Below are 56,034 nucleotides of genomic sequence, written 5' to 3' on the forward strand. Positions count from 1 at the left end.
TGTCCTTGCTGCTGGGGGAGTTGTAGAAAGCGTGTCGATCAGCCGGCGTAAAGCGGGCTGACCACATGCAGGTGCTTGAGGAAGTGCTGGTAGTGCTGCTGATACTGGGCCACGCGCTGCGGATCCGGGCGCGCCGACAGGCTGTCGTCCACCTGCAGATGCTCCAGCACCACATCCGACAACGCGTGCGTAGCGCCGTCATCGCGATCGCAGGCCCACAAGGCCTGCAGCGCGGCACCGAAGGCAGCGCCTTCGGGCTGGGTCGGCACCACGACCTGCAGGTTGAAAATATCGGCCACCATCTGCCGCCATTGCGCGCTCTTGCTGCCGCCGCCGGTGAGCAGGATGGTGTCGAACTGCAGACCCGCCGCAACGAAGGCATCGAAGCCGTTGCGCAGGCTGTAGGTCGCCCCTTCCATCGCGGCGCGATAGAAATGCGCCGGGGTGGTGTTGTGCAGGTCCATGCCGAACAGGCAGCCGCGGGCGGCCGGCAAGTCCGGGGTGCGCTCGCCGTTGAAGAACGGCAGCAGCACCAGCCCATCGGCGCCCGGCGTGGTACTCGCGATCAAGGCGTCGGTCTGCTCGCGGGTGATCGAGAACATGCGCATCACCGCCTCGGTGGCGACGGTGCAGTTCATGGTGCAGATCAGCGGCAGCCAGCCGCCGCTGGACGAACAGAACGCGGCCCAGCGTGCCTCGTCGTCCACCACCGGGTGATCGGCGTAGGCGAACAAGGTGCCCGAGGTACCCAGGCTCATGGTCAGGCGTCCCGGCACCACGTTGCCGGTGCCGATGGCGGCCATCATGTTGTCGCCGCCGCCGGTGGTGACACGCACGCCGGCCGGCAGATTCAAGGCATCGGCGGCGGCGTCGGACAAGGCATAGACCGCGCCGGTCTCCACCAACGGCGGCAGTGCCTCGCGCAGGTCGCGCTGCGCGTCCACCGCGCCGAGCATGCGCTCGGACCACTGCCGCGTGCGCACGTCCAGCCAGCCGGTGCCGGAGGCATCGCCGACTTCGGCAAAGCGCTCGCCGGTGAGCCAGAAGTTCACGTAGTCGTGCGGCAGCATCACCGTGGTCATCGCCGCATACGCCTCGGGGCGATGCTTGCGCGTCCACGGCAGCTTGGAGGCGGTGTAGCCGGCCATGATCGGGTTGCCGGCGGTGGCCACACTGCCTGCGGCGCCGCCTACCGCATCCATGATTTCCTCGCATTCCAGTGCGGTGCTGGTATCGCACCACAGCTTCACCGGTGCGGTGACGCTGCCATCGGCGGCCACCGGCACGAAACCGTGCTGCTGGCCGGAGACCGAGATGCCACGCACCTGCGCACGCTGCTCGCCATCGAGCTGCGCGAAGCAATGCACGATGCCGTCGATCCACCACTGCGCCTGTTGCTCGCGGGTGCCGTCGTCGCGGCTGATCAGTTCCATCGGCGCGGCGATCGTGGCGACCACGGCGCGCTCCTGTGGGTCGTAGGCCACCAGCTTGACGCTCTGCGTGCCCACATCCAGTCCTACGTACAAGCTCATTGCGTCACCAATCGGTTGTTGTTGAGGCCCACCTGCCGGGTGCGGCCGGCACCCAGTTCCAGGTCCAGGGTCTGCCCTGCGTAAGACAGTTGATAGCGCCCGCCCCGCTCGCTGTGCACGCGTGCCTGCTGCAGGCGGCCGCCCTCCCAGTGCAGGTCCACGCTGGCACCGCCGCGCACGCGCAAGCCACGCACACTGCCGCGCGGCCATGCCTTGGGCAAGGCAGGCAGCAGGAACACGCTGCCGCCCCAGCTTTGCAGCAGCATTTCGGTGATGCCGGCGGTGCCGCCGAAGTTGCCGTCGATCTGGAACGGCGGATGCGCGTCGAACAGATTCGGGTAGGTGCGCTCGGGCGAGATCAGCAGTTGCAGGATGCGGTAGGCATGCTCGCCATCGGCCAGCCGTGCCCACAGATTCAGCCGCCAGCCGATGCCCCAGCCGGTGGCGTTGTCGCCGCGCGTTTCCAGCGTGCGCTTGGCTGCGGCGGCAAGCTCGGGCGTATCGCGCAGATTGATCTGGCTCGAAGGATGCAAGGCGTACAGATGCGAGACGTGACGGTGATGGATCTCCGGCGCCTGCATGTCCCAGTCCTGTTGCCACTCCTGCAATTGCCCCGCCTTGCCGATGCGGTTGGGCGGCAATTGCTCGCGCAGCGTGCTCAGTTGTTGCGCGAAGGCGTCGTCGACCCTGAGCAGCTTGCTCATCGCGATGCATTGGGCGAACAGATCGCGCAGCAGCTGCGCATCCATGGTGGGGCCGGCACACAGCGCAGCGTTGAACGGATGCTGGTTTTCCGGCGACATCGACGGGTTGGTCACCATCGCGCCGGTCTGCGGATCACGCACCAGCGTGGCGACGAAGAACTCCGCCGCGCCCTTGAACAAGGGGTAGATCCTGTCCAGATAGGCACGGTCGCGGCCGTAATCCCAGCGGTCCCATAGCTGTTGCAACAGCCAGACGCCACCCATCGGCCACAGGCTCCACTTGGCGCCATCGATCGGCCCGGCCTGGCGCCACAGATCGGTGTTGTTGTGCACCACCCAACCCGGTGCGTCGTACATCGCACGTGCGGTGTGCGCGCCGGTCTTGGCCAGATCGAACAACATGGATTCCAACGGTTCGACGCACTCGTGCAGCGCGTTGGCCTCGCTGGGCCAGTAGTTCATCTCGGTGTTGATGTTGATGGTGTACTTGCTTTCCCACGGCGGCTGCATCAGGTCGTTCCAGATGCCCTGCAGATTGGCCGGCTGGGTGCCGGGCCGCGAGCTGCAGATCAGCAGATAACGGCCGAACTGGTGATACAACGCGGCCAGCGCCGGGTCGTTGCCCTGCGCAAAACGCTGCACGCGCTCGTCGGTGGGCAGTGCCGCCGCCTCGCTAGTGCCCAGATCGATCGCCACGCGCCGGAACAGCCGCTGGTGATCGGCCAGATGCGCACGCAGCAGTGCGGCATAGTCCAGCTTGCCGGCCTTCTGCATGCTTGCTGCGGTCAATGCCAACGGATCGCCATCGACTGCATCAAAGCGTTGGTAGCTGGTGGCGGCGGTGAGCAGCAGCACCACTTCATCGGCGGCCTCGATGCGCAGGCGGTCACGCAGCCCGCTGAGCGTGCCGCCCTTGACCTGCGGCAGCACGCGCAAGGCAAAACGCAGCTTGCCGTCGATGCCGGCGAAGCTGCCGTTGCGGCCGCTGAACAGCAGCCCGTCCTGCTCCACCGTGACCGCGCCGGTCTGCGGGCTGTCGATGCCCACGCGCAAGGAAATCGCGCGTGTCCGATCGCAGGACAGGCGCACCACGATGCATTGCGACTGTGCCGACACGAACACTTCGCGCTTGTGCACAGCACCGCCGGAGCGGAACGTGGTGGTGGCGACGCCGGTATCCAGATCGAGCTGGCGGCGATACTCGCTGATGCCGTCGGCACGATCGAAATCCAGCAACAGATCGCCCAGCGGTTGATACGGCATCTGCTTGAGCGGACGCGAGAGCATCTTGGCGTCGGCCAGGGTTTCGGCTTCGGCATAGCGCCCGGCAAACACGAGCGCGCGCACCTGTGGCAAGGCCGCCAGCGCGTCGGGGCTGGTGGCATCGTACGGGCCACCTGCGTACAGCGTGTCCTCGTTGAGTTGCAGGCGCTCGTGGGCAATGCCGCCCCACACCATCGCGCCCAGCCGGCCGTTGCCGACCGGCAGCGCCTGCACCCATTCGTTGGCCGGTTCGCGGTACCACAGCTGCAAGGCATCGCCCGCAGCAACGGCAGGCAGCGATTGCTCGCCGGCAGCCTTGGCCGGCGCAGCAATGACGGACGCAGCCGGCGCAGCGCCCAGCGCCGCGAGTGCGGCACCGGTTGCCTTGCAGACTTCCCTGCGGGTCAGCACGTGCACCACCGTGCTGCATGACCGGACCTGCACGCCCGAGCCTTGCGGCGATCCGGCATCTGCGCACTCACTGACTGACAACGAGTTGCGATCATCGACGACGCGCTTTGCCGGACGCAATCTTGCGCTGCAACACGCTGACCGGATTGCCGTCGTACTGGATGCTGGCATCGGTCCTGGGCTCCAGCGCACCGGCGTCCTCGCGCGGGCCGTCGACAAAGCGCACATTGACGGTGCGCTTGGCCTGCATGCCGGTCCAGCTGCCTTCGCGCTTGCCGATGCTCAGCTCGCCCTTGGCCTGGTTCCAGCGCAGCGGAATGCGGCTGAACTCGCCCTTCTCGTAGCCGTAGCCCTTGCCGTCGTCCTCATACAGCGAGAACTGGCCGTCGGCGCCGGTGTAGACCACCACGGTGAGCGGCGCATCCGGCTTCTGATCCACGTATTCCTGCACCGGGCCGGTCGGCACGATGGAACCGGCGCGCACGAACAACGGCATGCGCTCGATCGGCGCGGCCGCCTCGATACTCTGGCCGCCTTCATAGCGCTTGCCGGTGGCGAAATCCAGCCAGCTGCTGCCGGCCGGCAGATAGACCTGACGCGAGGTGGCGCCGAAGCGGGTCACCGGTGCGACCAGGAAGGCCGGGCCGAACAGGTACTGGTCGTTGATGTCGCGGACCTTGGGGTCGTTCGGGAAGTCCATCATCATGCCGCGCATGATCACGCCATCGCGCTGATAGGTGTCGCCGGCCAGGCTGTAGATGTACGGCAGCAACGCGTAACGCAGGCGGTTGTAGTACGCCATGCTGTCGTAGAACGGCGTGCCTTCCGGGGCGATGTTCCAGATCTCGCGGTACGGGAACTGGCCGTGCGAGCGGAAGATCGGCACGAATGCGCCGAACTGGAACCAGCGCGTGTTGAGTTCGCGCCATTCCGGCAGGTGTGCCGGGTCCTGGTTCTCGTAGCGCTTCTCCACCGCAAAGCCGCCGATGTCGAAGGTCCAGTTGGGCAGGCCCGACAGCGCCATGTTGACGCCACCGGAGATCTGGTCGCGCATGTCGTCCCAGCGCGAGACGATGTCGCCGCTCCACACTGCCACCGCATTGCGCTGGGTGCCGGCGTAGCCCTTGCGCGAGAGGATGAACACGCGCTTGTCGTCGGCCGCACGGTCGCCCACGTACACGCCATGGGTGTGCGGCAACGGGTAGGAGTTGAAGTATTCGGTGGACGAGCCCAGCGCGTTGGGCGTGGTGCGCGCCTTGCGCTCGCCGATGTCCAGGTTGGAATGCACGTCCGGTTCGTCGGCGTCCATCCACCACGCATCGAAGCCCTTGCTGTTGAGCTTTTCGTTGACCTGGCGCCAGTAGATCGCCTGCGCCTTTTCCGAATACGGATCGTAGAACGAGTTCTTGTAGCCCTTGCCGATCCAGTCCAGCTCACCCACTTCCACGTTGCGCTTGAACATGAAACCGGCCGCGTCCAGTTCCTTGTAGTTGGCGGTGGTGGGATAGAACTTGGGCCAGATCGAAATCATGATCTGCGCATGCATGTCGTGCACCGCCTTGACCATGCCGTCCGGATCGGGGAAGTGCTGCGGGTCGAAATCGTGCGAGCCCCAGGCATTCTCGGGCCAGTACGACCAGTCGAGCACGATGTTGTCCAGCGACAACTTGCGCTTACGGTATTCGGCCACCGCGCCGACCAACTCGTCCTGGCTCTTGTAACGCTCGCGGCTCTGCCAGAAGCCGTAGGCCCACTTGGGCAGCATCACCGACTTGCCGGTGAGCTCGCGGTAGCCGGCCACGGCCTGATCGTAGGAATCGGCCGAGACGAAGTAGTAGTCGATCATCTGGCCGGCTTCTGACCACAGCGACAGGTCCTTCGCTTCGGCGGCTGGCAGCGGGTCGCGGTGCAGCAGCGCGATGTAGCTGGGGTCGATCAGGTCCCATTCGACCTTGACGGTGTGGCGCGTGCCCGGCTCCAGATCCAGCGTGAACTCGTGATTCCACGGGTTCCAGTTCTGGCGCCAGCGATCGACGACCAGCTTGCCGTCCACGTACAGCTTGGCGTACTCGCTCGAATACAGCGAGAAGGTGTGCTCGCCACCGGTGAGCGCTTCGATCTCGCCCTCCCAGGTGACCTGCATGCGGCTGTCCTTGTCCTTGGTGATCGCCTTCTTCGGATACTTGGTCAGGTCGCTGAGGTACTGGTAGTTCACCTCGCTCTCGCGGCGTTCCACGATCTGCTTGCCGTTGATCGCATAACGCGCGGTCAGCGCACCGGCCTTGCCCTTGGCGTCGTACAACTTCAACGTCTTGGGCAGCGGCTGCAGGCCGCGCGGGTCGCCCAGGCGGCTGATCGAGTTGTTGTCCCACAGCAGGCCGTAGTTGCGGCTGGACACCAGGTACGGCACCGCCATGTCGATATTGTTCTGCTGCAACTCGATGTTGCGGCCCTTTTGGTTCATCCAGCCCTGCTGGTGCTGGCCGAAGCCGTAAAGCGCTTCGTCGTCGGGCGACTGGAAGCGCTGACGCACGCTCAGGTACTGCTTGCCCTCCACTTTCAGCGGCGCAAAGCTGCGCCCGCCGGCAACCTCCGACAACACCGGCTTGCCATTGGCATCGGCGAAGCTGACATGGCCATCGACGGTGGACACGGTGGCGGTGACCTTGCCGGTCTTCAGCTGCACGCTGTCGCCCTGCTCGGCCAGCTGGAAGTTGCCATCGCCCTGCACCGGCACGCGCATCAGGCTGGGGCTGCGCGCGAAGTCGCCGTCCGGGTCGGCACTGACGCGGATGATGCCGGCATCGACCACCTGCAGACGCACCGGTGCGGCGCCCTTGGCGCTCGGCACCACGGTGACGCCATCGGCGGCCTTGCGCACTTCCTGCGCGTGCGCGGCATTGGCCAGCAAGGCCAGCGACAACGCCAGGCACTGCGCAAGCGGTGTACGTCGGGTGGCAGGCGCATGGCCGGCGGAACGGTTGATGGTTTGCATGTTCACTCCCTTGGAATTACGAAACGCTGCCGCGGGGGCGGCAACGCATGGGTTCATTGCGTTCGACCTGGAAGCGGGCCTGCTGCGCAGCGATCTGGCTGCGCAGCAAGTGGCCGTGCAGGTTTACTTGTAGGTGGCCAGCTTGATCTTCAGCAGCTGCGGCGCGCTGGAAAAATTGACGCCGTAATCGGTCTGGTCGCCGTTCCAGTTGCGCTCGAACTTCCAGTCGCTGCCGTCGTACACGCCTTCCTCGACGCGGTCGTAGAGCATGTTGGCGGTCGCCTCGCTGGCCGGATGCAGGGTCACGCGCACGTGGTAGCCGGTGACCAGGAATTCGTCCGGGCCAAGCTCGGCGATCAAGGCCGCGCCGATCGGCTCGGGGTTGCCCGGCGGCTCGCCCTTGAACCAGAACTGCGGCACGCCGTAGGTGATGGTGGCGCCCCAACGCTCGTTGAGCTGCAGCTCCTGCACCGCCTGGCCGGGTTCTTCGGCCGTGCCGTGCAGCTTGCCTTCGGACGCGGCCTTGGCGAACGGACGCATGCCGCGCTTGACCAGCTCGAACCCCAGCGCAAACGGGGCCAGGGTTTCTGCGTTGACGTGCTTGGCGCCCAGCGGATAGTTGGAATAACGCGTGTAGTCCATGCCGAACGCCGACCAGCCGATGCCATCGTGGCCCAGCGTGGGGAACAGATAGCGCGCGTATTCCGGGCGGTTGCCGGTTTCGGCGACGAACAGCGCATTGTCCGGGCGGGCGTAGCGCTCCAGTACCGTGGTGTAGGTACGGTACTCGGGCATGTAGATGTCCGGCGCCAGCAGGTCGATATGCGGGCCGGCGGCCTTCCACACATCCAGCACGTTGTCGGTGGGGCCACCGCTGGCGTACTGGCCAGGCTGGCCGGGATTGAACGGGCCGCGCAGTGCGGCGTTGACGTACATCGGCAGCGGGTATTCGGCCTTGCCGGCTTCGGCCACCTGGTCGATGTAGCGGCCGATCGACCAGGCATGGAAGATCTCGTCCGCATCGGCACCGAACACCTGTGCCCAGCTGCCCGGCTGCTTGTTCAAGCGCTTGAGCAGCTCTTCCGGCACCGGGCCGTCGAACAGCTTCTGCGCCATCGGCGAGAAGTCGCGCACGCTGCCGTAGGTGCCCGGCTCGTTCTCGGGCTGGATCATGATTACAGTGTGCTGCGGATCGACCTGCTTGAGGTGCTGCATGAAGGCGACAAAGGCCTTGCGGTCGGCATCCAGGGTGGCCTGCGCATGCGGCGACAGCGACCCGATCGCCTTGCCCTCGCGCGTCACCACGCGTGGGAAGCGCTGGTTGTCGGTCTTGACCCAATGCGGCGCATACGCCGGGCCGTTGTTCTTCCAGGTCGCAAACCACAGCAGCACCAGCCGCACCTTGTGCTCGCGTGCCTGCGTGAGCAGCGTATCGACGAAGGAGAAATCGAACTTGCCTTCTTCCGGCTCGACCTGCTCCCAGGCGATCGGCACCTGCACGGTATTGGGGCCCAGCACCTGCATCGCCGGCCACACCTTGTCCATCACGCCGGGATAGTTGCTGGAGTTGTTGACCTGCGCGCCCAGGATCAGGAATGGCGCGCCATCGACCATCAATGCGTGCTTGCCGTCCTTGCTGACGAACTGCGGCATCGGCGTCTGCGCAGCCGGCGCCGCTGCCGTGGCGGGCGCGGTCGCTGCGCTACCGGCAGTCGGTGCGACTGCGGCCGGTTTGGCTTGGTCGTTCTGCTCGCCGGATTGGCACGCCGCCAGGGCCAGCGTCAGCGCGGACAGCAGCAGCGGACGCAGGTATCGGCGTGCAGGGGAAGGAGCGATCACACGTGCAACGGGGGAATGCATGGACATAAGACTCCGTGTCACCAGGTATCGGTGCGGAAGGGGGAAACGGGAAGCTGTTCGCGATTGACCAGGTTGGCGTCGTCCGGGTTTTCGCTCCAGCCGTAGCGCACCGCGACCGGTGCAGCCACCGCGTCGCTGCGCACGATCACGCGATCGCCCTCGATGCGTGCGGTGGCCGGATGGAAGTGTTTGTCGGCACCGGCGACGCGGAAGCCCTGCACTTCGCCACCGTTACGCACCTGCAAGGCACTGCCCTGCAGATCGAAACTCAGCATTGCCTGACCATCGACAAAGCGCGCCTGCTTGAACACGGGCGCGCTGTACACCAGCGTTTGGCCGTACGCCACATGACGTGCAGCAAGCGCAAGGCGATGGCCGACATCGCGCTTGTTGGTGGGATGGATATCGGCGGGGTTGCCGATATCGATGATCACCGCCTGCCCGGTCGCCGGCAGCGCCAGCGTCTTGGACTGCGACTCGCGCAACAGTGCCCACGGACTCAGCTCACCCTTGTCGCCGCCGGCCTTGAAGTTGGCCAGCTGCACCCACAGGAACGGCAGCGTCTTTTCCCCGCGTTCGGCGCGCCATTGCTGGATCATCGCGGCGAACTGTTCACGGTACTTCACCGCGCCGGTGTCACTGGCATTGGTTTCGCCCTGGTACCAGATCACGCCCTTGACCGGGAACGGCTGCAGCGGATGGATCATCTGGTTGTACAGCAGCGTGGGCAGCTGATTCTTGTTGTCGACCAGCGATACACGCACGGCGGCCGGGCGGAATTTCCAGCCGCCCAACGCGCGTTTGGCACCGGCGCTGGTCTGCACGAAGCGCTGCTCGTCCGGACCATGCATGCCGCCACCGCCACTGAGATCTTCCACCCGCACCGCGATGTGGTTGACCCCTGCATGCAAGGCCGAAGCCGGCACGCTGTAGACGCGCGGCAGGTTCCACTGCTTTTCGGTCGTGCCGACCTGCTGGCCATTGACGTAGGTGATGTCCGAGTCGTCGATCTGTCCCACGCCCAACGTGATGCCGGCCTTGGCTTCGGCAGCGCTCAGGGTGACCGTGGTGCGATACCAGGCGATCCCGTCCATGCCGTCATAGCCGCTGGATTCCCACTGCTGGGTGGTCGGGATGCTGTCCCAGTCGCTGTCGTCGAATGTCGCTTCGCGCCACTGCGGCATCTCGCCATCCACCTTGGGCCAGCGCGCGATGCGCTTGCCGGTGGCCGCCTGCGCAGCGGCATCGCGCTGCTTGATCGCTTCGATCGCGCCCTGGTTCTGCCCGGCATCCAGGCCCAGCGAGGCCGCATCCATCCACGCCTCGATCGCGCTGCCGCCCCAGGTGCTGTTGACGATGCCGATCGGCACGCCGGTGCTGGCGCGCAGCTCCTTGGCGAAGAAATAACCGACTGCGGTGAACTCGCCGGCGTTGTCCGGCGTGGCGGACTTCCAGTCGCCGCCGGTCAGGCGCGCTTCCGGCTGCAGCGACCACGACTTGGGCACCTTGAAGTGCCGCAACTGCGGGTCGTTGGCCGCCGCCACCGCCTGCGGGCCATCGCTGGCCTGCGCCAGCGGCCACTCCATGTTCGATTGACCGCTGGCCAGCCACACATCGCCGACCAGCACATCGCGCACCTGCAACTCGCCGCCGTCGCCCTGCACGCTCAGCACATAGGGGCCGCCGGCCTTGTGTGCGGGCAGGCTGACCTTCCACTGGCCTTTGGCATCGGCCTTGGCGGTGGCCCGCTTGCCGTCGAAGCTGACCGTGATGGCGGCATGGGGCGTGGCCCAGCCCCACACCGGCATCGCCTGGTCGCGCTGCAGCACCGCGCCATCGGCGAACAACAACGGCAGGCTCGGTTGCGCCAATGCAGCAGGGCTGGCGAGCACCAGGCCCAACAGGCAGCCACGACGGATGAGGGAAACAGTCATGCAGTGATCTCCAGGGTCGGCGCGGCCACTCGGCGCGCAGCGATGCGACGGCGCATGCCGCCGTACACGGTAAGACAGCGCGATGACGCGCACAGGGACGCAGCGCTCATCGTGGATCGCCGTAGAAGATGCCACGCCCACCGGTGGCGAAGTACACGCGCCCGGGGAGGCGCGGGTCGCCGGTGACGCTGTAGGGCTTGCCGAACCGGTGCGCGTCGTCGTTGATGCGCAACCAGTGCGCGCCTTCATCGTCGGAGCGGAACACGCCGTCCACTCCATCCACGCGGCCGGCCAGATACAGCGCCGGCGGTGCGCCATCGCGCAGTGCCTTGCCGATGCCCAGCGAACGCGCCTCATCCGGCCTGGACAAGGTCTGCAAACGCCCATCCTGCCAGCGCATCACGCCCAGCGCGGGGCTGGCCAGATATACCACCCCCGCCCGCCACGGATCCGGGCGCAGCTGCGGGCGCGCCCGTTCGTCGCGCGCCGGGTTGCCGGCCTGTGCACCGGTGTCGCGAAAGCTCGCTGCACCATCGCGGCTCTCGTACAAGCGCCCGCTGGCGGTATCCACTGCATACCAGCGCCGCGCATCGACGCGATCGGCCACCGCCAACGCTGTCTCGGGCAGGCCCTGCACACGTTGCCAGTGCTTGCCGAAATCGGCGGTGCGCCAGTTGCCGCCTTTCTCGGGCGCCCACACCACATGGGATGCATCGGCGGCAATGGCGATGTTGCCGGCGCCCTGCCCGGCTGGCGGCTCGCTGGCGAACGCCGTCCACTGCGCGCCGCCATCGCGCGAGTACAGCGCACGGATCTCGTTGTTGCGGCGATCGCGCACGGTACCGCTGCGCACCACCCACTGCGCGGCCTGCCCGGCGGCATCGATGCTCTCGCCATTGGTCAGGCGCGGACCGGCGTATTGCAGCTGCGCACGCTCCAGATCGTCGTGCCGGAAGCCGTCGATATCGCCCAGCGCACTGAGCAGGTGCGCGCCCTGCATCGGGCTCAGCAGATCCAGCGGCACGGTCTCTTCCAGCCCACGATCCTGGAACCACCACTGCAACGGCTGCTGCTGCCTGGCGAAATCCTGCAGGTTGCGCGAGGCCCAGATGCCGTAGCCGGTGACAAACAGCGCGTGGTTGCTGTCGAACGGATCGATCGCCAGCGCGCCCATCCAGTGTGGCGTGGCCTGCGCGGTCCACGGCGCTGCGCTGTGATCGAACTGCGCGCCCGCCAGCAACGGCGTCCAGCTGCGCCCGCCGTCGACGCTGCGGAATAGCTCATCGCGCGGGCTACGACGGCGGAAGGTGCTGGCCAGCAGCACCTGCGGCTGTTGCGGATCCACCGCCACCGCGCCCCAGCCGAAACCATCGCCGCTGGCCGGCTGCGCGATCGGGCTGATCTCGGTCCAGCGCCCCTGCGCCGGGGTGTATTTCCACAGCGCGCCGCCGGCCATCAGGTCCGGCCCGGGCTGGTCGCCGTAGCTCAGGTACCACTGCCCATCGCTGCCGCCGGCCATATGACTGGGACGCAGGCCCTTGGGCTGCCCGGCCACTGCCGACCAGCTGCGGCCGGCGTCGTCGGAAACATACAGACTGGTCTGCGCGGTGGACACGCCGACATAGATGCGCGGGGTCGGACGGCCGGGGCGGCCGCTGGCGGCATCGAAGACGACAAAGGCGATGCCCACCGCCTGCTCGCGTCCGACATGATTGCGCGCCGTCGCGCCCGCCATTGCCTCGGCGGGAAATGCATCCACCCGCGCCCAGTGCGCGCCGCGATCGTCGCTGCGCCACAGCCCTGCATCGCGTGAGCCCAGCAACAGCACACGGCCATCGTGCGGGTCCACCGCCAGCCGTTCGCCATTGGCACGGCCCAATTGATTGCCGCCGAGTTTGAACGGCAACTCGGCACGCTCGAAACTGCGGCCGCGATCGAACGAGCGCAGCACCGCGGCATTGCCGGCGCGCTCGTGCATGTAAGTACCTGCAGCCAGATACAGCGCCTGCGGGTCGGCAGGATCGACCGCGAATGCGTCGATCCCCATCAGGTTCCAGTCGTCGGCACCCAGCCAGTCGGTCAGTGCCACCCACTGCTGCGCGCGCGCATCCCAGCGGTACGCACCACCGACATCGGTACGTGCATACGCAAGGTCGCGCTCGGCGGGATGAAACAGCACACCGGTGACGAATCCGCCACCGCCGATGGCGACGCTGCGCCATTGGTAAGGCCCCTGGGACGCCGGATCGGCGGCCTGCAGCGGCAGGATCGAAAGCGACAACAGCACCAGCAGTGCCAGCCATACACGGACCGGCCACATCGCTGCGGTAACGCGGCGCACAGTAGGCGGATCGATCACAGCGATCATTCCTCCGGCTCCTCTTGCGATCGACGGCCTGCCGTCGATAGGAAAAACACCGGCCCGACGGGCTGCCTGCACAGCTCGCCGGACCGGAGACGCACTTCCTACGGCGCGTTCTACAGGCTGGCCCGCAATGTCAGGCCATACCGACGATCGTTGATCACGAAGTCACGGTAGCGCGACTCGGTGCCCAGATAGCTTTCGCGACGGGTATCGAGCAGATTCACGCCATCGAGCGAAATCGACCACACATCATTGATGTTGAAACGCAGCGAGGCATCCAGCTGGCCGAAGCCCTTGTTATAGACCGGAAGGTTACCGGTGCCGTTGCCCGCGGTGGTCACCAGCCAGTCGCTGCGCCAGTTGTAGGCCACACGGCCCTGGAAGCGCGAGGTTTCGTAGCTGAGGATCGCGTTGTAGCTGTTCTTGGACAGACCTTCCAGCGGCACGGTCAGCGCCTGGCCGTTGGTGTCGGTGGCGGTGGGGCTCGGCGCCTCGCTGTCGACATAGGTGTAGTTGGTCTGCAGGCCGAAGCCGCTCAACCAGCCCGGCAGGAAGTCGAAGAACTGCGTATAACCCAGTTCCGCACCGCGGATCTTGCCGGCATCGCCGTTGACCGGACGGGTGATCTGCCAGACCTGGCCGTCGTAGACCTCGTTGAAGACGGCATTGGCGATGAAGCCTTCGACCTTCTTGTAGAACAAGGTGCCGTACATCATCGAGCCCTGGCCGAAGTACCACTCCAGCGCGGTGTCGAACTGGTCGGCCTTGACCGCTTCCAGACTCGGGTTACCCGCGGTACCGGTGAAGGTCGAGGCACCATTGGAGGTGCCGGTGCTCAGGCTCAGGTTTGGGTTGAGCCGGTCGAAGGTGGGACGGGAGATGCCGCGCGAGGCCGCAAAACGCCACTGCAGCTGATCGCTCAGCATCCAGCGCAGGTTCAAGCTGGGCAGCACGTCGGTATAGGTCTGCTGCGCATCCACCGGGATCAGTCCGCCGCCTTCGCTGTCGGTTCCGGTGCGCACGCCCTGCGAGCCCACCTCGGTCCGCACCACGCGCACGCCGATGTTGCCGTCGAACGGAATCGAGTCGCTGTCCACGCCGAAGCGCAGCACGCCATAGGCCGCGTAGGTCTTCTCGTTCTGCGTATTGATGTTGTTGGGCGCAAATTCCAGCGGGCTGGCGCCGAAGGTAGCCAGGGTCTGCTCGTAGTTGGCCACTGCCGAGTCGGCAGCCGTCAGCGTGCGGCCGAAGGTGCTGCTCTCACCGCGGAAAAAGTCGGTGATCGGGTTGGTCACCAGACCGATGGTCGGGTACTGCGAGAACGGCGTGCCCGAGCAATCGTTGATGCACATGAAACGGTAGATATTGCCCTTGGTCTCGGCATCGCGGTCGGTGTAACGCACACCGGCCTTGAAGCTGCGCACGAAGTCGCTGTCGAAGGCCAGGTCCATGTCGGCGCGCCAGGCGAACTCGGTGCCCTTGTTGTCGTCCTTGTTGTCCAGGTGCCAGCGCCAGCCGTCGTAGTTGTTGGCATCGGCCAGATAGCCTTCCGCGCCGCTGGCATCGGTCACCGACAGGCGCGGCAGATCGCCACGGAAGTCGACGTTGAACTGCGGGCTGGTGTCTTGCCCGGTGGCGACGATGTAGCGCGTGCCCTTGGTGGTGGCATCGACGTACTGGAAGTCGGTGCTCAGGGTCAGCTTCTCGTTGACCGTCCACTTGGCGCCCAGCGAGTAATCGGTGGTCACCGAATGCCGCTCGGTCAGACTGGTGTTGGATTCGGTCGGCACGTTCTGAAACGAGCCATTGACGAACTCGTTGCGGTCGTTGACCTGGATGCCCGGCAAGCCCTGCATCGGGTTGGCGCCGGTCAGGGCGAAGAACGAATAGTCGTGCCAGCTGAAGTCGTAATCCGAACGCAGCACCTGCGTGTAGACCTCGACCGAATCGTTCGGACGCCACTGCATCGCGAACGCACCGGTCTTGCGCTCGCGCTCACCGATGGTGGTGTTGATGCCGGCGCCGTGCGGCACCGACACGCCCTGGCCTTCATAGCCCGGCAGATCGGTTTGCGTGTACCACGGCTCGATCGAGATGGTGTCCTGGCGGAACGGGCTCTTCTGCTGCGAGTAGTTCACCAGCAGGCCGATCTCGCCGATGCCGGTCTGCCAGCGATCGCTGAACAGGCCCGAGAACGCCGGCTTGCCGTCGTCGGCCAGGTCGTAATAGTTGTATTGGACGCTGCCGGCGATCTTGCGGCCGTCATAGTCGAAAGGCAGGCGCGTGCGCAGGTCGACGGTGCCGCCCAGGCCACCTTCGATCATGTCGGCCGAGGGATTCTTGTACACGTTGACGCCGCCGAGCAGTTCGGCCGACACGTCCTCGAAGCTCAGGCCACGGCCATCGTTGGCGGTGAAGATGTCACGGCCATTGAGTTCGGTGCGCACCTGGGTCAGGCCGCGGATGGCGATCGAGCTGCCTTCGCCGTAGTTGCGCGAGATCTGGATACCGGAGATGCGCTGCAGCGCCTCGGCGACGTTGTTGTCGGGCAGCTTGCCGATGTCTTCGGCAACGATGGAATCGACGATCTGCTCGGCGTTCTGCTTGACCAGCTGCGCCTTGGTGACGCTGCTGCGCGTGCCGGTGACCTGCACCGTGTCGAGCTGCTGGGTGGTGGAGTCCTGAGCCGGGGTGGCTGTGGTGGTCGCGTCCTGCGCGTAGGCCTGCGTGCTCAACAGCGTGGCCACACTGAGGGCCATCACGGAGCGGCGGAAATCACGGATCGAACGCTGACCCACAGTCCGGCTTGCCGGAATGTGGCGATGTTGCACTGACATGGTGCTCCCTCCCAGGACGCATGTACTTCTAATTTTTAGCGGGCCGGTGCGCGAACGCCCTGCCCGTCGTTGGTGCTGGCCCGCATCCGCCCACGACCGGAAGGCCGGGCGGTGCGATGCGTGGTAATCCTGACAAGGCTTACCTAGCGGCTGCGGCCGGAGCATAGGGCGGCGCTGTCGTGCCACACCAATGAAATATTCCTGGAAAGCTATTCGTAAAAACTATAGCAACGCCGACAAACCCGCTGGGTCTGGCATTGCGGATCCGGACGGCCGGAGCGGCCAAAGCGGGCTCAAGTCTGCGAGCCCGCACACGGCAGTTCCGTGATGGCCTTCGCTTACCAGTTCATGCGCAGCACCAGCGAATAGCGCCGGTCGTTGACGAACGAAGAGCGCGTATACAGACGCGGATCCACCTCGCCGCCTTCGTACGAGGTCGGCCCCATCAGCACCTTGGTCACCGTGTTGGTCAGGTTGTTGGCCTGCACGCCCAGTTGCAGGTGCTCGTTGAAGCGGTAGAAGAACGAGCCGTCGAGCTGGCCATAGTCGTCGGCCCAGGTCGGCAGACGGGTGGACGCATCGCTGGTGGTCAGCAGGTAGCGCGAGCGCCAGTTGTAGGCCAGACGCAACGACAACGGGCCCTTCTCGTAGATACCGGCCAGGTTGTAGCTGCGCCGCGACAGGCCTTCCAGTGGCAGCTCGACACCGGTGACGGTGGTATTGGTGTACGGGTCGGTGGCGGTGTTGGCGCCGCCCTGGCTGTCGACGAAGGTGAAGTTGGCATTGACGCCGAACCCGCTCAGCCAGCCCGGCAGCTGATCGAAGAACTGGGTATAGCCCAGCTCCGCACCGCGGATGGTGCCCTCGTCCATGTTGTACGGGCGCGTCACCAGCCAGGGGCGGTTGTCGTAGATCTCGCTGCGGGTCTGGGTGGAGAAGTAATCCTTGACCTTCTTGTAGAACAGCGTGGCGTACAGCATGTCGCTGGTGTCGAAATACCACTCCAGCGCAGTGTCGAACTGGTTGGCCACCATCGGCTTGAGGTTCGGGTTGCCGGCGGTGCCGACAAAATCGGTCGCCTGGCCGGCGTCGTTGGTTTCCACGTTGAGCAACACATACGGCTGCAGTTGGGTGTAGTCCGGGCGCGCCATCGCCTTGGAGGCGGCAAAGCGCCACTGCAGGCTGTCGGTGAAGCGCAGCCGCAGGTTCAGGCTGGGCAGCACGTTGGTATAGCTGCCCTGGGAGTTGTTCTCGAAGTACTGCCCGGTATAGCGCGCCTGCAGTTCCGGCGAGACATTGAGCCCGGCCAGGTTCTGGAACTGGCCAAAGCCTTCGGCCTGGGTCTTGGTCTGCACCACGCGGATGCCGATGTTGCCGTCCACCGGCACGCCCCAGGCCTCGTCGTTGCCGAAGTACAGCGCCGCGTAGGCGGCCTGGGTGCGTTCGTGCTGGCGGTTGGTGTCCTGCGGCTGATAGGTGTCCGGCGCCCAGCCGTAGCCGCGCAGCGCCACGATCTGCTGGATCATCTGCGAGGCGGAGCGGTAGTTGTTGACCAGGCTGCTGTTGGGCACCACCAGCGTGGTCGGCACGTTCACCCCGCCGCGAAAGAAGTCGGAGAAGGTGAACAACGACGACTGGTCGGTCATGAACTCGGACATATTCGCCAGGCCGTTGCTGGTGCCCGGAATGGCGGCCCAGTTGTCGGAGATCACGCCCCAGTTGTAGCCGGAATTCTTGTTGATCTGGTTGCGGTCGGTGGCGCGCATGCCGAAGCGCGCAAAGCGCAACCAGCTGCTGTCATCGAAGGTGTATTCCAGATCCACACGCGTGGACAGCTGCCGCCCGCGGTTCTTGCCCAGGTGATCCATCGCCGCCGCCCAGAAGTAGTTGGACGGGTCCTGGGTAAAGCCCGGATTGGCGATCTGCACGCTGGGATATTTGCCCGACACGTCGTACGACAGGCCCGGCAGATAGGTCGCACTGAACACGGTGAAATCCAGCTGTTCGTTCTCCGACTCCACCAGCTGCATATCGCCCTTGATCTGCAGGTTGTCGTTGAAGAAATGGCTGAAGCCCACCGACATGTCGGTGGTGGTGGTGCGCTGTTCGGAATAGCGGTTGTCGGTATTGAAGCGCACACCATCGCCGGTGAGCACCCCGCGCCACGAGCTGGATACCGGCGAGCCGCGCAGGAAGGCGCCGCGATCGTCGTAGTCGAAGGTGGTGCCCGGTGCCGGCGTGATGCTGTTGTTACTGTCGTTGAAGAACGCGGCGCGCTCCTGCCAGTTCATCTCGTAGCGCGAGCGCAGGAACTGCGCATAGATCTCGGTGGCATCGCTGGGCTTCCACTGGAACGCCGCCGCGATCCCGTCGCGCTTGCGCTCGAAATCCAGCTGACGCCAGTTCACCCCGCCCGGCACGAACACTTCGCTGCGCCCGCTTCCGGCCAGCACGGCCTCATCGGTCCGCCGCACGTACGGCTCCACCTGGATGCCGTCCGAGCGCGTGGCCAGCTCCGAATGCGCGACATCGATCATGAAGCCCATTTCGCCGATGCCGGTGTTCCAGCGGTCGCTGAACAGGAACGAGGCCGACGGCTTGTACTTCTTGCTCATGTCGCCGTAGTTGTAATCGACATTGCCGCCGACGATCCGGCCCGGATTGTCGAACGGCATGCGCGTACGCAGATTGACCGTGCCGCCCAGCCCGCCCTCGATGATTTCCGCCGAGGGGTTCTTGTAGACGTCCACACCGGCCATCAACTCGGCCGGCACGTCTTCGAAGCTCAGCCCGCGGCCGCTGGCGGCGCTGAAGATGTCGCGCCCATTGAGTTCGCCGCGCACCTGGGTCAGGCCGCGGATCATCACGCCGCTGCCTTCGGCGGAGAAATGGTCCGGATCGCTGCGTGCGGCGAAGTGATCGATGGTCACGCCGCTGACGCGCTGCAGGGTTTCGGTGACGCTGCGGTCGGGCAAGGCGCCGATGTCTTCGGCACTGACCGAATCCACGATCTGGCTGGCATCGCGCTTGATCACCTGCGACTTGATCAGGCTGGCGCGCACGCCGCGCACTTCCACCGTGTCCAGATCCACCGCGCTGGTGCCGCCATTGGCGCTGGAGGCGGCCTGCGACGACTGCGCCTGTTGCGCATAGACGGGGGCGGCGAGCAGTAACCCGATGCTGACGGCCATGGCCGAATGACGCAAACGCGGGGTACGACGTGCGTGCACGCCCGTCCCTGCCGAGGCATGGCTTGAAAACTTGTACATCTGAATCCCTCCCAGGACGCAAGACGACTGAAGACTGGTTGTCGCGGCGCCGCGACGCGGCCCGCGTGATCACGGCGGAGCCGGCACGGACGCCTGCCCCTCCCTCTATCTGACGGTTTGCCCGCCGATCACCTGCCCGACTTCACGTGCGCTTCAGCGTGCGATCTGGCTCACAGATATAGGCGCGTGGTCTAGCGCCAGCCAATGAAAAATTCACAGCCTGGTATGCCGTGCCGGAATACAAATGGAAGAGCCCGCTTAACCAGTGGATTCCGGCCCGCGCAGACCGGGGTACAAACGCCGCGCGGTGGTGCGCAGCGCCTGCAGAATGCGCTCGGCGCCGGGCGGCAGGATGTAATCGCGCCGCCGGATGATGCCGAACGACTCCATGCGGACGCCCAGCTCGATCGGCAGCACGGTCAGCAGCTTGGCCTGGATCAGCGGCGCCACCGACTCCACCGGCAAGGCGGTCAGCATGTCGGTGCCACGCAACAGCGTGGAGGTCACCGGCAGCGACGAGGTCTCGATCGCGTTGGTCGGTGTCTGCACGCCGTGCTCCATGAACATCGAATCCAGCCGCGCGCGCAGCACGCTGTCGGCCGGCGGCAGGATCCAGCCATGCCGCACCAGATCCGCATGCTGCAGGCCGGTCCGACTGGCCAGCGGGTGGCCGGCACGCGCGATCACCGAATGCGGCTCGTCGGCCAGCGGCTCGAACTCCAGCTCGCCCACGCCTTCGGGCCCCAGGATGCGGCCGATCACGATGTCCAACTGGCCGTCCAGCAACTTGGCCACCAGCGGGCGGCTGTAATCCATTTCCACCCGCACTAGGATGTCGGGGAACTCGCGCTTGACCTCGGCGATCGCCTGCGGCACCAGGTTGGTGCCCGGATTGACCACGGTGCCGATCGAGGCCTGGCCCATCCTCCCGGCGCGCAGCGCGGCGATTTCCTCCTGCGCCCGGCCGATCTCCGACATCGCCGCACGCGCACGCCGGATCAGCACATGGCCGTACCAGGTGGGCTCCACCCCGCGGGCATGCCGCTCGAACAGTTTCACCCCCAGCATGTCTTCCATTTCCGCCAGCAGCTTGGAAGCGGCCGGTTGGGTCATGCTGGCAGCCTCGGCCGCGCGCAGCACCGAGCGTTGTTCGTGCAGATGCAGCAGCAGCAGGAGCTGGCGCGTCTTGAGGCGGGCAGCGTTGAACCAGGGAGTGCCGGAATTTGCCATGGGGTATCGCCACGCAGCTGTATTCGTAGGAGGAATAGAATATGCCGAAAATTTCATTTGCAGCACATATCTCCCCGCGCGAGGCTATCGAACGCCGCAGCAGGAGCCCCTACCTCCCGGGCGCGGCCAGAACAGACGTGACCCATCTTCCACAGGATGGCAACACGCACGCCATGATTGCGGAGGTGGACGACGATGACGGCAACTTGCCGGCCAATTGCAGGCCGTTGGAGTGCGCACGCAAGTGCCGCAGCCACCTCGTCGCGGCTGCCTGCCGCCCTCCGCGCGCTGCTATGCAGCGCTGCAACTTCCCCCGACGCTGGCGCCCATCCGGACGCCGACGGCCGCTTTCCGCTCTATCGCGAGTAACACGATGACCTCAGACACCACCGCCAGCCTGTTCGCCCTGCCGCTGATCGCCATCCTGCGTGGCATCACGCCGGAAGAAACGCTCGACCATGTCGGTGCACTGATCGACGCCGGCTTCGACGCGATCGAGATCCCGCTCAATTCGCCGCGCTGGGCCGAGAGCATCGCCCTGGCCCAGCAGACCTACGGCGAGCGCGCCTGGATCGGCGCCGGCACCGTGCTGCGCAACGACGATGTCGACACCCTGGCCGAGATCGGTGCGCGCTTCATCGTCACCCCGAATACGCGCCCCTCGCTGATCCGCCATGCGGTGTCGCGCGGGCTCACCGTGGTCGCCGGTTTCGCCACCGCCAGCGAGGCGTTCGACGCCATCGATGCCGGCGCCACGATCCTGAAGCTGTTCCCGGCAGCCACCTATGGCGCCGCGCATGTGCGCGCGCTGCGCTCGGTGCTGCCCAAGCACATTCCGGTCTACGTGGTCGGCGGCGTCAGCCCGCAGACCCTGGCCGGCTTCGTTGCCCAGGGCGCCGCCGGCGCCGGCATCGGTGGCGAACTGTACAAACCCGCGCAATCGCTCGAAACGACCCAGACGCATGCACGCGCCTTCGTGCAGGCCTACCAGGAACTGCAAGGATGAAGATCACCCGCCTCACCACCTACCATGCCGCACCGCGCTGGCTGTTCCTCAAGGTCGAAACCGACGAGGGCATCACCGGCTGGGGAGAGCCGGTCATCGAAGGCCGCGCGCGCTCGGTGGAAGCCGCCGTGCACGAACTGGCCGGCTACGTCGTCGGCAAGGATCCGGCGCGCATCAACGACCTGTGGCAGACCATGTACCGCGCCGGTTTCTACCGTGGCGGCGCCATCCTGATGAGCGCCATCGCCGGTATCGACCAGGCCTTGTGGGACATCAAGGGCAAGGCCCTGGGCGTGCCGGTGTACGAGCTGCTGGGCGGGCTGGTGCGCGATCGCATGAAGACCTACCGCTGGGTCGGCGGCGACCGCCCGGGCGCGATCATCCAGCAGATCACCGACTACCGTGCGCTGGGCTTTGACACCTTCAAGTTCAACGGCACCGAGGAAATGAAGCTGATCGACAGCGCGCGCGCCGTCGATGCCGCCGTGGTCAAGGTCGCCGAAATCCGCGAAGCCTTCGGCAACAGCATCGACTTCGGCATCGACTTCCACGGCCGCGTCGGCGCGCCGATGGCCAAGGCGCTGCTGCGCGAGCTGGAGCCATTCAAGCCGCTGTTCGTCGAGGAACCGGTGCTGGCCGAGCAGGCCGAGTACTACCCGCGCCTGGCCGCGAGCACCTCGATTCCGCTGGCGGCCGGCGAGCGCATGTTCTCGCGCTTCGAATTCAAGAACGTGCTGTGCGCCGGCGGTATCGGCATGGTGCAGCCGGACCTGTCGCATGCCGGCGGCATCACCGAGTGCGTCAAGATCGCCGCGATGGCCGAAGCCTACGATGTCGGCTTCGCCCCGCACTGCCCGCTCGGGCCGATCGCGCTGGCCGCCTGCCTGCACGTGGACTTCGTTTCGCACAACGCGGTGCTGCAGGAACAGAGCATCGGCATCCACTACAACGAAGGCGCCGACCTGCTCGATTACGTCATCAATAAAGACGATTTTCAGTGTGTCGATGGCAGTATCGCCGCGCTGCCCAAACCCGGGCTCGGTGTGGAGATCGACGAAGACATGCTCAAGCGCGCAAACGAAAATCCGCCGGACTGGCGCAACCCGGTCTGGCGTCACAGCGATGGCAGCATCGCCGAATGGTGAGCACGCCCGAACACACCGCCGTGCTGGCGGTCGACAGCCGCTGCACGCATGGCGAAGGCGTGCTGTGGTGCGAGCAACGTGAAGCGCTGTACTGGGTGGACATCAGCGAGAAGCGGCTGTGGCGGCATCATCCGCACAGCGCACACACGCAGTACTGGACGCTGCCGGACCGCCCCGGTTGCCTCGGCCTGATGGACGACGGCCGCGTGATGATCGCGCTGGCCAAGTCGGTCTGCATCGCCGACCCCGACAACGCCGACGCCGACACGCTGCCGCTCGAGCACCTGGCCGATATCGAAGCCGACAACCCCCACACGCGCAGCAACGACGGCCGCGCCGACCGCAACGGCAACCTCGTGTTCGGCACCATGGACGAGCACGACCACAAGGCCGCACGCGGCGCGATGTACCAGTTTTCGCTGCGCCACGGCCTGCGTGCGTTGCCGCTGCCGGGCGTGTCGATCCCCAACTCGATCTGCTTCAGCCCCGACGGCCGCACGCTGTATTACTGCGACTCGCTGCGCCCGCAGATCCTGTGCTGCGATTACGACGCCGACACTGCGCAGACCAGCAACGTGCGCGTGTTCACCACGCTGGATCGCGACGATGCCGAGCCGGACGGCTCCATCATCGACAGCGAAGGCTATCTGTGGAATGCGCAATGGCGCGCCTGGCGCGTGGTGCGTTACCGCCCCGACGGCAGCATCGAGCGCATCGTGCAGTTGCCGGTCAAACACCCCACCTGCAGCGCCCTCGGCGGCGCCGCGCTGGACCGCCTGCACGTGATCAGCTCGCGCCTGGACCATAGCGCCGAAGAACTGGCGCGCACGCCGGAAGCCGGCGGCCTGTACGTCTGCGACGTGCCGATCAAGGGCCTGCCCGAGAGCCGGGTGACCAGCGCATGATCGCCATCGACTGGGGCACCAGCAGCCTGCGTGGCTACCTGCTCGCTGCCGACGGCACGGTGCTGGAGCAACGCCGCGGCAGCGACGGCATCCTGGCCTGCCAGGGCCGCTTCGCCGACGTGCTGAGCACGCTGATCGACGGCTGGGATGGCCCGCTACTGCTGTCGGGCATGATCGGCAGCCGCAATGGCTGGGTCGAGCAGGCCTATCTGCCCTGCCCGGCCGATACCGCCGCCCTGGCGCAGGCGATGCGCAGCTACACCGACCTGCTGCCCGGGCGCACGCTGTGGTTCGTCCCCGGCGTAAGCACCGGCGAGCAGCACGGCGTGCCCGATGTCATGCGTGGCGAGGAAACCCAGCTGGTCGGCCTGATCGCCGCACTCGGCGATGGCGAACACGTCGCCTGCCTGCCCGGCACCCACAGCAAATGGGCGCAGATCGCGTACGGCCAGCTGACCGGTTTCGCCACCGTCATGACCGGCGAGCTGTATGCGGTGCTGCGCCAGCACAGCATCCTGGGCAAGTTGATGCAGGACGACCCTGCGGACCTGGACACCGATGCCTTCGCGCAAGGCGTCGACCGCAGCGCCGCGCCCGGTGGCCTCAGCCATCACCTGTTCGGCGCCCGCACGCTGGGCCTGTTCGACCGCCTCGCCGCCACCGCACTGCCGTCCTACCTCTCGGGCCTGCTGATCGGCCACGAACTGCGCGAGCAGCGCGGCAGTCACGCCACCGTGCACCTGGTCGGCAGCCCCGGCCTGGCGCAGCGCTACGCGCTGGCGCTGGCGCAGCTGGGCGTGCGGACGCAGCTGCATCGGGAAGATCTGGCTGCGACGGGATTGTTCGCGCTAGCCAGGCAGCGCGGCTTGGCCTGACCGGAGACGGTCAGGACCGCGCCGAGCGGCCAGGGCTGGAGGCCGACAAATCCCGGCCAACCCCACACCGGCCACCGGACTGCTTTAGAATTGACAGGCTAAACGCCGGATTCCGCCATGCCTTTTGTTGTCACCGAAAACTGCATCAAGTGCAAATACACCGACTGTGTCGAGGTCTGTCCGGTGGATTGCTTCCATGTCGGCCCGAATTTCCTGGTCATCGACCCGGATGAGTGCATCGACTGCACGCTGTGCGAGCCGGAATGCCCGGCCAATGCGATCTACCCGGAAGACGACGTCCCGGCAGGCCAGGAAGGCTTCGTCGCGCTCAACGCCGAGCTGGCCAAGGCCTGGCCGGTGCTGACCGTGCGCCAGGAACCGCTGCCCGATGCCGCCGAGTGGGACGGCAAGCCGAACAAGCTGCCACTGCTGCAACGCTGAAACGGCGCCTGGCAGCATCCAGCTGGCGACAACGCAGCGACAGAGCGATACCACGCACCAGAACGCAAAACGGGCGCCCGAAGCGCCCGTTCTGCTGTCTGCAGTTGCTGCAGCGGCCTCAGCCGCCCAGCTTGCCCTTCAACGCTGTGATGACCGCCACCGGCGCTGCCGCAGTGGCCGGCATGCCGCGCGGATCCACCGCCGACACATAGCTGCCGGCTTCGACCTTCACCACGCGCACCAGGAAGCTGGAGCCTTCGTAGCTGACGTCGTAGGAACCGAGCATCTGCGCCTTGCTGGCGATGGTCAGGCCGGGAATGTCGGCCAGCGCCGCGCCAACCTTGGCGAACACCTCGTCGCGCTCGCCCGGCACGGTGAAACCGCTGTTGGCGCTGGCGGACGGTGGCGCCGAAGTGTTCTGCTGCGCGCTCGATGCCAGCGTCGGCACCTTCATCGCACCGGAGGTGTCGGGCAGGTTCAGATCCGGCGGCACTTCCAGCGGACGGGCTTCCGGGGCCAGCGCGTAGTCACCGCGTGCGCCCTTGTGGAACCAGCTGCAACCGCTCGTGGCGGCGACGGTGGCGGTCGCCAGCAACGCGAGCGAGAGCACGCGGACGGGGGAAACGGAATGACGCATCGATAAATCTCCTGGGTCAGGCCGCGAGCATTTCGCGGCTGGAAAGCGCTTCCAACGCAACAGCGTCGGCGGCAAGGCGGTCGGCGGCAGGCTGGTGCGCCGCAGAAAGGGGCAGTAACGGCAGGCGCAGGCCGTGCCCGATCCCGGCGCGCTGCAGCAGCGCCTTGACCGGGATGGGATTGGATTCGATCCCGCAGAAACTGTGGTACTCGCTCAGGCGTGCGTCCCACGTGGTGGCCGCCTCGCGCTGGCCATCGCGGGCCAGATCGCACAGCCGCCGGTACGCCGACGGCAACGCGTTGGACGCGACCGAAATCAGCCCGTCGGCACCGGACAGCATCGCCTGCGCGGCGCTGCCATCGTCACCGCTGAGCACCACGAAGGACTCGCTGCGCAGCGCCACCAGCGCGGCGACGCGCTCCGGCTCGCTGCGTGCTTCCTTGATGCCGACGATATTCGGATGGCCGGCCAGCGCGGCAACCGTCTCCGGCAACAGGTCGCATCCGGTGCGGCCGGGCACGTTGTACAGCACCACCGGCAGCCCGCCGTTGTCGGCAACCGCCTGGAAATGTGCCTGCAGCCCGGCCTGGGTCGGACGCACGTACGGCGGCGTCACCACCAGCGCGTACTGCGCACCCAGCGCCGCAGCGCGGCGCGTCTGCGCGATGGTCTTGGCGGTGCCCGACAGGCCGGTACCGGCCAGCACCGGCACACGGCCGGCCACCTGCGCGACGGCGGCACGCAACAAGGTGTCGTACTCCTCGTCGCTCAATGCCGCGGCCTCGCCGGTGGAACCGGCGACGACGATTCCCTGCACGCCGCCGTGCAGTTGCTGTTCCAGCAACCGCCGCCAGGCATCCAGGTCGAGTGCGCCGTCCGGACCGAAAGGGGTCGCCAGCGCGGTGATGATGCCGGAAAGGGACAAGATTCTGCTGCTCTTACGTGACAGGAAAGGCCCGCGCGCACGCGGGTTGTGGCCGCCTGCATGTTACTTGCGGCGCGAAACCACGGGCAAGTATGCTGGTCACCGCCAGGGCGCCTGCCCGGGCGGCCATTCAGCCTGATGCAATGCCGGAAGCCCCTTTGACCGACTCGACTCCCCGGCCTTCGCCGACCGAAAACCACCTCCTGATCAACGCCTATACGACGCATCCGGAGTCCCCCCTGTTGCCCGTCACCCGCCGCATCGCCGACAGCGGCTGCAATCTCGTAGACGCCCGCCTGGCCACGGTGGGGCGCGATGTCTCGGTCACCGCCCTGGCCACCGGCTCCTGGGATTCGGTCGCCAAGCTCGAAGCGATGCTGACCCGGCTCGAGCGCGAGGAAGGCCTGAAGCTGGTGTGGTACCGCACCGGCCCCAAGCAGACCCAGTCCAACCTGCTGCCCTACATCGTCGAAGTCATCGCCGCCGACAAGCCGGGCATCCTGTTCCAGCTGGCCGATTTCTTCGACCGCCAGGGCATCACCATCGAGAATCTGCAGAGCACGCGCTACCGCGCCATGCAGACCGGCGCGGAGATGTTCTCGGCGCAGGTGACCATCGGCGTGCCGGCCAACATGCACATCGCCGCGTTGCGCGATGATTTCCTGGAATTCTGTGATCACCTCAATCTCGACGCGATCATGGACCCGATGAAGTTCTGAGGCAGACGTTCCGATGGCCATTGCCCTTTCCGCCCTGAAACAGATGTTCGAGCACATCCGCTCCGAGACCGACTGGAATCTCGACGGGCCGTTGCGCTGGGAATATTTCTTCGCCGACCCGGCGCAGCAACCGCTGCAACACCTCGCCGAGCAACTGACCCGGGACGGCTATCGGGTCATCGACATCTTCCTCGGCGAACGCGACGAAGACGATGGCGACGACGAAGAGTCGTACTTCCTGCACGTGGACAAGCTGGAGCAGCACACCATCGAGTCGCTGAATCAGCGCAATGCGCAGTTCGATGCGCTTGCCAAACGTTTCCACGTGGCTGCTTATGATGGGATGGACGTCGGCCCGGCTTGACCGCGCCGCACGCCCCTCCACTTAGGGCTGAGCAACGATGACCGACGCTGTATTCGAACTACCCGCTGCAAGCTTCGACCTGCCACTGTCGCTGTCCGGCGGCACCCAGACCACGCTGCGTGGCTACGCCGGCAAGTGGGTGGTGCTGTACTTCTACCCGAAGGACAGCACGCCCGGCTGCACCACCGAAGGCCTGGATTTCAACGCGCTGCTGCCGCAGTTCACCCAGGCCGGCGCGGTCGTGCTGGGCGTTTCGCGCGACTCGGTGAAGTCGCACGACAATTTCTGCGCCAAGCAGGGATTTACCTTCCCGCTGGTCAGCGATGGCGACGAGGCCCTGTGCCGCGCCTTCGACGTGATCAAGGAAAAGAACATGTACGGCAAGCAGGTGCTCGGCATCGAGCGCAGCACCTTCCTGCTGTCGCCCGAAGGGGTGGTGGTGCAGGCCTGGCGCAAGGTCAAGGTCGCCGGCCACGCCGACGCCGTGCTGGCCGCGTTGAAGGCGCACGCCAGACAGTGACGCCCCCTGGTTTCCCGTGTCCTCCATCACCCTGCCCTGCAGGCGTGATGGCTCGCCCCTGCTCCATCACTTGGAAGACCCAATGACCCGAGGCAAGCGCATCTACGTGCTGGACACCAACGTGCTGATGCACGATCCCACCGCGCTGTTCAAATTCGAGGAACACGACGTGTTCCTGCCGATGCAGGTGATCGAGGAACTCGACAACGCCAAGAAGGGCACGTCCGAAGTCAGCCGCAATGCGCGCCAGGTCAGCCGCTTCCTGGACGAACTGCTAGAGAACACGAATGCCGAGCAGATCCAGGCCGGCATCCTGCTCAGCCATCCGCAGGGTATCCAGCTCAAGGGCCAGGCGGCGATCGGCCGGCTGTATTTCCAGATCCACCCGATCGACCCGGGCCGCACCTTCGGCGCGATGATCCCGGACAACAAGATCCTGGCCTCGGTGCTGGCGCTGTGCGAAGAGCATCCGGATGTGCCAGTCATCCTGGTGTCCAAGGACATCAACCTGCGCATCAAGGCCTACATCAGCGGCCTGAACGCGGAGGACTACCAGAACGATCGCGCGCTGGACGATTTCAGCCTGCTGTTCACCGGCGCCATCGAGCTGCCGGACAACTTCTGGGAAAAGCACAATCAGGACCTGCGCAGCTGGAACGAGCGTGGCCGCACCCATTACGAGATCGTGCTGGCCGAGGACGAAGACTGGTATCCGAACCAGTACCTGTACCTGCCGGGCGAGGACGAAGTGGAGCTGCGCGTGGCCAAGGTCGGCGGCGGCAAGGCCACGCTTTGCCTGGTCGACGATTTCCGCAGCGGCCAGCATGCGGTCTGGGGCATCGTGGCGCGCAACCGCGAGCAGAACTTCGCGCTCAATGCCTTGATGGACCCGGAAATCGACTTCGTCACCCTGCTCGGCACCGCAGGCACCGGCAAGACCCTGCTCGCCCTGGCCGCCGGCCTGGCGCAGACGATGGATCAGCAGCGTTACCGCGAAATCATCATGACCCGCGCCACCGTCAGCGTCGGCGAAGACATCGGCTTCCTGCCCGGCACCGAGGAAGAAAAGATGACGCCGTGGATGGGCGCACTGACCGACAACCTGGAAGTGCTCACCCACAACCAGGACGGCGGTGCCTGGGGGCGTGCGGCCACCAACGACCTGCTCGCCAGCCGCATCAAGATCCGCTCGATGAACTTCATGCGCGGGCGCACCTTCCTGTCGCGCTACCTGATCCTGGACGAGGCGCAGAACCTCACGCCCAAGCAGATGAAGACGCTGATCACCCGTGCCGGCCCCGGCACCAAGATCGTGTGCCTGGGCAACGTCGAACAGATCGACACGCCCTACCTCACCGAAACCACCTCCGGCCTGACCTATGCGGTGGATCGCTTCAAGGCCTGGCCGCACAGCGCGCATATCACGCTGCGGCGCGGCGAGCGTTCGCGCCTGGCCGATTTCGCCTCGGAGGTGCTGTGATGCGCAGGCTGCGCGGCGCGGCGGCGCTCGCCGTGATGGCACTGGCCGGCTGCGCGACCACGCCGCCGCCAGCGAGCGTACCGACCAACCTCAAGAACGGGCAGTCCTGGGTCATCACCCGCCAGGGCATCGCCGAGCAGGTGCTGGACACCTGCTCGCGCGACAGCCCGGCGCGGCATCCGGGCCAGATCACCGGCTACTGGACACCAAGCCAGCAGCAGATCGAACAGCTCGAGTCCCGGCAGGATGCCTTGACGCCGACCATCCCCGAGCCGCGCGATTTCGATCGTCAGTATGTGGGCGTGGTGGTCCAGGGCCAGCAGCTGATCTACATCAACGCCTTCAAACTCCCGAACGATCCGCCGGTGAAACCGGCCAAGGAAGCGATCCGGGTGTGCGATGGCGGTAGCGCCTTCTGGGGTGCGCTGTACGATCCGCAAACCGGCGCGTTCTCGCAGATCGCCGTCAACGGTACGCCCTGACCCGCGATGGGAATCCTGCTGCCGCGCTGGGTCTGGATCGGCGCGGTGGCGCTATCGGGCGTGGCCGGCATGGTCAACGTGGTCGGCTACCTGGGCTCCGAGCATCAGGTGGTGAGCCACCTCACCGGCACCACCAGCCTGCTCGGCGTGGCCCTGGTGCAGAACAGCGCACCGGAGATCGGCTTTCTCTGGGGCATCCTGATCGCCTTCTGCGCAGGCGCCATGCTCAGCGGCCTGATCATCCAGGACGATGTCCTGCGGCTGGGACAGCGCTACGGTGCGGCGCTGCTGCTCGAAGCGCTACTGTTGCTGGCCGCAATCCCGCTGTTCAAGCTGCACCATGTCGGCGGCGCGCTGGTCGCCGCAGGCGCCTGCGGCCTGCAGAACGCCATGGCCACCACCCTCAGCGGCGCAGCGGTTCGCACCACCCATCTGAGCGGCATGTTCACCGACCTGGGCATCGGCCTGGGACATCTGCTGCGCGGGCGCCCGCTGCAGGTGCGCCGGCTCACGCTGAGCGGGCTGATCATCGGCGGCTTTCTCGGCGGCAGCATGCTCGGCACCTGGCTGTTCCAGCGCTGGCACTACGACGCGCTCTACCTGCCGGCGGGCCTGACCGGAGTGACCGGTGCCGGCTACGTTGGCTACCTGCAGTGGCGTCGCTGGCGCACGCGCTGATCCGCACATCCGCCAGACAGCAGTGCAGAATCCACCCATGACCACGTCCAGCACGCTGTCCGCCCTGACCATCGCCGGCTCCGATTCCGGCGGTGGTGCCGGCATCCAGGCCGACCTCAAGACCTTTGCCGCGCACCGCGTGCACGGCTTGTCGGCGATCGCCGCATTGACCGCGCAGAACACCCGCGCCGTCACTGCCGTGCATATCCCCCCGGTCGCGTTTCTGCGGGCGCAGGTCGATGCCTGCTTTGCGGACTTCGAAATTCAGGCAGTCAAACTCGGCATGCTCGCCAACGCCGAGGTCATCCATTGCGTGGCCGATCTGCTCGAAACCCATCGCCCACCGTTCGTGGTGCTCGACCCGGTGATGGTGTCCACCAGTGGCGCCCGCCTGCTCGAAGACGCCGCGCTGGAGGCCCTGCGCGCGCGTCTACTGCCGCTGGCCACGCTGATCACACCGAATACGCCCGAAGCCGAGCTGCTGACCGGCCGCCGCATCGACGATGCCGACGCCGCCGAGCATGCCACCGCCGCCCTGCTCGAACTCGGCGCCAACGCGGTGCTGCTCAAGGGCGGTCACCTGCACGAGGGCGCGCGGGTGATCGACCGTTTCGATGACGGTGTCACCCAGGACGTGTTCATGCATCCGCGCCTGCAGGTCGATGCGCATGGCACCGGCTGCAGCCTGTCGGCGGCCATTGCCGCGCAGCTGTGCCAGGGCCTTTCCCTGCTCAACGCCTGCGAAGCGGCCATCGACTACATCGCGCGCGCCATCCGCCTTGGCCACAGCCCCGGTCACAGCGAGGTGCTGGTGCTGGACCATTTCGGCGCCGCGCCCAGCCCATGAGCGTGCAGGCCAGCACGCTCGCCGTGACCGCAGCGGATGGACATGCCTGGCAGGTGCTGCGCCACGCACCGGCGCGGCCGATCGCCAGCCTGCTGTGGCTGCCGGCACTGGGCGTTGCCGCCCGGCACTACCAGCCGTTCGCGCACGCCTTGGCGAGCGCCGGCATTGCGGTGTATCTGCACGAGTGGCGCGGCAACGGCAGCAGCACCCTGCGCCCCTCGCGCGAGCACGACTGGGGCTATCGCACGCTGCTTGCCGACGATATCCCCGCCAGCCGCGCGCTGCTCGACCTGCATGACCCGCAACTGCCGTGCGTGCTGGGCGGTCATAGCCTGGGCGGCCAACTGGCTTGCTGCCATGCCGCGCTGCAGCCGGCACGGATTGCGCAGCTGTGGCTGGTCGCCAGCGGCTCGCCGTACTGGCGCAATTTCCCGGTGCCGATGCGCTACGGCCTGCCGCTGATCTTCCGGCTGCTGCCATGGCTGGCACGCACGCAAGGCGTGCTGCACGGGCGAAGGCTCGGTTTCGGCGGCACCGAGGCGCGCAGCCTGATCGCCGATTGGGCGCAGGTCGGTCGCAGCAATCGCTATCGTGCGGCAGGCACATCGTGGGATCTCGAGCAGGCGTTGGGCCAACTCGATCTGCCGATCAGCGCAGTGACCTTCGCACGCGACCGCTTCGGCCCGCCCGGCGCCTTGCAGGCCTTGCTGCAGAAAATGCCGCACGCACGTGCCGAACGTGTTGCCTTGGACGATGCGCAACTAGGCGCGCGCAGCGATCACTTCGCATGGATGAAGACGCCCGCCGCCGTGGCCGCCGCGCTGCGCCGGTGTCTTGGCGATGAGGGTGGCGACAATCGAATGTCACAAAGGGATTGACGAGGACTCCGGGCATCCGCATAATTCCGCTCCTGACGACGCGCCCGTAGCTCAGTTGGATAGAGTACCTGGCTACGAACCAGGCGGTCGGGAGTTCGAATCTCTCCGGGCGCACCATCTTCAGAACAATAAGAGACAGCCTTCAACCGCTGTCTTTTTAGTTACAAGGATTCGATCGCACTGCGACGGATCTGCAAGTTGGAAATGCAAGTCAAAACAAGATAATGCGCCCGTAGCTCAGTTGGATAGAGTACCTGGCTACGAACCAGGCGGTCGGGAGTTCGAATCTCTCCGGGCGCACCAATCTTGAAGAAAACGACCAGCTTGCTGGTCTTTTTTTTGCCTGTCGTTCGAGCGCATGGCGTGGCTGCGCTGTTACCACGCAGCAAACGCGACGCAGCAACTGCCAAAGACCAGCACACCCGCCGCAGGACATCGCGTCACTGCGGTCAGGCCATTGCGCCCAGCACATCATCGGTACGGGCAACCACCGCCACCGGCAGCAGCGAGGTCACCGGATGCCCGGCGTCGCGCCATGCATCCAGCCCACCCAGCAACGGCCGCACGTCGCCATATCCGCGCTCGCGCATCCGGCCGGCCAACCACGCCGCCGACACCTCGTCCGGACACGCGCAATAAATCACCACGCTGCGATCGCGCGGCACGCTGGCCAGGATCTGCGCAAGCTGACGCTCGTCGGCAAACACCGCGCCGGGAATCGTGTACGGCTGCAGATCGCGATAGCCCGGCGCACGGATATCCAATACCGTCGGCCGTAGCGCTTCGTCGCCATCCAGCAACGGCACTAGCTCGTCCACCGCAATACGCGCGTGCTCCAGCGAGCGCAGCAAGGCATGCCGCCGCCACCAACGCCAGCCGACGTAGCAGGCCAGCAACACGGCCAGCACCACCACCGCACCGGAGCCCAGATCGGACAGCAACGCGAGCACGTCCTGGACCTGATGCGCGAACAGCGCGCCCAGGCTCAGCCCGACGAACGCCCACAGCGACGCACCCAGGGCGTCGTAGCGCAGGAATGCCGCCGGGCGCACCCGCATCGCACCGGCCATCGGCACCGAGACCATCGACAGACCGGGCACGAACTTGGCCACCGCCAATACCCGCACACCCCAGCGCGAGAAGAACCGCTCGGTCTTCTTCATGCAGGTATCGCGCGACAGCGACAGCCGGCACAGCGACTGCAGGGTGCGGTTGCCGAAACGGCGGCCGGCCAGATACCAGGCCAGGTCACCGAGCAGACTCGCCAGCACCGACACTGCCAACGCCAGCAATCCGGCCAGCCAGGCGTCGCTGCCGCCCTGCAGCGCGTAGCCGGCACCAACCAGCACCAGGGTCGGCAGCGCCGGCACCGGCAGGCCCAGCGACAACGCCAGCACGTTGGCAAAGACCAGCGCCAATCCGTACTGTTCGATCAAGCCTTGCATGCGGCGACCCTGCGCGACGGCGAGGACCCATTATCCGCCCTTCCTCACACGCACGGCTGCCCGGCGGCGACGGAACGATACGTTTCGGCAAGCGACTGCAACCAGCCATCGAACACTCCATCACGGCGCAATGCGCGCCGCCACCAGCCCAATGCCTCGCCCTCCTCGCCCGGCCGCCAGGCCAGGTAGAAGGTTTCGTCGGGTTTACGGGTCTCCACCTGCAGCGCGCACAGCCGGCCGTCCTGCAGCGCGCCGCGCGCATACGGCTCGGGCAGAAAACCGTAGCCGGCACCGGCCAGCTGCAACTGCAGCTTGGCCTGCATGTCCGGCACGGTGAGCACATCGCGCGCGGAGAGCAGGCCCACCGTGCGTGGCAGCAGACGCCGCGCCGAATCCGCCACTGCGATCGCACGGTGTTCGGCCAGCTCGGCCGCGCCCAGCAGGCCGGCGCCCGCCAGCGGATGCGTGGAGGCCACCGCGAACACGAAGCCCAGCGTGCCGATCGTCTCGGCGACATAGCCGCCACCGCTCGGCCCCTCGCCCGCCGCCACGATCAGGTCCACGCGCCGATCCAGCAGCGCCTCCCAGCTGCCGGACAAGGATTCGCTCACCACGCGCAGGCGGGTGCTGTCGGCCACCGTGTAGAAGTCCAGGATCTGCGCCTGCAGCAAGGCCACCGGCAGGATCGCATCCAGCCCGATCGCAAAGTCCGACTCCCAGCCCGACGCCACCCGCCGCACCCGCACCTCCAGCTCCTGCGCGGCCCGCAGCAGCTGCCGCCCTTCGCGCAGCAGTTCGCGCCCGGCCTGGGTCGGTGTCGCCTTCGGCCCGACCCGCTCGAACAGCTGCACGCCCAGATCGTCCTCCAGCTTGGAGACCGTGTAGGAAATCGTCGACGGCACCTTGAACAACACCTTGGCCGCGGCCGCGAACGAGCCGCGGCGGTCGATCGCATCCAGAATCTGCAGTGCTTCCAGGCTGATCTTCATTGTTCGATTTTTTCGATGGTAGCGACCAAATCTACTCGCTTTTTGGCGCCGGCGCGGAGGTAGAGACTAGCCACCAAGCCGCCGGGACACCGACTCATTCCCTGGCGACACCAACCCTTTCAAGGAGAAGCAGCATGTTGAATGTCCGCAAGAGCGAAACCCGTGGCCGCGCCGAACATGGCTGGCTGTCCTCGCGCCATACCTTCTCCTTCGCCAGTTACCACGACCCGCGCCACATGGGCATCGGCCCGCTGCGGGTGATCAACGAAGACAAGGTGACTCCGGGCGAAGGCTTCGGCACCCATGCCCACCGCGACATGGAGATCATTTCCTACGTGCTGGGTGGCGCACTGGAGCACAAGGACAGCATGGGCACCGGCTCGGTCCTGCACTACGGCGATGTGCAGCGCATGAGCGCCGGCAGCGGCGTCACCCACAGCGAGTTCAATCACTCCGCCAGCGAACCGGTGCACTTCCTGCAGATCTGGGTGATGCCCGAGCGCAGCGGCATCGAGCCCAGCTACGAGGAGAAGCATTTCGATGCCGACAGCAAGCGCAACCAGCTGCGCCTGATCGCCTCGCCCGGCGGTGAGCACGGCTCGCTGCGCCTGCACCAGGACGCGCGCCTGTATGCCTCGATCCTCGATGGCGAGGTGCGTCTGCAGCAGCCACTGGCCGAGGGCCGCATCGGCTACGTCCAGGTGGCGCGCGGCAGCCTGAGCGTCAATGGCCAGGCGCTGTCGGCCGGTGATGCGTTGCAGATCACCGACGAGCCGGAGATCGTGCTGGCCGATGCACGCGATGCGGAAGTGCTGGTGTTCGATCTGCCGAGGTAAGCGCCACCAGCTCAGCGCACGGCGTGCCGCAGACCAGGCGGCACGCTGCGCACTGGGGATCGGCCGATATCAAAAAGCCCGCTTCCGGCGGGCTTTTTTGTGCTCAGGCACCTCTGCTTGCAGGGCAGCTGCGACGACGCCGCGCATCGACAATCCCGCGCAGCACTCTGCGCGGGATCATGCCGCCTGCGGCTTGGCAGGCCTGACAAGCGACTTGCTCGCGGGTTCGCTGCGCACGGCAGCCGCCTCCGCCGCGCCATCGCTGTCGCCATTGACCAGCGCAAACAGCGCATCGGCATCGGCTTCCAGCACACGCGCCGAGCGCGCCAGATCGTCGACCATCTGCGCCTGGTCGCGCGCCTGCACACCGATCGATTGCAGCGCGGTGTTGGCGGTGGAAATGTCCCGCGCCTGCTCCTGACTGGCAGCGGCAATCTGCTCCACGGTCGCGGTGACCCGCAGCACCGAGCTGACCATGTCCTGCATCACCGCCCCGGCCTGCTCGGCCAGGCGCGAACCATCGCCCACCTGGTCGGCTGCATTGTCGATCAAGCCGCGAATTTCCTTCGCCGAGACACTGCAGCGCTGCGCCAGGCTGCGCACCTCGGTCGCCACCACGGCAAATCCACGCCCCTGCTCGCCAGCGTGTGCCGCTTCCACGGCCGCATTCAAGGCCAGGATATTGGTCTGGAACGCGATGCCGTCGATCACCTCGATGATCTGGCCGATACGATCGGTAGCCGAGCGTATGCCGGCCGTGGTCTTGACCATGTCGGCGATGACGGTAGCGCCGCGTCGGGCAACATCGGCCGATGCCTCCGCCATGCGCTGCGCCGAGCCGGCACTGTCGGAATTGCTGCGTACGGTCTCTGCCAGCTGATCAATGGTTGTCGAGGTCTGCGCCACGGCTGCCGACTGCGTTGACGAGCGGCTCACCAGGTCCTGGTTGCTGACCGAAATATGGTGCGCCTCGCGCTGCACGTTCTGCGCAATGCTCATGGTCTGCTGCATCAACTGACGCATGCGCTCGGCCGAGCGCACCTGATCGGTGACATCGGTGGCGTACTTGACCACCTTGTACGGACGACCGGACACATCCAGGATCGGGTTATAGGACGCCTGGATCCACACCGGACTGCCGTCCTTGCGCAGCCGACGGTAGCGGCCCGCGTCGAACTGCCCACGCGCCAGCTTCGCCCAGAAATGCCGATAGTCTTCGGAGCCACCGTAGTTTGCGTCCACGAAGATGCGGTGATGCTGGCCGATCGCCTCCTCGGCGGAGTACCCCAAAATGGCCAGGAAGTTGTCGTTGGCACTCAACACGTGCCCTTCCAGATCGAACTCGATCACGCCCATCACCTTGTCGATGGCCTGGATGCGACCATCGGCGTCGGCCGAATCGATCACCTGACGGGTCACGTCGGTGGCGTACTTGACCACCTTGTACGGCCGCCCGTGCTCGTCGAGCACCGGGTTGTAGGACGCCTGGATCCACACCTCGCTGCCGTCCTTGTTGAGGCGCTTGTAGCGCCCCGCGTCGAACGCGCCGCGTCCCAGCTTCTCCCAGAACGCGCGATAGGCCGCCGACTGACGCGTTTGCGCGTCCACGAACATGCCATGGTGCTTGCCGCGAATCTCATCGAGCCGGTAGCCCATCACCGCAAGGAAATTCTCGTTGGCATCGAGCACCGTGCCATCCAGCGAAAACTCAATGACCGCCATGACCTTGTCGATCGCATCGATGCGGCCCTCGAAGTCGGCGGTCTGGCGCACCTGCGTGGTGATGTCGGTGGCGTACTTGACCACCCGATAGGCCTTGCCTGCACGATCCAGCAACGGATTGTAGGAAGCGTTGATCCATACCTCGCGCCCGTTCTTGTCCAGCCGGCAGAATCGCCCGGCGTTGAAGTCGCCACGACGCAGCGCCTGCCAGAACTGCTGATAGCTTTCGCTGTCGCGGTCGCTGGGGGTCACGAACATGCGGTGATGCTGACCGACAACTTCGTCGAGCCGGTAGCCCATCAGCGACAGGAAATTCTGGTTCGCATGCAGGATGCGGCCATCAAGATCGAACTCGATCACCGCCATCACCCGGTCCACCGCATCGGCCTTGTGCTGCAGCCCACGGCTCCGGGAAGAAAACAGGCGTCCAAGCAGAGGCGGTAGGCGCATCGGGGTGAGATCCGAGAGAGGTGTCACAGCCTTAGCGACCCGTGCCCGGCTTACTTGAATCGCTGCATGCAGCGCGTTCGTGGCAATTCAGATGCTGAGGCCGGCACAGCCACCAGCGTGGCGCCAGCGATGCCACTGCAGACCGTCACTGACCTGCCGGCACAAATGAAAACGCCCGCAAATCAGGGATTTGCGGGCGCTTGAAACACTGGCGGAGCGAGAGGCCGATATTGCCCTCTCACTCAGTCTCACCTGATCTCAAGATGCTTGTGTCGCATGACCTGCGACGCTCTATTCGGATCATGCTGAATCACGCAATCGCACGTAGAAACATGGGGCAAAGCATGGGGCAGCATGGCTAGGCCCACCAATCGATTGAGCGCCAGGGCGGCCCAAACCATCACAGCGCAAGGCTACCACGCTGACGGCGGCGGTCTATATCTGCTCGTGGGACCAACTGGGGCTAAGTCCTGGGTCTTCAGATTCCAACTGCGCGGCCGCCGGCGAGAGATGGGACTGGGCTCGACCACGCTGGTCAGCCTGCAGGAGGTGCGGCGCGCTGTCGTGGACCACCGGCGCACGCTGCTGGAAGGCCGCGACCCCATCACCGCGCGCGTGCAAGCCAGGTCGATCGGCCTGACGTTCGGCGAGTGCGCTGATGCGCTCATCGAAAGCCAGAAGGCCGGCTGGAAGAACGACGCCCAGGCTGAGCAGTGGACGCAGTCGCTGCGGGACCACGGGCCGGCGCGGGATATGCCGGTGGCGGATATCGACACGGCGCACGTAATGGCCTGCCTGCGGCAAATCTGGACCACGAAGACCGAGACCGCGTCGCGCCTGCGCGCGCGCATCGAGCGCGTGCTCGACTGGGCGAAGGTGCATGGCCACCGCCAGGGCGACAACCCGGCGCGCTGGCGCGGACATCTGGACAATCTGCTGCCCAGGCCGAGTAAGGTGCGCAAGCCCCAGCACCACGCGGCGATGCCCTACGGTGATGCGCCGGCCTTCATGGCCCGGCTGCGTGAGCGCGACGCCCGTAGCCGCCGTGCGCTTCAGTTCACCATCCTCACCGCGGCGCGGACTGAAGAGGTGACCGGATCGAGCTGGGATGAGTTCGACCTGGCCGCCGGCATCTGGTCTATCCCGGCGGAGCGCATGAAGGGCGGCCGCGATCACTTCGTGCCTCTATCGACGGGGGCGCTGGCCATCCTGCGCGGGCTTGATCGCAAGCTGCCGCCGTTCGCGATGTCCGAGAACACCATGCTGTACCTGGTGCAGAAGCCGGCGCCCAAGGGCTTCGGCCTGCCCTTCACCGTGCATGGGTTCCGCTCGTGCTTCCGCGATTGGGCAGCCGAGACGCAGGACACGCCTGGCGAGGTCGTGGAGATGGCGCTGGCGCATGCGATTCGCAACAAGGCCGAGGCCGCTTACCGGCGTGGCGCGCTCATCGACAAGAGGCGACTGCTGATGCAGGCCTGGGCCGACTACCTGCTCGGCCGCGCAGCTAAAGGGTGAAGCGCCTGGTCTGTTCTCATATTCTGAAACCGACCGGCGGCATGCTGACAGTATGCCGCCGCCCCTTCCTCCTGCCTGCCGCTGGGTCCATGTGTCCGCCGACGAGGCGCTGATGCACTTCAACTACGGATCCGTGGCCCACGTGACTCCGGGGCAAGTATGGCTGTGCTGGCGGGGCTGCACGATCAAGGCATCACACCAGGGAAGCCTACGACAGGGCATGCGCTTTGCGGAGCGCTGGATCGCTGCGCGCACAGGGCTCCCCGGTGTGCGCAAAGCACGACGAATCACCCCAGACGACAAAGCCCGGTGGCCTGGAAGCATCTACTCAGCAGGTTCTCGGCAACCGGCGAAGCATACGCAGACTGCGTTCGTCAGCGCCGGCGCCGGCGCTTTGTGAAGGTCGCTGGCGGCAGGTCGGGGTAATCGGCACGGGCCGCCTCTGCGGCCGCCATCTGTAGCTGTGCCGATTTGACCTTGTTGTCGATCTCGGTCTTCGCCAGGCCATGCCACTTCAGTAGCCAAGCGTTCGCATAGCGAAGGGCACCGGCTTCAGTCGCCATGTACCGCTTCACGGTTGGCCCCTCGCTGTATGCCCGCGTCCGGATAAGGAAGGAACCGTCCTCCTCTGCATGGATCTTGATCACAGGCGAGCCCAGATAGAAGAGCTCCAACCACTCATCCGACCGCCGCCACTGCATAGCCTCGACGGGCGAAACCGGCACGCTGTGGTCGGCCGCATTCATGCCGCAAGCCGGTGCTCGTAGAACGGGTGCCGCTTGTCGTCGAAGATGGCGTACAGAGCACCCAGGTTGCTCGGATCCGGATTGAGCCAGGCGTCGACGTGCTCGGGCTTGATGTTGATGATCGTCCGGTCATGGCCAGCGGCGGCGACCTCTGGCTCCGGATCATCGGTGATCGCGGCGAACGACAGCAGGTCGGGTTCGACGCCTGCGGGATCGCGCCAGTGCGACCAGAGGCACGCCACCAGCATCGGCTCGCCGGTGCGCGGCACGAACTCGATGCGCTGGTTCTGCCCGTCTGGGCCTTCGACGTTCTCGTAGAACCGGTCCGCCACCATAAGCCCGTGGGTGTAGCCAAACTGCCGGCGCCAGAACCCTTCCAGGTTGTCCCGGCGAGCGTTGTACGTGCCGGGGAATTTCCGGTCATACACCGCCGGCGTGCCGGCCGGGCGGCACTGGTAGCGCATCGGCTTGACGACACGCTGGCCGTTCTCGACCACCAGCACCGGGCAATAGACGCCTGGGAATATCCGGCTGTCGTCCTGCCCCCGCGTGCCCTTGAGCGTTTCGAGGCGCCGCTGGGCCTGCTGGATCTTGTTCGTGCCAATGCGCACGTCCTCGCGTGCCTTCTTCGTCTCCCTGACCTGCAGCGCCCGCTCTGCATCGCCGACACGGCGCTTCTGGTCGAAGATCTCACGGGTGAGCGTGTCTGCCTCGGCCGCGTCCGCCGCGCGCAGGTTGTCCTGCAGGTAGGGCGGGCCAATCTCCAGCAGCTCACGCACCATTGCACGCGGCGCCTTGACCCGGCGCGCCTGGGCGCCCTCGCCCCACCAGAAGGTTTTCACGTAGGTCTCGATGTCCATCACGGCACCGAACGCCCGCTGGAACTCTTTGAACTCGGCTCGGATCAACGCGGAGTAACACATGGCCGCCTCTCAACAGTCGCGGTCGGTATCTTGGAGGCCATGCCAGGCCAAGATCTCATCGAGCCGCCGGGAGACGAATTGGGCATCCTCGCCCGTGATGGCGCCGTCCTCAATAAGGTCCGCCATGCCGGCAAAGGCCTGCCAGAAGTGGCAACGGTCGGGGCTGCTCTTCAACAGCGCCGGCACCGCGGCATCGAGATTTTCGAGATGGGTTCGGAGTTGAGCTCTGTCCATGCCCGCAGTATCGGCACCACCGTCTCAGGGCGTGAGACAGGTGGCCGTAGACTGCATGCATGGACACCACCACCCCCAGCCTCTTCGAACAGTTGCAGCAGCGGCTGGCGTGCGCTTCCGAGCCGCTGGAAGTGCTAAACCAGTTCGAAGCGGAGCTGCTGTATGCGTTCCCCGCCGAGGCAACGGTGATTGTCGAGCTGGTCGCGTCCTGGGGGCATCGTCTGGGCGTGCTCACACACGACGACCTTCAAGGCTACGTCTAGGGTGCCGGCTTGGCGCTGCTCAGGCGCCTCGCGGGTGAGCGGCCATCTTGGCACCGCGACCGGCAGATGCAGATTGGCAGCGATATCGGATTTCCGACATCGGCAGGATCCGCACGTTGATGTCGGATTTCTCCGAGATCGAGCAGCGTGCGGGCATAGCTCAAATGAACGTTTTTTTGGATGTGCGGGCCATGCATCTTGGCCTTGCGCCGAGATGACCTCGGGCCGCCGGCACTGACCGGCGCAGCACACTCGGAGAACGTAATGCACGCACTGCTGATCACCGCCGCCGCGGCGCTTATTGGCGTCGCCATCCCTGCCGCTGCCGGCGAACACAGCCAGTTCGGCCGGACAGCCCAGCTGTACCAGGAAACGTCGACCGCCGGCGAGACGCTGGATGCATTCGTCACCCGGATTGCGCCGCGCGCCCGCGCAGCCTCGGTGACTTCCCGAACCATCGTGTGCGGCCAGATCCAGGGCGCCGGCCCCTACACCCTGGCGCTCAAAACCGACGGGCGAAAGGAGTGGTGCGAGGTGCCGAAGACCGCCGCGCCCTATGTGCTGGTCAACGGCATCGCGAAGGACGCGCGCGATGACCACATCCCGGCCATCTATTACCGCCGGCCCGGCTACCTGATAACCCCCTGGAGCATCAAGTTCCAAGACCGCAACGGCGTGCGGCGCGTAGCCGGCGCGCCGGCTCAGTAATTGCGGACGTTGAGCAGCAGGCAATCGACCTGCATGGTTCCGTATGTGCCTGAGGGCGCCGGTGGCTGTGTGCCCGTCCCCTGCTCGTGCACGTAGAAGGTGTTGATGCCCAGAGCAGACGCGACCCCTGGACGGTAGCGGACGCCCGCGACGTAGCCGAGCCGGTCCATCACCCAGCCACCGCCAGGTCCACCGCCACCACCGCCGATCATCCCGCTCACGATGGTGAACGATGCACCGGTGTGCGCAAGTGCGATTGCGACCCCGTCGGCCTGCGTCGGGAAGTCCGCCTGACTGGTGCCGGCGGTGGTGCGCATCCGCCCGATCACCCGCATGTACTTGTAGCGGCTGTCGAACGCCACCTTCCCGCTTGCCGCGTTGCGGAAACGCACGCCCTTGCTCATCACAAAGGCCATCTGTGCCACGTCCGTCGTGTCGAACACGTAGTAGTCGATTGGGACGTTGGCAGATTCGCAAACGAGGTCGAAGGTGAAGGTGCTGCCGCTCTGCGCGCGACGACGTAGGCCAACGAACGACGCGCAGGTCACTGCAATCAGCGGCGCATTGCCCCCGCCCACGGTGACCGTGGCGAAGCCCCGGCCGTTGTTCGGGTTGGCAGGATCGAGGCCGGCAGCAGTGACTGTGCCCTTCTGCTTGAGTGCCAGATTTTCGTAGCGGTCATCGATCTGGATGATATTTCCGCCCTCGGGCCGGATTCGAACGCCGATGGCCATCAGTACCTCCCGTAGGTGAGCACGCCACCAACCTGCGTGCCCATGTTGCTGCCGGCACCGTAGCTCCAGCTGATCGTGCCGGCCTGCTCGTTGACTGTGAAAAGCGGCGTCTGAGCCAGATCAGCGCTACTGCTGGCTGAAAACCAGTAGTAGATCTCGTTGGTACCCAATGCCGCCACGGACACAGAGCTGCTTGATCCTGCGGCGATGGTGACCGCGCCGAACTTGTTCGGCATACGGGTGGAGATGTCGATCAGGATATTGCCGGCCAGATCACGCTGCCGAATACCGCGTGCCATCAGAGCAGCTCCCCGAGTTCGATCACGTTGACGCCGGTGGCGTTGTCCGTCATCCGCCAGCCATAGTTCGGGTGTTCGTTGATGGTGAACCCATCCCCGCGCACTACTCGCCCGCCAGTCTTGTTGATTTCCCAGCGCGGTAGGCCCGAGCCGTTGACCGACGTCGAAGCGATTTGGTTCCCGATCATCGCGTTTGTGATCCATCCGGTGCCGATCAGCGCCTGGTTGATGAACGTCTGGCCGCCCTGGATCACAAACGGCGACGTCAGCGAACCGTTGGCTACGTTGATGACTGCCACACGGTCAGCTTGCAGCAGGATCTGACTCTGGTAGCTGCCATCTTGCTGCTGCTCCACGCCCAGGCCCATGCCCGCTGCATAGATCTTCCCGTCAGCAGTGACCTGCGCGCGCAGCGTGTAGAAGCTGGTTAGCTTCCCGTTGATGTTCGCAGTGCTGCTCAGTGCCTGTGATGCTGAGGACTGCGCGCCGTTCGCTGTGGCTTGAACCGTCGTGACTTGCTGTGCAATGGCACTGTCTGCTGTCGCTCGTGCCGTTGCTTCCACCTGCACTGCTGCAGTGTTCTCCGCCAGCGTGGCCTGGGTGGTGTCGATCCGCTGCGCCAACGCCAGGTCGGCGTTGGCCAGAACACTTTGCACTGTGACCGTGCCGGCGAACACGTTAGTGCTGCCGGCGCTCCAGTCTGTATCGCCAGCCCCATTTACATCCAGCTGGACAAAGATGCCATCGACCTTCGTGCCTTGCGCTGTGACGCGGCCATCAATCAGGCTGATGCTCTGGGTGTTCTGCCCTACTTGCGTGACCAGAGCGCCATAGCCCGCTGTTGCTGCACCGACGTCCTGCCACTTCGTCCCTGGTGGCGTCTCGTTTCCGGCCTGGTCCGGTGTCCACGCATACACGCGCCCGTTGTAAACCACGGTCCGGCCTTTGCCGTAGCTCGCCGCTTGATTCCAAAGCAGAGGCAGCAGCGGCTGCAAACTGTCCACGCTCTGGATCTTCGTGAGCAGATTCTGCGACAGCTCCGTCTCACCAATCTTGCCGGCCAAGTACTTCAGGATGGCGGTGGCATCAGTGCTGCTCTCGCCCAGCACACCATTGGTGATCGGATACCACGGGCCGGTGTTGCCGCTTCGATCAACCAGGCGGCCCCAGAAGAAGAAGCGCGCGCCGGCGGCGAGGCCGAGCATGGAGTGCTTGGCTTGGGGATAGGCGAAGTCCCCGAGCTTTGTGGCGCCTGCGAGGTTGTTGGCCGGGCTGTACCAAATTTCCGTGCGCTGCGTGTCTGTGGCCCCCTGCGGAAAGGTCCACGACAGCTCAATCCCAAAAACGATGCCGGCAGCTGTGAGGCTTGCCAGCGAGGGCGGCGGGGTGGTCTTGCCCGTAATGGCGGTCAGGCCGGACAAAGCGGGCATCGACACCGCGTTGAGCGCATTGACCGCTCGCACTCGCGCAATGTAGTTGCCGGCATAGATGCCGCGCACTTCCATGTTGGTGGTATTGGCACGGCCTGCTTTCACCCATGACATGTCGTCGCGGCGCCACTCCACGTCGTACGCGATGGCCTTGTCAGCCGGATCCCATGCGATGGTGAGCACGTGCTGGGCGATGCCCTGTTCCACGAAGCTGTGCGACGAAAGCCGCACGTTCGTGGGCGGCTGCTGCGCGCTGGGTGGGATGATGCTGATCGGTGGCAGCTCGATGCGTGCGCCGTCGTCGATCGCGGCAAACTTCTGCGGCACATGTTCGAGCGCGGTGATCTGGTAAGTGATGGCGTTCTCGGCCCCGTCGCCCTCGTTGACGGCAAGCACCCGGAAGGTCTGCAGCGCCAGCTCGGCGGTGGAGACCGCCCATACCGACGTCGCGACCGGCACGGTGGCCCATGGCGCCGACACCGATACCGTCGAGCCGGCGATGCCACTGATCGTGCGCGCCTGGCTGCGGCCGTTGCTGCCCAGCACGCGGATGGTGTCGCCTGCGCTCAGGCCTGGCGGCACCAGATCCAGATCTACAGATTGCAGGCTGGCTCCCTTGATGCGCCCGCCGTTGCGGCGGCCCGCACGCTTCGGATCGGCCACCTCGATGATGTCGCCGGGCTGCGGCACGACGCCCTCGAGGCCGACACCAAACGTGACGGTCTCCGTCTCCAGGTTCTCGGTGTAGAGAATGTGCAGGCCAATGCGCTGCGCCTGTGCGCGCGACGTGCACCCCATTGCCGCCACTTCGACCTGCTGAATGCCGTAGCGCGCGATTCCGGGGCGGTACTCGACCGTCTCCACCTTGGCGCGGCCGAAGTCATCCGGGTCGTTCCACGACACCAGCGCCACGGTGTGGCGCACCTTGCGCGCAGAGCCCGAGTAGGTGAACCGACCATTGATGACGTTGGCCTGGTTGAACGTGTAGATCGGGTCTTGCGGCATGTCTGCCGAGGCCAGCACCTGCCCGGCGGCGTAGTACGTGATGCCGCGAAACACCGCCGCCATGTCCTGCAGAATCTTGTAGGCGTCTTGCCTGGTCTGCAGATAGACGTTGCAGGTGAAGCGCGGCTCCTGCCCGCCCTGCCCGTCGCTCACCATCTGGTCGCAGTACTGCGCGATCTGGTACAGGCGCCAGCGATCGACCCAGGCGGCTGGGATGCGATGACCAAGGCCGAATCGGTCGTTCGTCACCAGGTCATAGAACACCCAAGCCGGATTGTTGGTCCAAGCCGGCTTCATGGTGCCGTCCCAGATGCCCGCATAGGTGCGAGCCTGCGGGTCGTAGTTACTCGGCACGGCCACGATTCGGCCCAGGACGCGATAGGCCCGGGTCGGGATGGCCTGGAATTGGCTGGCGTCTACTTCCAGCGCAGCCAGTGCGCAATTCGGATAGCGCAGCTTGGCGTCGATAACCTCGGTCATCGACTGCACCAGCGTGGTATCTGCGATGGTCGCGCTGTTGGCGTTGGGCGTCAGGCGGCGAATGCGGATCTGCCACTGGCTACCCTCGGGCAGGTCGACGCGGTGGCTGCGCTCGTACAGCGTGGTGGTCTTGCCGGTGAAGGCATTGGAGATCACCGTATTGAAGGCGCCGCCGTCGGTGGCCACGTCGATCGCATAGCTGACGCTGTGGCCCTCAATGTCGCCGTTCGTGGTGTTGGTCTTCTGCAGCGCCTGCACCGCGATGCGCACTCGGATCGCGGACAGGTCTGGATTGGTGAAGCTCCGCACGACCGGCTGGTCGCTGCGCAGCTGGACGTTCACCGAGTTCTCGTTTTCCACGCTCGGGAAGCCGGCCAGATGCTCCTGGTCCTGCGTGCCGGCGCGCGTCTCGAATCGCACGTTCTGGAAATTGAAGCCGCCGTCCTCGCCTTGCAGCGGGGTGCCATCCAGGTAGACCGAGCGCAGGCCATCCTTGAGCCCTGAAATCTCACCTTCGCTGATGAGGTCGATGATCTTGGCGAAGGCGATCGATTGCAGGCTGTCCGGCGTTTCCACCGGAGTGCGGGCAGAGCTGGCCCCTTTCTTGGCACCGTGCAGCGCTGGTGCGCGCTCTTGCGCATCGCCGCTCACTGCTGGTCCTCGGCGAAGATGCCACCACTGATGACGGCCGAACCAGTCCAGGTGTCACCGTAGGCGACCGGTACCGGGTTGCCCTGCGCCTGCATGTTCACCGGCCCGTTGAACGCATAGCTCGGGCGATTGTCCGGACTGTCCTGAGTGCCGAGCCCCTTCTGCGTCGGCGAGAGCATCTGCACGACACCGCCGATCACCATAGACACGCCTGCGCTGATCAGTGGGACACCGAACGGCGTCCATAGCAGCAGGGCGCCAGCCACGACCAACACTGCGCCGATGATGGTCTGTAGCACGCCGCCGCGCTTTGAACCCTGCAGCACCGGCGCGATGCGGATTGCGTCATCTCCGGGCGGATCGTGCAGCTGATCCTCGGCCAGGTTGCGCCGGCCGTTGAACACGGCGAACGTCAGGCCGCGGTCCTTGGCTCCCATCAGGAATGCCTGAAATCCTGGCAGCTGCACCGACAGCGCGCGGATGGCCTCGGCCGGCGACGCCACGGCCAGCCGGAACTCCCTGCCGAATTTGGCGCGCAGCACACCGTACAGACGCACCACGCGCACCTTGGGCACTGCATGCATGCTCATGCCACACCGCCGGTGGCGAGCTTGTGGCGCACCACACGCACTGTGCGGTCAGCCCAGTAGCCACCGTAGGGCACGCGCGCCGACAGCCGGTCTGCGAGGTGGTGCAGCATCTGGCCCTCGCCCAGATACACACCGGCATGGTTCGGCACCGGCGCGCGGATCTGCATCACTATCATGTCGCCGCGCTGCGGGTCGTCCTGAATTTCGGAGAAGCCCTCGGCCTGCAGCCGCTCCAGCGAGTAGAGATCGCCGCCGTTGCTCCACCAATCGTCGGCACGCTCGTATTGCGACAGATCGATGCCCATCTCGCGGGCATAGAAGTCGCGCACCAGCGTGTAGCAGTCGAGCACGCCGTGGGCGAACTGGCGACCCACCAGCGGCGCCACGTAGCCGCTCGGCTGGATGGTCTGCACCTCGCCGCACTCCGGCGCGCCGTCGACCTGTCCAACGCTGATGATGTGCCAGGTCAGCCCGCTCGCTTCGCACATCGCCCTGTCCGCATCCGAAGCATGCGCAGACGCATTCGGATGGCTGTGCACCAGCGCCACGATCTGGCCAGCATCCTCCGCGGCGGCGTAATCCTCGGCCGGCAGGATGAAGTGCTCGCTGGGCGTGGCCGCCAGGTTGCGACACTGCCGGTACTGCTCGCCGGTGGCAGAGAGCACGATCAGCCCGCAGCACTCGCGAGGGTACTCAGCGGCGGCATGCGCCTGGATGGCCAGAAGGGTTGCGTGTTCCATGTGGTCGCCCATAGAAAAGGCCCGCACGTGGCGGGCCTTGAGGTGGTGGATGGAGGTCGCGCGCTATGTGCGCAGCAGGCCGGCGGCGGGGAAACCGCCGTAAGGCAGAGGATTGTTGGCGCCAAAGCGCAACTTGCAGGACCGGACCTTGCCGCCGCAGACATCGAGCGACGGATCGCTCAACGGGTTATCGTTGATGTCGGCCACCGGCGGGCCGTTGTATCCGCAGTACGGGCCGCGGTAGCCGCCCCGGATGATCCAGCTGCAGGTGTTGGCGATGATCTGGCGGCCGGGCAGCTGCTCGCCATTGAGGTCGGCCGCGGTGGCCAGCTCGAACTCGACCTGCGTGTCGTCTTCGCTGACCTTGCGCTCGATGAACCAGATCTCGTCGGGGAAGTGCTCTTCTGGATCAGCGGTTGGGTTTCCGCCAGCGAAGTTGACGGGGTCGAGATACTTGGCCAGCGTCTGCCGGCGGATGAGGCGCGCGCCGACCAGGTCATCGAACAGCAGGCACAGCGCGGTGATGGTGCCGTCGATGTTGCCGACGCGCAGGCGCGGGTTCGGGGGCTGGTCGCTGGTGCGCTCGAAGCCGGTGGCCTCGACCGGCCAGGGATCGTAGACCTGCTCCTGCCATACGATCGGAGTGCTCTGGAGGTGAGCGTGGAACAGCAGGGAGTCAGCGCCCAGCGAACTCGCATCCAACTCGAATACCGTCACCCGCGCTCCAGGCTCAAGCGTCTGGATGTCGGCGAGGATGCTCATGCAGACGAAGCCTCAAGCGCGGCCAATCGGCTGGATAGCATCTTGTTCTCGCGCGATAGCTCCTGCACACCCCTGATCGCGACAGCCAGCAGTTGCATCATGTCGATGCTTGATGCCAAAGGAGGCGCGGTGGGTGGCTGTCCCGAGTCATCATCAGCTCTCGATTCATTCTCGGATGGCGCTGGATTAAATGCAGTGGGCACTGCGTCAGCCACATTTTCCGAAAGAAGCCCAACTCGCTTACGCATCTCAACATCGACGCTTTCGATGTAGTTATACGTGACCACGGAAAGCTTGCTAATCGCCTCTAGGGCGCCGGAATAACCTTCGACATTGTCTTTCACGTCAAATGAAGAGGTCGGATTAAAAGCCGTGGCGTTTATCGGTCCGTTCTGCCGGAATATGCGGCTTCCGGGGTCGATACTGAAAACAATTGCACCCTCGCTCACATCCAACAGACCGAAGCTGCCCGCGACTGTTGGGCCCGATGATCCGGATGCGTACAGCTGATATCTGCGTCCGCTGGCACTACCGTTAGCGATCTCAACGCGTGTGACGTTGGTGCTGGTTGAGAATAAATCCAGCCCCGCGCCGTTTGGGGACTGAATTAGAACATTCCCCGTGATCGTGCCGCCCGTCTTCGGAAGCGCGCCATTTGCTAAGGCGTATACCTCGACAAAATTCGCATTTACTTTTCCGAATGCTGTGGGCGCTGGATCCCCAATATAACCTCCATTATTGGTGGTCGTATCGATAACTTGGCGTGCCATTCTTTTTCCTTAAGGCTGGAAATGTTGTACGAAAGTGGCGGACAGCGTGTAATTGCCCCCGCCGTGAGCCACGGGGTTGTAGCCGGCGCACTGGTAGTAGCCCTGCACGGAAAGCGGCGGAGTCCACAGAAAGGACCGACCGGCATGCGCGTCGAGGAACGCAATGATCTGCTTGATCAGCTCCTCCTTGCCGACGCGCGAGATGTTCCAACTCTGCCCCTTGGGGTTGATCCCGTCCGGCGATGTTTGCCGGTAGCTGTCGCCGAACTGTGCAGAGCGCACCGCCAGCGTGACGGTGCCAGCGGCTTCTGTGCGAACCGGCCAGGCGAAGACGTCAGCCACGGGCGCCACCTGGTGCGAACAGGCCGCCCGGGCGCATCTGCTGCTGAAGCACGCGCAGGACCATCGGCTGAATCATCTGATTCAGCGCGCGCAGCATGTCGTTCTCGTCGCCCTGCCGGTCGCTGGTGGCGCTTCCGTCGCTGTTGATGACGTAATTGGTGTTCAAGGTCAGGTTTCCGCCCGTGCCCATGGCAGCCTCGTTCACCGGCCGCCCGGCGGTGATCGGCACCACGCGGCCACCCTGGTTGCCTGGGATCATGTAGGTCTTGCCGCCGGCCTCGTACATCTCTGGCCGACCGCCTTCGCCCACCTCGTAGATCGATCCGCCAGCCACCTGGCCACCGCCAGCACGCTGACCGGCGACAGCAGCGCCGATCGCCGCCACCCAGCTATTGCCGGAGCTGGCAGCCATGGTGCCGAGCGCCTTGAGGAGCTGGGACGCTGCGAGATCCGCAAGCATGCGCTGGATGGTCTTGGCGAAGCCCTTCACCATGCCGCCCAAGCCTTCTTGGAACGGATCGAACAGGAAGTCGGAGAACGCGCCCTGCATGCTTCGGGCGGCCTCCAATCCGAACTCCTTCATCATGTCGCTGCCTTCCTTGGTCTTGGCGATCATGCTTTCGTAGCCTTCGCCGTAGATCGCCGCGTAGTCGTCAATGGCGTCCTTGGTCTGCGCATAGCTCTCCAGCAGCCGCGCCTGCTCCTCGCTCAGCGCGCCGAACGCGCCGGTGCGGATGTCATAGGCAACCTTGACGGCCTCGCCGATCTGCCCGTGCAGCGCCAGCTCGCGCTCAAGGCTCGCCAGGTAGGTGTTGACCTTTTCATCGGTCGCGCCATAGATCGCCGCGATGTCCTCGTTGACGTCCTTGATCTCGGCCAGCTGCAGCAAGCTCTGCGCCTGCGCGCCGGTGATGCCCTTGAGCGATCCGCTCTGGAGCTCGTACAGCACCTTGGCGGATTCGGTGTTCTGGCCGGTGAGCGCCAATTGCTTGGACAGCTCCGCCGACATCGCGGTGTAGGTCTTCTGCAGCTCGGCCGCGGCCTTGCCGGCCTCCTTGTCGGTGTATTCGAAAGTCGCCGTCTTGGCCGGGCGCACCAGCGCTGCATCGTCCGGCAGCGCGCCGTTCTCCAGCAGCTTGACCTCTGGGCGGTTGCGCTTCGTGATCTCCCGCTGCAGAGCCAGCTGTTGCCGCAGCAGGTCGTTGAGCTGCTCCTGCTTCTTGAGCGACTCCGGCTCAACGGCCTGTACAAGGCGCCGCTGCGCAGAAACCACGCCAAGCTGCTCATTCAGACCGGCGGTGGATGCGTCGGCTACGGCCGAAGGGTCTGCACCCTGCAGCGCCCGCAGCTCCTTCACCCGCCCGATGTAATTGACCATCATGACGACGCCGTTGGCCATCTCGGCCGTCAGGCCGCCGACGAATTGCGTAATGGCCACGAAGGCTGATTTGGTGCTGTCCGATCCCAGGAAAGCTGTCAGCTCCTTGACCTGCGGCAACAGCTCAGCGCCAACCTGATTTTTCAGCCCCTGGAACGCCAGATCCATCTCTGCCGTCTGAACGCGCAGCTCCTTCAGCGACTTCGTGGTCTGCGCATCTAGCACGACGCCAAGGCGCTCGGCCTCGTCGCCCCACTTCCGGAAGCCCTCGCCATTGTTGGCGAGCAGCGGGGCGAGCAGCGACGCGTCGTTCGCGATCGCCTCCAGGTAAAACACCATGTCGCCCTGCGACACACCAGCCTTCTCGAGGGCGCTGTAGTACTTGCCCAGCGCCTCCGGCCCGCTGAGGTTGCGGAACTCCTTGGCGGTCAGCCCCACCTTGGGAGCGATGTTGGTGAAGAAGTCCTGCAGCTCACCGCCGCCGTTTTGCAGGAAGTCGCCGACCTTGTCCTGCGTGTCCTTGAAGATGTCGGACAGCTTGTCCTGCTGGATGCCGACCGTCGACGCGCCAGCTGCGAGGCGCTGGAACGTCTGCTCGCTGGTGCCGGACAGCCGGGCGAATCGCTCGATTTCACCGGAAGCGGTTGCCAGCTGCCGCGTCCAGTTGAGGATCGCAGTTCCGGCGACGGCCAAGCCGCCCACGACCGCGCCGCCGATCTTGCCGAATGCCGCACCAACGTCGACTGCGGTGGCCTGAGAGTCCTTGCCGAACTTGCGCACCTGCTTGCTCGCGCGGTCGGTGTCAGTCTCGAAGGAGCCGGTCCGCATGAGCAGATCAACGACGATTGAACCTGCAGTTGCCATGGTCGTCCTATCAGCGGTCGAAGCCGAGCGCGCGCACCATGTCGCGGTCGGCGTCGCTCAGCTCGGGGTCGGTGGGTGTGGGAGCGAGTGCCGTCAGCACCTGCTCGAACTTGCCGCCCATCGAGGCGGCGATGATCGCGGCCGGGCGGTGGTGCCGGTGCAGATCGTCGAAGGGATACAGCGTGTAGTAAGTGCGCCAGCCGGCCATCTCTGTTTCCGGCATCGCATCAATTTCGGTGAGCGTCTTCCCCAGCGCTAGAGCGAGGGTGTATCGGAACCACTCTCCGGTGCCTCGCTCGGCGAGCTGACGTTTCCCTGGTAACTGTGCACCCCGCTGATCGCGGCGGCGAGCGCGTACTGCACGCTGATCTTCAGGTTGCGCGCCTGCTCCAGCGTCAATGCCGGCTTGCCATCCTCCGTGCAGATCGCCTTGGCAATCAGGCGTGCCATGGATTCGGATTGCTTGTCCGGGTCGTCGCTGGACTGGCCAACGGCGAAAGCGCGCACGATGCCGGCCTGCTGCTCACGGATGTGGAACGTGTGCTCCTTGCCGTCGGGCAGCAGCACCTGACGCGTCTGCACATCCGGCGAAACGAACAGCGATGAATCGAACAGCGGCGGCGCGGTGGGAATGGGATTGGTCATAGACGGTTCCAGTCAGAGAGAGCGGGCCGGCGCTGGGCCGGCCCTGCAGGTTGGGATCAGGCCGCCAGCGGCTTGCCGTAACGGGTCACACCACCACTGCGCTGCACCGTGACCGTGCCGCGCACGATCTCGTTGGTTGCGATGTCGATGTTCACGTCGGCGACGTAGCCCTTGAAGGCGAACCCGGAGCGAGCGCTGGCGAGCGGCGGCACCAGCGCGTCGTCAACGCTCAGGGTCGGGGCGGCAGTGCCATCGCTCAGGCCGATGTACCAATCCACCACCTTGCCGCTGTCCTTCAGTGCGAACAGAGCATCGTGCGATGCGTTGCTCGGGATGTAGTTGAAAGGCATGGACACCTGGCCCGGGTTGCCGAGGCCGCGTTGATAGGTTCGGTCCGTGGTCGCATCGAGGCAGGTGTCCTCGATCTGGTCGGCGGCACCGCCCAGGCCGGACGCACCGGTGGGGCATGCGAACTTGGTGATGGCCGGGCCGCCAGCGGCGTCCGGATCGACGAAAAACAGGTGCGTGCCCTGGGTCTTGACGACGCCCTCGGTCATGGCTGAATCCTCATGTGCGCCGCGCGAGGGCGGCTGTGTAGAAGCGACCAGGCGTCAGCGCTGGTCGATGAAATCGGCCTCGAGGCCGATGCGGTAGAGCCTCGTTTCCGAGTCCCGGTTATTGATGACCACGCGATTGGCGATCAGCATCGCGTCTAGCGCAGAGCGCACAGCAAGGGCCAGCTCCTCAATGCCAGCGTCTGTCGCGTGGTAGCAGTCGATCTGCACGCTGGTCGCGTCGCCTTTCGGCGCTTCGCTCAGCGTGTCGTACGGCAGGCCGGTGACGATCTGCCAGACGATGTAGGGCCGCTGCTCGTCCTGCGGCACCTCGCCGTGGCGGCCGATGCGATCGTCGACGATGGCGGCGACCGCAGGCGTGTGGATGGTTCGATAGACCTTCGGCAGCATCAGCGCACCACCCTGCTCTGCTTGGCCAGCTTCTTCGTCAGCCGATCCAGTCGCGTCAGCAGATCCTCGGTGACGATGTCGATCACCTGCGAACCGCGGCGCTGCACGGCCGGACGCAGCCATGGCCGAGCCGGCTGGAGGGCCGAGCCGTATTCCATGAGCTGCGCGGCACGGCGCGTGCTGGTGCGGGCACCCTTGGCATTGACGAAGGACACGCGGCGCACGCGCACAAGCTGGCGCTCACCCTTGGTGCCGGTCGGCGCCTTGCCGCGGCTGGCGATCACCGCCTTCACTGTGGTGCCCGTGCTGTCGTCGCCGTCGGCGGTGATCTGGCGTTGCAGGTTCTCCTTGGCCCGGTCACGCAAGAACCGCGCGCCCTTGGCCAGGGCCAGCTTCACCGGCCCGCCGCGCTTGCTCACCACTTCGGCAGGCAGCGACTGCAGCAAGCCGACGACATCGCCGATGCCGTCCAGCTTGATATCGACCTTCATGCCTACTGTCCGTCGTTGGTGCCGGTCGAAACCGGCAGCGTCAGATACTCCAGGCCACTCTCGCGATCGGCGAGTGCACCCTGGATGTTGTAGATCTCGGCATCGGCGCCGTTGCGCACGTGCACCGCGCGCATGCTCGCCAGAATGCCGGCGCGGTACCGGATGGTGATGCGAGCCGAGACTTCACCCTGGCCTGCGCCGGCGGCGATGAACTCGCGCGCCGAGAGGGGTTCGATCGCGGCTGCCAGGGTGCCTGCGTGAACCGGCTGCCAGGTGGTGCTCTGGACACCATCGTCGTCACGCGCGGTGACCTGCTTCTCGATGCGGATGCGGTGACGCAGCTTGCCAGCGGCGATGTTGCTCATCAGGCCACCGTTGCCCTGCGCAGCGGCACAAGCTGGGCGGTTGCCGCCTTCGTGAGGACATACCCGTGCCCAGCATCCGCTGGGACGACGTTGTCACCTTCGCCTTCGCGGTAGCGGTACTGCGAGGCGAGCTCCAGCAACGTCGCCGCGACTACGGACGGGTGCAATACGGGATTGTCCTGTTGATCCAGAACCGGCATCGGCACGCCCGCTGCATCGCGCACCAGCGCGCCGGCGGCGTCGCGCTTCAGCAGGTACAGGCGCCAATCCTGCTTGAGCCAGGCCGCGACCATCTCGGAGACAGCAGGAATCCAAATCGCGAGCCATTCCCCATCTGCATCGGTGTCCAGACGCAGCTGTGCCCGGGCCGCATCGGTCGTAACGAACTCACGCATTGCCATTGCTCAATTTCACAGGCTCGGCCGCCACCCGCACGCTCTTTCCATCTTTGCCATCACGTCCCTTGCGCGCCGCGAGATACCAATCTGCGTCGTTCTCCAGACAGGGCTTCGAGGCGTTGTCCCGCTTGGCAATCCAAAGTGCGCCGTCGTGGGTAACGGACTGCGCCGACTTCGTACCCATGCCCTCGCGCCAGAAGCCGCGGTGCTGCATGTACGGCAATACCAGCTCGGTGCGGCGCTCACCTGCGCCCAGGGTGATCACGAAGCCGCGCGATGCGTCGTACTCGCCCGTGGCCGATTCGAAGCTGAGGCCGTCCTGCCCGTCCTCACCGACGACCCTGCCGAGCCTGACCGCCTCGCCCTTGGTCGTAGTGATCACCAGCTCGCCTGCACGGTCGATCATTGCACCGGCCAGGCCGACACCGTCGGCGCCGGCCTGCGGCGGGTGCGCGCGGAGATACTTGGCTACCTGCTCGGCCAGCTGCTGGTCGGTGACAGGGGGAGCATCCTGGCCATTCTTCGGTTCCGGCAGGGCCGACACGGCCGCCTTCACTGCCGACTCGATCAACGCCGGATCTGCGTCACGTCCGTGCTGAACGGGATTGGCATCGAAGTGCTTTGACACTGCGTCAACCGTGGCGACATCCACCAACGTCAACAGCCGCGGCGAGTCCAGCAGCTTCGCCACCACAAGGTCCGCCAGCGCATCGACGTCCACCTGGTCTGCATCCTTGCCGGGCTCGCCTTTCGCCGGCGCGCGCTCGCGCAGCTCGGCCAGCTCACGCTGCACAGGAGCGATTGCATCGCGGATCAAACCGCCAATCTCCTTGCCGAAGTCGATGGGATCAGGCATTGCGGAACACCTCGGCTCGTGCGGCCACAAGGGCCCTCAACATGAAATTTTCCTGCGCTAGCGCGCGTGCATCATCGCTGGCATCAGGCTGCGGCTCCTCCGATTCCGAATCGTCCGCTGGGTCCGGCGCCGTCGA

53 protein-coding genes and 2 tRNA genes (1 of these 55 only partly in view) are annotated in these 56,034 nt (G+C 65.7%); 20 read left to right on the forward strand and 35 right to left on the reverse strand.

The window, feature by feature from the left end; genetic code table 11:
- Window positions 1–38 precede the first annotated feature (38 nt).
- From xylB to AC1KVE_RS12435, 3 genes are all read right to left on the reverse strand, one after another.
- Window positions 39–1,532, reverse strand: coding sequence for a xylulokinase (gene xylB, locus AC1KVE_RS12425; RefSeq protein ID WP_024939776.1), 1,494 nt, complete (start codon window positions 1,530–1,532; stop codon window positions 39–41).
- Window positions 1,529–3,910: a glycoside hydrolase family 95 protein gene (locus tag AC1KVE_RS12430; protein WP_184455748.1), complete on the reverse strand. Its 2,382-nt coding sequence runs from the start codon at window positions 3,908–3,910 to the stop codon at window positions 1,529–1,531. Before AC1KVE_RS12430 ends, xylB begins: the two co-directional genes overlap by 4 nt.
- A gap of 91 nt (window positions 3,911–4,001) precedes the next feature.
- On the reverse strand, window positions 4,002–6,905 hold the full coding sequence (locus AC1KVE_RS12435; protein WP_481092316.1) for a TIM-barrel domain-containing protein: 2,904 nt from the start codon (window positions 6,903–6,905) through the stop codon (window positions 4,002–4,004).
- On the opposite strand from AC1KVE_RS12435, the gene AC1KVE_RS12440 reads away from it, so the two are divergent.
- Window positions 6,904–7,038 (forward strand): hypothetical protein, encoded by a 135-nt coding sequence (locus AC1KVE_RS12440; protein WP_258071411.1) that lies wholly within the window; start codon window positions 6,904–6,906, stop codon window positions 7,036–7,038. The two genes, AC1KVE_RS12435 and AC1KVE_RS12440, sit on opposite strands and share 2 nt — an antisense overlap.
- Here AC1KVE_RS12440 and galD read toward each other — a convergent pair.
- The 6 genes from galD to AC1KVE_RS12470 form a co-directional block, all read right to left on the reverse strand.
- Window positions 7,029–8,699 (reverse strand): GH35 family beta-galactosidase GalD, encoded by a 1,671-nt coding sequence (galD, locus tag AC1KVE_RS12445; RefSeq protein WP_456362935.1) that lies wholly within the window; start codon window positions 8,697–8,699, stop codon window positions 7,029–7,031. The genes AC1KVE_RS12440 and galD overlap by 10 nt on opposite strands.
- A gap of 83 nt (window positions 8,700–8,782) precedes the next feature.
- Window positions 8,783–10,699, reverse strand: coding sequence for a sialate O-acetylesterase (locus tag AC1KVE_RS12450; RefSeq protein WP_481092315.1), 1,917 nt, complete (start codon window positions 10,697–10,699; stop codon window positions 8,783–8,785).
- A 106-nt stretch (window positions 10,700–10,805) separates the two neighbouring features.
- On the reverse strand, window positions 10,806–13,067 hold the full coding sequence (locus AC1KVE_RS12455) for a beta propeller repeat protein (protein ID WP_184455740.1): 2,262 nt from the start codon (window positions 13,065–13,067) through the stop codon (window positions 10,806–10,808).
- Window positions 13,068–13,177: 110 nt separating this feature from the next.
- Window positions 13,178–15,901 carry a TonB-dependent receptor gene (locus AC1KVE_RS12460; RefSeq protein ID WP_184455738.1) on the reverse strand — a complete coding sequence of 908 codons (2,724 nt, stop codon included), beginning with the start codon at window positions 15,899–15,901 and terminating at the stop codon, window positions 13,178–13,180.
- Between the two features lie 338 nt (window positions 15,902–16,239).
- On the reverse strand, window positions 16,240–19,170 hold the full coding sequence (locus tag AC1KVE_RS12465) for a TonB-dependent receptor (RefSeq protein WP_046342375.1): 2,931 nt from the start codon (window positions 19,168–19,170) through the stop codon (window positions 16,240–16,242).
- 258 nt (window positions 19,171–19,428) lie between these two features.
- Window positions 19,429–20,400, reverse strand: a complete 972-nt coding sequence (locus tag AC1KVE_RS12470; protein ID WP_024939782.1) for a LysR family transcriptional regulator — start codon at window positions 20,398–20,400, stop codon at window positions 19,429–19,431.
- A gap of 373 nt (window positions 20,401–20,773) precedes the next feature.
- On the opposite strand from AC1KVE_RS12470, the gene AC1KVE_RS12475 reads away from it, so the two are divergent.
- The 5 genes from AC1KVE_RS12475 to fdxA all read left to right on the forward strand — a co-directional run bounded on the left by AC1KVE_RS12475 (window position 20,774) and on the right by fdxA (window position 24,772).
- Entirely contained in the window at window positions 20,774–21,406 is a 633-nt protein-coding gene (locus AC1KVE_RS12475; RefSeq protein ID WP_024939783.1) for a 2-dehydro-3-deoxy-6-phosphogalactonate aldolase, read from the forward strand.
- Window positions 21,403–22,551, forward strand: a complete 1,149-nt coding sequence (dgoD, locus tag AC1KVE_RS12480) for a galactonate dehydratase (RefSeq protein WP_024939784.1) — start codon at window positions 21,403–21,405, stop codon at window positions 22,549–22,551. Before AC1KVE_RS12475 ends, dgoD begins: the two co-directional genes overlap by 4 nt.
- The gene (locus AC1KVE_RS12485; protein ID WP_184455736.1) at window positions 22,545–23,456 is read left to right on the forward strand and encodes an SMP-30/gluconolactonase/LRE family protein; all 912 of its coding nucleotides are present in this window, start codon (window positions 22,545–22,547) and stop codon (window positions 23,454–23,456) included. The genes dgoD and AC1KVE_RS12485 overlap by 7 nt, the downstream gene beginning before the upstream one ends.
- Entirely contained in the window at window positions 23,453–24,331 is an 879-nt protein-coding gene (locus tag AC1KVE_RS12490; protein ID WP_481092314.1) for a 2-dehydro-3-deoxygalactonokinase, read from the forward strand. The genes AC1KVE_RS12485 and AC1KVE_RS12490 overlap by 4 nt, the downstream gene beginning before the upstream one ends.
- Window positions 24,332–24,448: 117 nt before the next feature.
- Complete coding sequence (gene fdxA, locus AC1KVE_RS12495) at window positions 24,449–24,772, forward strand: ferredoxin FdxA (protein ID WP_006453280.1); 324 nt, start codon at window positions 24,449–24,451, stop codon at window positions 24,770–24,772.
- Window positions 24,773–24,890: 118 nt separating this feature from the next.
- On the opposite strand, the gene AC1KVE_RS12500 is transcribed toward fdxA, so the two are convergent.
- Together AC1KVE_RS12500 and dapA are read right to left on the reverse strand one after the other, a co-directional pair.
- A complete protein-coding gene (locus tag AC1KVE_RS12500; RefSeq protein ID WP_024939787.1) occupies window positions 24,891–25,409 on the reverse strand; it encodes a hypothetical protein in 519 nt (172 codons plus the stop codon).
- Between the two features lie 16 nt (window positions 25,410–25,425).
- Complete coding sequence (dapA, locus tag AC1KVE_RS12505) at window positions 25,426–26,334, reverse strand: 4-hydroxy-tetrahydrodipicolinate synthase (RefSeq protein WP_184455734.1); 909 nt, start codon at window positions 26,332–26,334, stop codon at window positions 25,426–25,428.
- A gap of 92 nt (window positions 26,335–26,426) precedes the next feature.
- Here dapA and AC1KVE_RS12510 point away from each other — a divergent pair, with 92 nt between their 5' ends.
- The 10 genes from AC1KVE_RS12510 (at window position 26,427) to AC1KVE_RS12555 (ending at window position 32,605) form a co-directional block, all read left to right on the forward strand.
- Window positions 26,427–27,053, forward strand: a complete 627-nt coding sequence (locus tag AC1KVE_RS12510; RefSeq protein WP_002813792.1) for a glycine cleavage system transcriptional repressor — start codon at window positions 26,427–26,429, stop codon at window positions 27,051–27,053.
- Window positions 27,054–27,066: 13 nt separating this feature from the next.
- Window positions 27,067–27,417 carry a ribonuclease E inhibitor RraB gene (locus AC1KVE_RS12515; protein ID WP_039515997.1) on the forward strand — a complete coding sequence of 117 codons (351 nt, stop codon included), beginning with the start codon at window positions 27,067–27,069 and terminating at the stop codon, window positions 27,415–27,417.
- Between the two features lie 37 nt (window positions 27,418–27,454).
- Entirely contained in the window at window positions 27,455–27,937 is a 483-nt protein-coding gene (locus AC1KVE_RS12520) for a peroxiredoxin (protein ID WP_039520813.1), read from the forward strand.
- Window positions 27,938–28,019: 82 nt separating this feature from the next.
- Window positions 28,020–29,417, forward strand: a complete 1,398-nt coding sequence (locus AC1KVE_RS12525) for a PhoH family protein (protein WP_016904785.1) — start codon at window positions 28,020–28,022, stop codon at window positions 29,415–29,417.
- The gene (locus AC1KVE_RS12530) at window positions 29,417–29,899 is read left to right on the forward strand and encodes a hypothetical protein (RefSeq protein ID WP_184380182.1); all 483 of its coding nucleotides are present in this window, start codon (window positions 29,417–29,419) and stop codon (window positions 29,897–29,899) included. Before AC1KVE_RS12525 ends, AC1KVE_RS12530 begins: the two co-directional genes overlap by 1 nt.
- A gap of 6 nt (window positions 29,900–29,905) precedes the next feature.
- A complete protein-coding gene (locus tag AC1KVE_RS12535) occupies window positions 29,906–30,577 on the forward strand; it encodes a YoaK family protein (protein ID WP_029219603.1) in 672 nt (223 codons plus the stop codon).
- A 37-nt stretch (window positions 30,578–30,614) separates the two neighbouring features.
- Window positions 30,615–31,424, forward strand: a complete 810-nt coding sequence (thiD, locus tag AC1KVE_RS12540; protein WP_440584182.1) for a bifunctional hydroxymethylpyrimidine kinase/phosphomethylpyrimidine kinase — start codon at window positions 30,615–30,617, stop codon at window positions 31,422–31,424.
- Window positions 31,421–32,302: an alpha/beta hydrolase family protein gene (locus AC1KVE_RS12545; protein WP_481092313.1), complete on the forward strand. Its 882-nt coding sequence runs from the start codon at window positions 31,421–31,423 to the stop codon at window positions 32,300–32,302. Before thiD ends, AC1KVE_RS12545 begins: the two co-directional genes overlap by 4 nt.
- 40 nt (window positions 32,303–32,342) lie before the next feature.
- Window positions 32,343–32,419, forward strand: a tRNA-Arg gene (locus AC1KVE_RS12550).
- Between the two features lie 109 nt (window positions 32,420–32,528).
- Window positions 32,529–32,605, forward strand: a tRNA-Arg gene (locus AC1KVE_RS12555).
- Between the two features lie 146 nt (window positions 32,606–32,751).
- Here AC1KVE_RS12555 and AC1KVE_RS12560 read toward each other — a convergent pair.
- A complete protein-coding gene (locus AC1KVE_RS12560) occupies window positions 32,752–33,747 on the reverse strand; it encodes a DedA family protein/thiosulfate sulfurtransferase GlpE (protein WP_184455727.1) in 996 nt (331 codons plus the stop codon).
- A 44-nt stretch (window positions 33,748–33,791) separates the two neighbouring features.
- On the reverse strand, window positions 33,792–34,736 hold the full coding sequence (locus AC1KVE_RS12565) for a LysR family transcriptional regulator (protein WP_349782172.1): 945 nt from the start codon (window positions 34,734–34,736) through the stop codon (window positions 33,792–33,794).
- Between the two features lie 134 nt (window positions 34,737–34,870).
- Between AC1KVE_RS12565 and AC1KVE_RS12570 the strand changes: the two genes are divergently transcribed.
- Complete coding sequence (locus AC1KVE_RS12570; RefSeq protein ID WP_046342365.1) at window positions 34,871–35,572, forward strand: pirin family protein; 702 nt, start codon at window positions 34,871–34,873, stop codon at window positions 35,570–35,572.
- Window positions 35,573–35,749: 177 nt separating this feature from the next.
- Here AC1KVE_RS12570 and AC1KVE_RS12575 read toward each other — a convergent pair whose 3' ends face one another.
- Window positions 35,750–37,717: a methyl-accepting chemotaxis protein gene (locus AC1KVE_RS12575; RefSeq protein WP_184434435.1), complete on the reverse strand. Its 1,968-nt coding sequence runs from the start codon at window positions 37,715–37,717 to the stop codon at window positions 35,750–35,752.
- Between the two features lie 381 nt (window positions 37,718–38,098).
- Between AC1KVE_RS12575 and AC1KVE_RS12580 the strand changes: the two genes are divergently transcribed.
- A complete protein-coding gene (locus tag AC1KVE_RS12580) occupies window positions 38,099–39,259 on the forward strand; it encodes a tyrosine-type recombinase/integrase (RefSeq protein ID WP_481092312.1) in 1,161 nt (386 codons plus the stop codon).
- A 374-nt stretch (window positions 39,260–39,633) separates the two neighbouring features.
- Here the strand turns inward: AC1KVE_RS12580 and AC1KVE_RS12585 are convergent, their stop codons facing one another.
- From AC1KVE_RS12585 to AC1KVE_RS12595, 3 genes are read right to left on the reverse strand one after another with little or no spacing between them, the layout of a single operon-like run.
- Entirely contained in the window at window positions 39,634–40,005 is a 372-nt protein-coding gene (locus AC1KVE_RS12585) for a hypothetical protein (protein ID WP_481092311.1), read from the reverse strand.
- The gene (locus tag AC1KVE_RS12590; RefSeq protein WP_481092310.1) at window positions 40,002–40,928 is read right to left on the reverse strand and encodes an SOS response-associated peptidase family protein; all 927 of its coding nucleotides are present in this window, start codon (window positions 40,926–40,928) and stop codon (window positions 40,002–40,004) included. The genes AC1KVE_RS12585 and AC1KVE_RS12590 overlap by 4 nt, the downstream gene beginning before the upstream one ends.
- Window positions 40,929–40,937: 9 nt before the next feature.
- On the reverse strand, window positions 40,938–41,162 hold the full coding sequence (locus tag AC1KVE_RS12595; protein ID WP_481092309.1) for a hypothetical protein: 225 nt from the start codon (window positions 41,160–41,162) through the stop codon (window positions 40,938–40,940).
- Between the two features lie 59 nt (window positions 41,163–41,221).
- On the opposite strand from AC1KVE_RS12595, the gene AC1KVE_RS12600 reads away from it, so the two are divergent.
- Window positions 41,222–41,425, forward strand: coding sequence for a hypothetical protein (locus AC1KVE_RS12600; RefSeq protein ID WP_047124409.1), 204 nt, complete (start codon window positions 41,222–41,224; stop codon window positions 41,423–41,425).
- A 264-nt stretch (window positions 41,426–41,689) separates the two neighbouring features.
- Complete coding sequence (locus AC1KVE_RS12605; RefSeq protein ID WP_481092308.1) at window positions 41,690–42,133, forward strand: hypothetical protein; 444 nt, start codon at window positions 41,690–41,692, stop codon at window positions 42,131–42,133.
- Here the strand turns inward: AC1KVE_RS12605 and AC1KVE_RS12610 are convergent.
- From AC1KVE_RS12610 to AC1KVE_RS12695, 18 genes are all read right to left on the reverse strand, one after another.
- On the reverse strand, window positions 42,127–42,867 hold the full coding sequence (locus AC1KVE_RS12610) for a hypothetical protein (RefSeq protein ID WP_481092307.1): 741 nt from the start codon (window positions 42,865–42,867) through the stop codon (window positions 42,127–42,129). The two genes, AC1KVE_RS12605 and AC1KVE_RS12610, sit on opposite strands and share 7 nt — an antisense overlap.
- On the reverse strand, window positions 42,867–43,166 hold the full coding sequence (locus AC1KVE_RS12615; protein WP_481092306.1) for a hypothetical protein: 300 nt from the start codon (window positions 43,164–43,166) through the stop codon (window positions 42,867–42,869). The genes AC1KVE_RS12610 and AC1KVE_RS12615 overlap by 1 nt, the downstream gene beginning before the upstream one ends.
- Window positions 43,166–46,732 (reverse strand): TipJ family phage tail tip protein, encoded by a 3,567-nt coding sequence (locus AC1KVE_RS12620; RefSeq protein ID WP_481092305.1) that lies wholly within the window; start codon window positions 46,730–46,732, stop codon window positions 43,166–43,168. The genes AC1KVE_RS12615 and AC1KVE_RS12620 overlap by 1 nt, the downstream gene beginning before the upstream one ends.
- The gene (locus AC1KVE_RS12625) at window positions 46,729–47,316 is read right to left on the reverse strand and encodes a tail assembly protein (RefSeq protein ID WP_481092320.1); all 588 of its coding nucleotides are present in this window, start codon (window positions 47,314–47,316) and stop codon (window positions 46,729–46,731) included. Before AC1KVE_RS12625 ends, AC1KVE_RS12620 begins: the two co-directional genes overlap by 4 nt.
- 2 nt (window positions 47,317–47,318) lie before the next feature.
- The gene (locus tag AC1KVE_RS12630) at window positions 47,319–48,062 is read right to left on the reverse strand and encodes a C40 family peptidase (RefSeq protein ID WP_481092304.1); all 744 of its coding nucleotides are present in this window, start codon (window positions 48,060–48,062) and stop codon (window positions 47,319–47,321) included.
- Window positions 48,063–48,125: 63 nt separating this feature from the next.
- Window positions 48,126–48,824 (reverse strand): phage minor tail protein L, encoded by a 699-nt coding sequence (locus AC1KVE_RS12635; RefSeq protein WP_481092303.1) that lies wholly within the window; start codon window positions 48,822–48,824, stop codon window positions 48,126–48,128.
- Complete coding sequence (locus tag AC1KVE_RS12640) at window positions 48,821–49,594, reverse strand: tail fiber domain-containing protein (RefSeq protein WP_481092302.1); 774 nt, start codon at window positions 49,592–49,594, stop codon at window positions 48,821–48,823. The genes AC1KVE_RS12635 and AC1KVE_RS12640 overlap by 4 nt, the downstream gene beginning before the upstream one ends.
- A gap of 9 nt (window positions 49,595–49,603) precedes the next feature.
- On the reverse strand, window positions 49,604–49,936 hold the full coding sequence (locus tag AC1KVE_RS12645) for a phage tail protein (protein ID WP_481092301.1): 333 nt from the start codon (window positions 49,934–49,936) through the stop codon (window positions 49,604–49,606).
- Window positions 49,929–52,178 carry a hypothetical protein gene (locus tag AC1KVE_RS12650; protein WP_481092300.1) on the reverse strand — a complete coding sequence of 750 codons (2,250 nt, stop codon included), beginning with the start codon at window positions 52,176–52,178 and terminating at the stop codon, window positions 49,929–49,931. The genes AC1KVE_RS12645 and AC1KVE_RS12650 overlap by 8 nt, the downstream gene beginning before the upstream one ends.
- Window positions 52,179–52,188: 10 nt before the next feature.
- Complete coding sequence (locus tag AC1KVE_RS12655) at window positions 52,189–52,401, reverse strand: phage tail assembly protein T (protein ID WP_126965814.1); 213 nt, start codon at window positions 52,399–52,401, stop codon at window positions 52,189–52,191.
- Between the two features lie 32 nt (window positions 52,402–52,433).
- Window positions 52,434–52,823 carry a phage tail assembly chaperone family protein, TAC gene (locus tag AC1KVE_RS12660; RefSeq protein ID WP_481092299.1) on the reverse strand — a complete coding sequence of 130 codons (390 nt, stop codon included), beginning with the start codon at window positions 52,821–52,823 and terminating at the stop codon, window positions 52,434–52,436.
- Window positions 52,824–52,879: 56 nt separating this feature from the next.
- Entirely contained in the window at window positions 52,880–53,380 is a 501-nt protein-coding gene (locus AC1KVE_RS12665) for a phage tail tube protein (protein ID WP_046932034.1), read from the reverse strand.
- Between the two features lie 54 nt (window positions 53,381–53,434).
- Complete coding sequence (locus tag AC1KVE_RS12670) at window positions 53,435–53,788, reverse strand: DUF3168 domain-containing protein (protein WP_481092298.1); 354 nt, start codon at window positions 53,786–53,788, stop codon at window positions 53,435–53,437.
- Window positions 53,788–54,279: a hypothetical protein gene (locus tag AC1KVE_RS12675; protein WP_126965811.1), complete on the reverse strand. Its 492-nt coding sequence runs from the start codon at window positions 54,277–54,279 to the stop codon at window positions 53,788–53,790. Before AC1KVE_RS12675 ends, AC1KVE_RS12670 begins: the two co-directional genes overlap by 1 nt.
- A 2-nt stretch (window positions 54,280–54,281) precedes the next feature.
- The gene (locus tag AC1KVE_RS12680; RefSeq protein WP_208412998.1) at window positions 54,282–54,644 is read right to left on the reverse strand and encodes a phage head closure protein; all 363 of its coding nucleotides are present in this window, start codon (window positions 54,642–54,644) and stop codon (window positions 54,282–54,284) included.
- A complete protein-coding gene (locus AC1KVE_RS12685; RefSeq protein ID WP_481092297.1) occupies window positions 54,644–55,039 on the reverse strand; it encodes a hypothetical protein in 396 nt (131 codons plus the stop codon). Before AC1KVE_RS12685 ends, AC1KVE_RS12680 begins: the two co-directional genes overlap by 1 nt.
- Window positions 55,032–55,898: a hypothetical protein gene (locus AC1KVE_RS12690; RefSeq protein ID WP_481092296.1), complete on the reverse strand. Its 867-nt coding sequence runs from the start codon at window positions 55,896–55,898 to the stop codon at window positions 55,032–55,034. The genes AC1KVE_RS12685 and AC1KVE_RS12690 overlap by 8 nt, the downstream gene beginning before the upstream one ends.
- Window positions 55,891–56,034: the 3' end of a phage portal protein gene (locus AC1KVE_RS12695; protein ID WP_481092295.1), read on the reverse strand. Its footprint extends 1,293 nt past the window's final position; the window shows 144 of its 1,437 coding nt (coding positions 1,294–1,437); its start codon lies beyond the right edge, outside the window; it ends in the stop codon at window positions 55,891–55,893. The genes AC1KVE_RS12690 and AC1KVE_RS12695 overlap by 8 nt, the downstream gene beginning before the upstream one ends.

Source organism: Xanthomonas sp. NCPPB 2864 (genome assembly GCF_056675615.1).

Excerpts from the sequence above, each read along its gene's own strand:
- AC1KVE_RS12660 (WP_481092299.1), bottom strand. The coding sequence starts at position 52,823 with ATGACCAATCCCATTCCCACCGCGCCGCCGCTGTTCGATTCATCGCTG.
- AC1KVE_RS12460 (WP_184455738.1), bottom strand. The coding sequence starts at position 15,901 with ATGTCAGTGCAACATCGCCACATTCCGGCAAGCCGGACTGTGGGTCAG.
- AC1KVE_RS12515 (WP_039515997.1), top strand. The coding sequence starts at position 27,067 with ATGGCCATTGCCCTTTCCGCCCTGAAACAGATGTTCGAGCACATCCGC.
- fdxA (WP_006453280.1), top strand. The coding sequence starts at position 24,449 with ATGCCTTTTGTTGTCACCGAAAACTGCATCAAGTGCAAATACACCGAC.
- AC1KVE_RS12585 (WP_481092311.1), bottom strand. The coding sequence starts at position 40,005 with ATGAATGCGGCCGACCACAGCGTGCCGGTTTCGCCCGTCGAGGCTATG.
- AC1KVE_RS12680 (WP_208412998.1), bottom strand. The coding sequence starts at position 54,644 with ATGAGCAACATCGCCGCTGGCAAGCTGCGTCACCGCATCCGCATCGAG.
- AC1KVE_RS12435 (WP_481092316.1), bottom strand. The coding sequence starts at position 6,905 with ATGCAAACCATCAACCGTTCCGCCGGCCATGCGCCTGCCACCCGACGT.
- AC1KVE_RS12605 (WP_481092308.1), top strand. The coding sequence starts at position 41,690 with ATGCACGCACTGCTGATCACCGCCGCCGCGGCGCTTATTGGCGTCGCC.
- AC1KVE_RS12500 (WP_024939787.1), bottom strand. The coding sequence starts at position 25,409 with ATGCGTCATTCCGTTTCCCCCGTCCGCGTGCTCTCGCTCGCGTTGCTG.
- AC1KVE_RS12610 (WP_481092307.1), bottom strand. The coding sequence starts at position 42,867 with ATGGCCATCGGCGTTCGAATCCGGCCCGAGGGCGGAAATATCATCCAG.
- AC1KVE_RS12485 (WP_184455736.1), top strand. The coding sequence starts at position 22,545 with ATGGTGAGCACGCCCGAACACACCGCCGTGCTGGCGGTCGACAGCCGC.
- AC1KVE_RS12470 (WP_024939782.1), bottom strand. The coding sequence starts at position 20,400 with ATGGCAAATTCCGGCACTCCCTGGTTCAACGCTGCCCGCCTCAAGACG.
- AC1KVE_RS12525 (WP_016904785.1), top strand. The coding sequence starts at position 28,020 with ATGACCCGAGGCAAGCGCATCTACGTGCTGGACACCAACGTGCTGATG.
- AC1KVE_RS12535 (WP_029219603.1), top strand. The coding sequence starts at position 29,906 with ATGGGAATCCTGCTGCCGCGCTGGGTCTGGATCGGCGCGGTGGCGCTA.
- AC1KVE_RS12465 (WP_046342375.1), bottom strand. The coding sequence starts at position 19,170 with ATGTACAAGTTTTCAAGCCATGCCTCGGCAGGGACGGGCGTGCACGCA.
- xylB (WP_024939776.1), bottom strand. The coding sequence starts at position 1,532 with ATGAGCTTGTACGTAGGACTGGATGTGGGCACGCAGAGCGTCAAGCTG.
- AC1KVE_RS12640 (WP_481092302.1), bottom strand. The coding sequence starts at position 49,594 with ATGGCACGCCAAGTTATCGATACGACCACCAATAATGGAGGTTATATT.
- AC1KVE_RS12675 (WP_126965811.1), bottom strand. The coding sequence starts at position 54,279 with ATGAAGGTCGATATCAAGCTGGACGGCATCGGCGATGTCGTCGGCTTG.
- AC1KVE_RS12655 (WP_126965814.1), bottom strand. The coding sequence starts at position 52,401 with ATGCCGGAAACAGAGATGGCCGGCTGGCGCACTTACTACACGCTGTAT.
- AC1KVE_RS12510 (WP_002813792.1), top strand. The coding sequence starts at position 26,427 with ATGCTGGTCACCGCCAGGGCGCCTGCCCGGGCGGCCATTCAGCCTGAT.
- AC1KVE_RS12630 (WP_481092304.1), bottom strand. The coding sequence starts at position 48,062 with ATGGAACACGCAACCCTTCTGGCCATCCAGGCGCATGCCGCCGCTGAG.
- AC1KVE_RS12615 (WP_481092306.1), bottom strand. The coding sequence starts at position 43,166 with ATGGCACGCGGTATTCGGCAGCGTGATCTGGCCGGCAATATCCTGATC.
- AC1KVE_RS12455 (WP_184455740.1), bottom strand. The coding sequence starts at position 13,067 with ATGATCGCTGTGATCGATCCGCCTACTGTGCGCCGCGTTACCGCAGCG.
- AC1KVE_RS12490 (WP_481092314.1), top strand. The coding sequence starts at position 23,453 with ATGATCGCCATCGACTGGGGCACCAGCAGCCTGCGTGGCTACCTGCTC.
- AC1KVE_RS12600 (WP_047124409.1), top strand. The coding sequence starts at position 41,222 with ATGGACACCACCACCCCCAGCCTCTTCGAACAGTTGCAGCAGCGGCTG.
- AC1KVE_RS12635 (WP_481092303.1), bottom strand. The coding sequence starts at position 48,824 with ATGAGCATCCTCGCCGACATCCAGACGCTTGAGCCTGGAGCGCGGGTG.
- AC1KVE_RS12475 (WP_024939783.1), top strand. The coding sequence starts at position 20,774 with ATGACCTCAGACACCACCGCCAGCCTGTTCGCCCTGCCGCTGATCGCC.
- dgoD (WP_024939784.1), top strand. The coding sequence starts at position 21,403 with ATGAAGATCACCCGCCTCACCACCTACCATGCCGCACCGCGCTGGCTG.
- AC1KVE_RS12530 (WP_184380182.1), top strand. The coding sequence starts at position 29,417 with ATGCGCAGGCTGCGCGGCGCGGCGGCGCTCGCCGTGATGGCACTGGCC.
- AC1KVE_RS12690 (WP_481092296.1), bottom strand. The coding sequence starts at position 55,898 with ATGCCTGATCCCATCGACTTCGGCAAGGAGATTGGCGGTTTGATCCGC.
- AC1KVE_RS12625 (WP_481092320.1), bottom strand. The coding sequence starts at position 47,316 with ATGCATGCAGTGCCCAAGGTGCGCGTGGTGCGTCTGTACGGTGTGCTG.
- AC1KVE_RS12595 (WP_481092309.1), bottom strand. The coding sequence starts at position 41,162 with ATGGACAGAGCTCAACTCCGAACCCATCTCGAAAATCTCGATGCCGCG.
- AC1KVE_RS12450 (WP_481092315.1), bottom strand. The coding sequence starts at position 10,699 with ATGACTGTTTCCCTCATCCGTCGTGGCTGCCTGTTGGGCCTGGTGCTC.
- thiD (WP_440584182.1), top strand. The coding sequence starts at position 30,615 with ATGACCACGTCCAGCACGCTGTCCGCCCTGACCATCGCCGGCTCCGAT.
- AC1KVE_RS12580 (WP_481092312.1), top strand. The coding sequence starts at position 38,099 with ATGGCTAGGCCCACCAATCGATTGAGCGCCAGGGCGGCCCAAACCATC.
- AC1KVE_RS12590 (WP_481092310.1), bottom strand. The coding sequence starts at position 40,928 with ATGTGTTACTCCGCGTTGATCCGAGCCGAGTTCAAAGAGTTCCAGCGG.
- AC1KVE_RS12665 (WP_046932034.1), bottom strand. The coding sequence starts at position 53,380 with ATGACCGAGGGCGTCGTCAAGACCCAGGGCACGCACCTGTTTTTCGTC.
- AC1KVE_RS12440 (WP_258071411.1), top strand. The coding sequence starts at position 6,904 with ATGTTCACTCCCTTGGAATTACGAAACGCTGCCGCGGGGGCGGCAACG.
- AC1KVE_RS12650 (WP_481092300.1), bottom strand. The coding sequence starts at position 52,178 with ATGGCAACTGCAGGTTCAATCGTCGTTGATCTGCTCATGCGGACCGGC.
- AC1KVE_RS12520 (WP_039520813.1), top strand. The coding sequence starts at position 27,455 with ATGACCGACGCTGTATTCGAACTACCCGCTGCAAGCTTCGACCTGCCA.
- AC1KVE_RS12570 (WP_046342365.1), top strand. The coding sequence starts at position 34,871 with ATGTTGAATGTCCGCAAGAGCGAAACCCGTGGCCGCGCCGAACATGGC.
- AC1KVE_RS12560 (WP_184455727.1), bottom strand. The coding sequence starts at position 33,747 with ATGCAAGGCTTGATCGAACAGTACGGATTGGCGCTGGTCTTTGCCAAC.
- AC1KVE_RS12545 (WP_481092313.1), top strand. The coding sequence starts at position 31,421 with ATGAGCGTGCAGGCCAGCACGCTCGCCGTGACCGCAGCGGATGGACAT.
- AC1KVE_RS12670 (WP_481092298.1), bottom strand. The coding sequence starts at position 53,788 with ATGCTGCCGAAGGTCTATCGAACCATCCACACGCCTGCGGTCGCCGCC.
- AC1KVE_RS12685 (WP_481092297.1), bottom strand. The coding sequence starts at position 55,039 with ATGCGTGAGTTCGTTACGACCGATGCGGCCCGGGCACAGCTGCGTCTG.
- AC1KVE_RS12565 (WP_349782172.1), bottom strand. The coding sequence starts at position 34,736 with ATGAAGATCAGCCTGGAAGCACTGCAGATTCTGGATGCGATCGACCGC.